The 56588-nt window shown below is 61.9% G+C and carries 52 protein-coding genes and 2 tRNA genes (2 of these 54 cut by a window edge); 23 read left to right on the top strand and 31 right to left on the bottom strand.

Annotated elements, in window-relative coordinates:
- The 4 genes in view from rfbD to rfbB are tightly spaced (at most 5 nt apart) and all read right to left on the bottom strand, a layout consistent with a single transcriptional unit that may run on beyond the window.
- A protein-coding gene (gene rfbD, locus HU736_RS16725; protein ID WP_103438670.1) for a dTDP-4-dehydrorhamnose reductase crosses the window boundary here: on the bottom strand, nt 1-310 show its 5' end (the start). It extends 551 nt beyond the left edge of the window; only the first 310 of its 861 coding nucleotides appear in the window; the start codon lies at nt 308-310; the stop codon falls past the left edge of the window.
- Between the two features lie 5 nt (nt 311-315).
- Nucleotides 316-855 (bottom strand): dTDP-4-dehydrorhamnose 3,5-epimerase, encoded by a 540-nt coding sequence (rfbC, locus tag HU736_RS16730; protein WP_186700518.1) that lies wholly within the window; start codon nt 853-855, stop codon nt 316-318.
- Complete coding sequence (rfbA, locus tag HU736_RS16735) at nt 852-1727, bottom strand: glucose-1-phosphate thymidylyltransferase RfbA (RefSeq protein WP_103435307.1); 876 nt, start codon at nt 1725-1727, stop codon at nt 852-854. Before rfbA ends, rfbC begins: the two co-directional genes overlap by 4 nt.
- Nucleotides 1724-2806 carry a dTDP-glucose 4,6-dehydratase gene (gene rfbB, locus HU736_RS16740; RefSeq protein WP_186700517.1) on the bottom strand — a complete coding sequence of 361 codons (1083 nt, stop codon included), beginning with the start codon at nt 2804-2806 and terminating at the stop codon, nt 1724-1726. The genes rfbA and rfbB overlap by 4 nt, the downstream gene beginning before the upstream one ends.
- Before the next feature lie 178 nt (nt 2807-2984).
- Here rfbB and HU736_RS16745 point away from each other — a divergent pair, with 178 nt between their 5' ends.
- Complete coding sequence (locus tag HU736_RS16745; RefSeq protein ID WP_186700516.1) at nt 2985-5885, top strand: aminotransferase; 2901 nt, start codon at nt 2985-2987, stop codon at nt 5883-5885.
- Nucleotides 5886-6061: 176 nt separating this feature from the next.
- A complete protein-coding gene (gene aguA, locus HU736_RS16750; RefSeq protein ID WP_101322529.1) occupies nt 6062-7168 on the top strand; it encodes an agmatine deiminase in 1107 nt (368 codons plus the stop codon).
- Nucleotides 7169-7624: 456 nt separating this feature from the next.
- Here aguA and HU736_RS16755 read toward each other — a convergent pair whose 3' ends face one another.
- Nucleotides 7625-9727, bottom strand: a complete 2103-nt coding sequence (locus HU736_RS16755) for a TonB-dependent receptor (RefSeq protein ID WP_186700515.1) — start codon at nt 9725-9727, stop codon at nt 7625-7627.
- Nucleotides 9728-10197: 470 nt separating this feature from the next.
- Between HU736_RS16755 and HU736_RS16760 the strand changes: the two genes are divergently transcribed.
- From HU736_RS16760 to HU736_RS16775, 4 genes are all read left to right on the top strand, one after another.
- Entirely contained in the window at nt 10198-11517 is a 1320-nt protein-coding gene (locus HU736_RS16760) for an OprD family porin (RefSeq protein ID WP_103435302.1), read from the top strand.
- A gap of 154 nt (nt 11518-11671) precedes the next feature.
- Entirely contained in the window at nt 11672-13024 is a 1353-nt protein-coding gene (locus HU736_RS16765; protein ID WP_186700541.1) for a Fic family protein, read from the top strand.
- A 256-nt stretch (nt 13025-13280) separates the two neighbouring features.
- The gene (locus tag HU736_RS16770) at nt 13281-13532 is read left to right on the top strand and encodes a helix-turn-helix transcriptional regulator (RefSeq protein ID WP_103438668.1); all 252 of its coding nucleotides are present in this window, start codon (nt 13281-13283) and stop codon (nt 13530-13532) included.
- The gene (locus HU736_RS16775) at nt 13529-14728 is read left to right on the top strand and encodes a type II toxin-antitoxin system HipA family toxin (RefSeq protein ID WP_186700514.1); all 1200 of its coding nucleotides are present in this window, start codon (nt 13529-13531) and stop codon (nt 14726-14728) included. The genes HU736_RS16770 and HU736_RS16775 overlap by 4 nt, the downstream gene beginning before the upstream one ends.
- A 9-nt stretch (nt 14729-14737) precedes the next feature.
- Here the strand turns inward: HU736_RS16775 and HU736_RS16780 are convergent, their stop codons facing one another.
- The 3 genes from HU736_RS16780 to HU736_RS16790 form a co-directional block, all read right to left on the bottom strand.
- Complete coding sequence (locus HU736_RS16780) at nt 14738-14956, bottom strand: DUF3079 domain-containing protein (protein ID WP_103435299.1); 219 nt, start codon at nt 14954-14956, stop codon at nt 14738-14740.
- Nucleotides 14957-15099: 143 nt separating this feature from the next.
- Nucleotides 15100-15384 (bottom strand): DUF3077 domain-containing protein, encoded by a 285-nt coding sequence (locus tag HU736_RS16785; RefSeq protein ID WP_186700513.1) that lies wholly within the window; start codon nt 15382-15384, stop codon nt 15100-15102.
- 1 nt (nt 15385) lies between these two features.
- Entirely contained in the window at nt 15386-15655 is a 270-nt protein-coding gene (locus tag HU736_RS16790; RefSeq protein WP_103435297.1) for a hypothetical protein, read from the bottom strand.
- Nucleotides 15656-16185: 530 nt separating this feature from the next.
- On the opposite strand from HU736_RS16790, the gene HU736_RS16795 reads away from it, so the two are divergent.
- Both HU736_RS16795 and HU736_RS16800 read left to right on the top strand, forming a co-directional pair.
- A complete protein-coding gene (locus HU736_RS16795; RefSeq protein ID WP_186700512.1) occupies nt 16186-16377 on the top strand; it encodes a type II toxin-antitoxin system HicA family toxin in 192 nt (63 codons plus the stop codon).
- Nucleotides 16378-16392: 15 nt separating this feature from the next.
- Nucleotides 16393-16800, top strand: coding sequence for a type II toxin-antitoxin system HicB family antitoxin (locus HU736_RS16800; RefSeq protein ID WP_186700511.1), 408 nt, complete (start codon nt 16393-16395; stop codon nt 16798-16800).
- A gap of 253 nt (nt 16801-17053) precedes the next feature.
- Here the strand turns inward: HU736_RS16800 and HU736_RS16805 are convergent.
- The 7 genes from HU736_RS16805 to HU736_RS16835 form a co-directional block, all read right to left on the bottom strand.
- Nucleotides 17054-17129: transfer RNA gene (locus HU736_RS16805), tRNA-Thr, on the bottom strand.
- Between the two features lie 97 nt (nt 17130-17226).
- On the bottom strand, nt 17227-17475 hold the full coding sequence (locus HU736_RS16810) for a hypothetical protein (protein WP_371411557.1): 249 nt from the start codon (nt 17473-17475) through the stop codon (nt 17227-17229).
- Between the two features lie 302 nt (nt 17476-17777).
- Nucleotides 17778-18977 carry a methyltransferase gene (locus HU736_RS16815; RefSeq protein ID WP_186700510.1) on the bottom strand — a complete coding sequence of 400 codons (1200 nt, stop codon included), beginning with the start codon at nt 18975-18977 and terminating at the stop codon, nt 17778-17780.
- Nucleotides 18978-18984: 7 nt separating this feature from the next.
- Nucleotides 18985-19674, bottom strand: coding sequence for an ABC transporter permease (locus HU736_RS16820; protein WP_101322513.1), 690 nt, complete (start codon nt 19672-19674; stop codon nt 18985-18987).
- Nucleotides 19674-20366 carry an ABC transporter permease gene (locus HU736_RS16825; RefSeq protein ID WP_103435289.1) on the bottom strand — a complete coding sequence of 231 codons (693 nt, stop codon included), beginning with the start codon at nt 20364-20366 and terminating at the stop codon, nt 19674-19676. Before HU736_RS16825 ends, HU736_RS16820 begins: the two co-directional genes overlap by 1 nt.
- A 55-nt stretch (nt 20367-20421) precedes the next feature.
- The gene (locus HU736_RS16830) at nt 20422-21177 is read right to left on the bottom strand and encodes an ABC transporter substrate-binding protein (RefSeq protein ID WP_186700509.1); all 756 of its coding nucleotides are present in this window, start codon (nt 21175-21177) and stop codon (nt 20422-20424) included.
- A gap of 11 nt (nt 21178-21188) precedes the next feature.
- Nucleotides 21189-21962, bottom strand: a complete 774-nt coding sequence (locus tag HU736_RS16835; RefSeq protein WP_103435287.1) for an ABC transporter ATP-binding protein — start codon at nt 21960-21962, stop codon at nt 21189-21191.
- Nucleotides 21963-22565: 603 nt separating this feature from the next.
- Here HU736_RS16835 and gabP point away from each other — a divergent pair.
- Complete coding sequence (gabP, locus tag HU736_RS16840; RefSeq protein ID WP_186700508.1) at nt 22566-23963, top strand: GABA permease; 1398 nt, start codon at nt 22566-22568, stop codon at nt 23961-23963.
- A gap of 102 nt (nt 23964-24065) precedes the next feature.
- Here gabP and HU736_RS16845 read toward each other — a convergent pair whose 3' ends face one another.
- The 7 genes from HU736_RS16845 to HU736_RS16875 all read right to left on the bottom strand — a co-directional run bounded on the left by HU736_RS16845 (nt 24066) and on the right by HU736_RS16875 (nt 30176).
- Entirely contained in the window at nt 24066-24509 is a 444-nt protein-coding gene (locus HU736_RS16845) for a hypothetical protein (RefSeq protein ID WP_101322508.1), read from the bottom strand.
- Nucleotides 24510-24590: 81 nt separating this feature from the next.
- Nucleotides 24591-25610 (bottom strand): polyphosphate kinase 2, encoded by a 1020-nt coding sequence (gene ppk2 / locus HU736_RS16850; RefSeq protein ID WP_103435285.1) that lies wholly within the window; start codon nt 25608-25610, stop codon nt 24591-24593.
- Nucleotides 25611-25754: 144 nt separating this feature from the next.
- Nucleotides 25755-26216 (bottom strand): DUF4234 domain-containing protein, encoded by a 462-nt coding sequence (locus HU736_RS16855; RefSeq protein WP_157831768.1) that lies wholly within the window; start codon nt 26214-26216, stop codon nt 25755-25757.
- 213 nt (nt 26217-26429) lie between these two features.
- Nucleotides 26430-26505: transfer RNA gene (locus tag HU736_RS16860), tRNA-Phe, on the bottom strand.
- Nucleotides 26506-26596: 91 nt separating this feature from the next.
- The gene (locus HU736_RS16865) at nt 26597-26869 is read right to left on the bottom strand and encodes an oxidative damage protection protein (RefSeq protein WP_101322505.1); all 273 of its coding nucleotides are present in this window, start codon (nt 26867-26869) and stop codon (nt 26597-26599) included.
- The gene (mutY, locus tag HU736_RS16870) at nt 26866-27933 is read right to left on the bottom strand and encodes an A/G-specific adenine glycosylase (protein WP_103435284.1); all 1068 of its coding nucleotides are present in this window, start codon (nt 27931-27933) and stop codon (nt 26866-26868) included. The genes HU736_RS16865 and mutY overlap by 4 nt, the downstream gene beginning before the upstream one ends.
- Nucleotides 27930-30176, bottom strand: coding sequence for an AsmA family protein (locus tag HU736_RS16875; protein ID WP_186700507.1), 2247 nt, complete (start codon nt 30174-30176; stop codon nt 27930-27932). The genes mutY and HU736_RS16875 overlap by 4 nt, the downstream gene beginning before the upstream one ends.
- A gap of 379 nt (nt 30177-30555) precedes the next feature.
- Here HU736_RS16875 and HU736_RS16880 point away from each other — a divergent pair, with 379 nt between their 5' ends.
- The 6 genes from HU736_RS16880 to hisF all read left to right on the top strand — a co-directional run bounded on the left by HU736_RS16880 (nt 30556) and on the right by hisF (nt 35459).
- Nucleotides 30556-32211: an OFA family MFS transporter gene (locus tag HU736_RS16880; RefSeq protein WP_101322502.1), complete on the top strand. Its 1656-nt coding sequence runs from the start codon at nt 30556-30558 to the stop codon at nt 32209-32211.
- Nucleotides 32212-32419: 208 nt separating this feature from the next.
- On the top strand, nt 32420-33013 hold the full coding sequence (hisB, locus tag HU736_RS16885) for an imidazoleglycerol-phosphate dehydratase HisB (protein WP_101323128.1): 594 nt from the start codon (nt 32420-32422) through the stop codon (nt 33011-33013).
- Nucleotides 33014-33652: an imidazole glycerol phosphate synthase subunit HisH gene (gene hisH, locus HU736_RS16890; RefSeq protein WP_186700506.1), complete on the top strand. Its 639-nt coding sequence runs from the start codon at nt 33014-33016 to the stop codon at nt 33650-33652.
- A complete protein-coding gene (locus HU736_RS16895) occupies nt 33653-33913 on the top strand; it encodes a DUF2164 domain-containing protein (protein ID WP_101322500.1) in 261 nt (86 codons plus the stop codon). It abuts the gene before it with no gap.
- A gap of 27 nt (nt 33914-33940) precedes the next feature.
- Complete coding sequence (gene hisA, locus HU736_RS16900; protein WP_101322499.1) at nt 33941-34678, top strand: 1-(5-phosphoribosyl)-5-[(5-phosphoribosylamino)methylideneamino]imidazole-4-carboxamide isomerase; 738 nt, start codon at nt 33941-33943, stop codon at nt 34676-34678.
- 10 nt (nt 34679-34688) lie between these two features.
- Nucleotides 34689-35459, top strand: coding sequence for an imidazole glycerol phosphate synthase subunit HisF (gene hisF, locus HU736_RS16905; RefSeq protein WP_101322498.1), 771 nt, complete (start codon nt 34689-34691; stop codon nt 35457-35459).
- A gap of 156 nt (nt 35460-35615) precedes the next feature.
- On the opposite strand, the gene choV is transcribed toward hisF, so the two are convergent.
- The 3 genes from choV to HU736_RS16920 form a co-directional block, all read right to left on the bottom strand.
- Nucleotides 35616-36794, bottom strand: coding sequence for a choline ABC transporter ATP-binding protein (choV, locus tag HU736_RS16910; RefSeq protein ID WP_103435281.1), 1179 nt, complete (start codon nt 36792-36794; stop codon nt 35616-35618).
- Entirely contained in the window at nt 36791-37639 is an 849-nt protein-coding gene (gene choW / locus HU736_RS16915; RefSeq protein WP_178080849.1) for a choline ABC transporter permease subunit, read from the bottom strand. Before choW ends, choV begins: the two co-directional genes overlap by 4 nt.
- Nucleotides 37640-37720: 81 nt before the next feature.
- Nucleotides 37721-38668, bottom strand: coding sequence for a choline ABC transporter substrate-binding protein (locus HU736_RS16920; protein WP_186700505.1), 948 nt, complete (start codon nt 38666-38668; stop codon nt 37721-37723).
- Nucleotides 38669-39120: 452 nt separating this feature from the next.
- Here HU736_RS16920 and HU736_RS16925 point away from each other — a divergent pair, with 452 nt between their 5' ends.
- From HU736_RS16925 to HU736_RS16955, 7 genes are all read left to right on the top strand, one after another.
- Nucleotides 39121-40497 carry an L-serine ammonia-lyase gene (locus tag HU736_RS16925; protein ID WP_186700504.1) on the top strand — a complete coding sequence of 459 codons (1377 nt, stop codon included), beginning with the start codon at nt 39121-39123 and terminating at the stop codon, nt 40495-40497.
- A 460-nt stretch (nt 40498-40957) separates the two neighbouring features.
- Complete coding sequence (gene gbdR, locus HU736_RS16930) at nt 40958-42064, top strand: choline metabolism transcriptional regulator GbdR (protein WP_101322493.1); 1107 nt, start codon at nt 40958-40960, stop codon at nt 42062-42064.
- A gap of 118 nt (nt 42065-42182) precedes the next feature.
- On the top strand, nt 42183-42683 hold the full coding sequence (locus tag HU736_RS16935) for a sigma-70 family RNA polymerase sigma factor (protein ID WP_181089912.1): 501 nt from the start codon (nt 42183-42185) through the stop codon (nt 42681-42683).
- Between the two features lie 100 nt (nt 42684-42783).
- Nucleotides 42784-43761 (top strand): FecR family protein, encoded by a 978-nt coding sequence (locus tag HU736_RS16940; RefSeq protein ID WP_186700503.1) that lies wholly within the window; start codon nt 42784-42786, stop codon nt 43759-43761.
- Between the two features lie 166 nt (nt 43762-43927).
- The gene (locus HU736_RS16945; RefSeq protein WP_225913076.1) at nt 43928-46768 is read left to right on the top strand and encodes a TonB-dependent receptor; all 2841 of its coding nucleotides are present in this window, start codon (nt 43928-43930) and stop codon (nt 46766-46768) included.
- A gap of 29 nt (nt 46769-46797) precedes the next feature.
- Nucleotides 46798-49581, top strand: a complete 2784-nt coding sequence (locus HU736_RS16950) for a M16 family metallopeptidase (protein WP_186700501.1) — start codon at nt 46798-46800, stop codon at nt 49579-49581.
- Nucleotides 49578-51245 carry an ABC transporter ATP-binding protein/permease gene (locus HU736_RS16955; protein ID WP_186700499.1) on the top strand — a complete coding sequence of 556 codons (1668 nt, stop codon included), beginning with the start codon at nt 49578-49580 and terminating at the stop codon, nt 51243-51245. The genes HU736_RS16950 and HU736_RS16955 overlap by 4 nt, the downstream gene beginning before the upstream one ends.
- 6 nt (nt 51246-51251) lie before the next feature.
- Here the strand turns inward: HU736_RS16955 and HU736_RS16960 are convergent, their stop codons facing one another.
- The 5 genes from HU736_RS16960 to choX form a co-directional block, all read right to left on the bottom strand.
- The gene (locus HU736_RS16960; RefSeq protein WP_103435274.1) at nt 51252-51509 is read right to left on the bottom strand and encodes a hypothetical protein; all 258 of its coding nucleotides are present in this window, start codon (nt 51507-51509) and stop codon (nt 51252-51254) included.
- A 239-nt stretch (nt 51510-51748) separates the two neighbouring features.
- Nucleotides 51749-52240, bottom strand: a complete 492-nt coding sequence (locus HU736_RS16965; RefSeq protein ID WP_103435273.1) for a thioesterase family protein — start codon at nt 52238-52240, stop codon at nt 51749-51751.
- A 10-nt stretch (nt 52241-52250) separates the two neighbouring features.
- The gene (locus HU736_RS16970) at nt 52251-53216 is read right to left on the bottom strand and encodes an L-carnitine dehydrogenase (RefSeq protein WP_186700497.1); all 966 of its coding nucleotides are present in this window, start codon (nt 53214-53216) and stop codon (nt 52251-52253) included.
- Nucleotides 53217-53234: 18 nt separating this feature from the next.
- A complete protein-coding gene (cdhC, locus tag HU736_RS16975; RefSeq protein ID WP_186700495.1) occupies nt 53235-54119 on the bottom strand; it encodes a 3-dehydrocarnitine:acetyl-CoA trimethylamine transferase CdhC in 885 nt (294 codons plus the stop codon).
- A 198-nt stretch (nt 54120-54317) separates the two neighbouring features.
- A complete protein-coding gene (gene choX / locus HU736_RS16980; RefSeq protein ID WP_150570468.1) occupies nt 54318-55262 on the bottom strand; it encodes a choline ABC transporter substrate-binding protein in 945 nt (314 codons plus the stop codon).
- Nucleotides 55263-55407: 145 nt separating this feature from the next.
- Here choX and HU736_RS16985 point away from each other — a divergent pair, with 145 nt between their 5' ends.
- Nucleotides 55408-56355 (top strand): GlxA family transcriptional regulator, encoded by a 948-nt coding sequence (locus HU736_RS16985; RefSeq protein WP_103435269.1) that lies wholly within the window; start codon nt 55408-55410, stop codon nt 56353-56355.
- Between the two features lie 10 nt (nt 56356-56365).
- Here HU736_RS16985 and HU736_RS16990 read toward each other — a convergent pair whose 3' ends face one another.
- On the bottom strand, nt 56366-56588 hold the 3' portion of the coding sequence (locus HU736_RS16990; protein ID WP_371411593.1) for a lysozyme inhibitor LprI family protein. The gene runs 179 nt beyond the window's last position; the window shows 223 of its 402 coding nt (coding positions 180-402); its start codon lies beyond the right edge, outside the window — the gene reads right to left on this strand; it ends in the stop codon at nt 56366-56368.

A 56588-nucleotide genomic window follows, 5' to 3' on the forward strand; every position in this document is an offset into this window, starting at 1 on the left:
AGATGTAATCGGTGGAGTAATGGATCAACGGCACACCGAGCTGGGCGGCTTCTTCAGCCAGCACCTGCGGGGCTTGGGCATTGATCGCGAAAGCCAGCTCCGGCTCGCTTTCGGCCTGGTCGACGGCAGTATGGGCAGCGGCGTTGATGATCAAGTCCGGGGCCAGCTCGCGCAGCGGCGTGCGCAGCTGCTCGGGACGGGCCAGATCGAGCCGATCGCGGCCCAGGGCGTGTACCTCAGCTCGGCCTTTGAATTGCGCCTGTAGGGCTTGGGCGACCTGACCGTTGTGGCCGCATATGAGAATCTTCAGTGGCTTCATGGGAACAGCTCACGAAAGCTCAGCCCTTGCTGGTCTTTGGCCGACAGCAACGGCGCTTCGATCAGCCCCCAGTCGATTGCCAGGTCCGGGTCGTCCCAGCGGATGCAGCGCTCGGCAGTCGGGTTGAAGTAGTCGGTAGTCTTGTAGAGGAAGTCGGCCGACTCGCTCAGCACCAAAAAGCCGTGGGCCAGGCCCGGTGGAATCCAGAACTGGCGATGGCTTTCGGCGCTCAACCGGGTGGCCACCCAGCGGCCAAAGGTCGGCGAATCAACGCGCACGTCTACCGCAACGTCGAGCACTTCGCCCTGGACCACGCGCACCAGTTTGCCTTGTGGGTTTTCCACTTGATAGTGCAAGCCGCGCAGCACGTTTTTTTGCGAGCGCGAGTGGTTGTCCTGAACGAAGTTGATGCTGACCCCGGTCTGCTCCTTGAAGGCGCGCTCATTGAAGCTTTCGAAGAAAAAGCCACGGCTGTCGCCAAACAGCTTTGGCTCGATGATCAATACATCAGGGATGTCGGTAGCGATGACGTTCATGGGTACTCTTCAGCCAGTTTGCGCAGGTACTGGCCGTAGCCGGTCTTCTTCAAGCCTTCAGCCTTGGCCAGCAGTTGCTCACGGCAGATCCAGCCCTTCTGGAAGGCGATTTCTTCCAGGCAGGCGACCTTCAGGCCCTGGCGGTTTTCGATGGTCTGCACATATTGCGCGGCTTCCAGCAGGCTCTCGTGGGTGCCGGTGTCGAGCCAGGCGAAACCACGGCCAAAGCGCTCGACGCGCAGGTCGCCGCGTTGCAGGTAGGCATTGGTGATGTCGGTGATTTCCAGCTCGCCGCGTGCCGAGGGGCGCACGGCCTTGGCGATCTCGATCACATCGTTGTCGTAGAAATACAGGCCGGTGACGGCGTAGTTGGACTTGGCCACAGCGGGTTTTTCTTCGATCGACAGGGCGCGGCCCTGCTCGTCGAACTCGACCACGCCAAAGCGCTCCGGATCTTTCACCAGATAGCCGAACACCGTTGCGCCGGACGGCTGGCTGACTGCGCGCAGCAGCTGCTCGCTGAAGCCTTGGCCGTGGAAGATGTTGTCGCCGAGGATCAGGCACACCGGGTCTTTGCCGATGAATTCTTCGCCGATAATGAACGCCTGGGCGAGGCCATCCGGCGAAGGCTGCTCGGCATAGCTTACGTGGATGCCGAACTGGCTGCCGTCGCCGAACAGCTGGCGATACTGCGGCAAGTCCTGCGGGGTGGAAATCAGCAGGATGTCGCGGATGCCGGCAAGCATCAGCACCGAGATCGGGTAGTAGATCATCGGTTTGTCGTAGATCGGCAACAACTGCTTGGACACGCCGAGGGTGATCGGGTGCAGACGGGTGCCGGAGCCGCCCGCCAGGACAATGCCTTTGGTCATGAGATCAGATCCTTGAATTGGGTGTTGCCCAGCCGCTCGCCCTGGTAACTGCCATCCTGGACGTTACGGCACCACTCGCGGTTGTCGAGGTACCACTGCACGGTCTTGCGCAGGCCGCTGGCGAAGGTCTCGGTCGGCACCCAGCCGAGTTCGCGCTCGATCTTGCTGGCGTCTATGGCATAGCGCAGGTCATGGCCTGGGCGGTCCTGGACGAAGGTGATCAGCTCGGCGTACTGGCTGACCCCGGCCGGATGCTGGGGTGCCAGCTCATCGAGCAGGGCGCAGATGGCGCGGACCACGTCGAGGTTGGTCTGCTCGTTGTGCCCACCGATGTTGTAGGTCTCGCCGACCTGACCCTGGCTGACCACGGTGAGCAAGGCGCGGGCATGATCCTCGACAAACAGCCAGTCGCGCACTTGCTGGCCGTTGCCATATACCGGCAGCGGCTTGCCGGCGAGGGCGTTGAGGATCACCAGTGGAATCAGTTTTTCCGGGAAGTGATACGGGCCGTAGTTGTTCGAGCAGTTGGTCAGCAGCACCGGCAGGCCATAGGTACGCTGCCAGGCGCGGACCAGGTGGTCGGACGCCGCCTTGCTTGCCGAATAGGGCGAGCTGGGCGCGTAGGGCGTGGTTTCGGTGAACAGGTCATCGACACCGTGCAGGTCGCCGTAGACCTCGTCGGTAGAGATGTGATGAAAGCGAAATGCTTCGCGCCGCGCCGCCGGCAGCTGGCTCCACCAGGCGCGGGTGGCCTCGAGCAGGGCGTAGGTGCCAACGATGTTGGTCTGGATGAACGCTGCCGGGCCGTCAATCGAACGGTCCACGTGCGACTCGGCCGCCAGGTGCATGATCGCGTCTGGCTGGAACCGTTCGAGCACGGCGCTGACCAGCGGCTGGTCGGCGATATCGGCCTGGACGAACTCGTAACGGGTGTTGCTGGCGATCGGCTGCAACGACTCAAGGTTGCCGGCGTAGGTCAGCTTGTCGAGGTTGAGCACATCGTGTTCGGTGTGGGTGATCAGGTGGCGGATCAGCGCTGAGCCGATAAAGCCGGCACCGCCGGTGACGAGTATGCGCATCAGTCTGCCTCTGTAAAACCGGTTGACGTCGGATGGAGCGTAGCTTGTCGATTGCCGCCGGTACTGACAAGCGCATTGATTCGCGCAGCTGTTCTGTCGACTTGTTTGCAGCTGCCTCTTGTATATCGGCCGCAGCAGTGGCGATATAAGCGACAAAAAAACCGAGGTCACACGCAAAATGCCCCTCAGCACCCTGATTCAGCGTTCCAGCCAGCCAAGCCCTTCGCTCAGCGAAGCGCAGGCACATGCTTTGCTCAGGGCGCATTTTGACCTCGGCGGTAACCTGCAGGCGCTGGGCAGCCAACAGGACCTGAACCTGCGCCTGGACAGCGACCAGGGCCGCTTCGTGCTCAAGGCCTGCCACGGCAGCTATGCCGAGATCGAGCTGCAGGCGCAGCATGCGGCGCTGGCCTATCTGGCCGAGCAGGGCGTGCCGGTGCCGGGTGTGCGCGCTGCGCGCAACGGCGAGACGCTGCTGGCGCTGGACGTCGACGGCCAGCCACTGCGCGTGCGCGTGCTCGACTATATCGAAGGGCAATCGCTGACCCGCCTCAAACATATGCCGGCCAGTTTGATGGCCGAACTGGGCGCCTTGTGCGCGAAGGTTGACCTGGCCCTGGCCGACTTCGACCATCCGGGCCTTGCGCGCACCCTGCAGTGGGACCCGCAACATGCCCAGGCGTTGATCGAGCACCTGTTGCCGGTGCTGGGCGATACGCCGCGCCGCGCCCAGCTGCAGGGGGTGGTTGCGCAGGCAGTTGAGGTGTTGGCCAAGGTGCAGGCGCAACTGCCGAGCCAGGCGGTGCATCTGGATATCACCGATGACAATGTGGTCTGGCAGCGCGATGCCCAGCGCGAGTGGCAGTTGCAAGGTGTGATCGACTTTGGCGACCTGGTACGCACCTGGCGCATCGCTGACTTGTCGGTGACCTGTGCCGCGCTACTGCACCATGCCGAAGGTGATCCGCTGCGGATTCTGCCGGTGGTCAGCGCTTATCACGAGGTCAATCTGCTCAGCGAGGCCGAGCTGCTGGCGCTGTGGCCGCTGGTGTTGATGCGTGCTGCGGTGCTGGTGCTGAGCAGCGAGCAGCAACTGACGGTCGATCCGGACAATCATTACATCCGCGACAACATCACCCACGAGTGGGAGATCTTCAAGACCGCCACCTGTGTGCCAGCAGCATTGATGGAAGCGGCGATTCTGCAAGCCGCTGGGCAGCAATTGCCGGCGCTTCAATTGACCGGCTGCGCACCTTTACTGCCGGCGCTGGCAGGCCAGGCAGTCACCCGAGTCGACCTCGGCGTGCTCAGCAGGCACTGCGAGGCGGGCAACTGGCAGCAGCCTGGTTTTGATCAGGCTGTGCTGGCCGCCGAACCTGGCGTGGCTTGCAGCCTGCATGGGCAATATCGGCTGTCGCAAACCCACATTGACCGTCCCGACGAGCCGGCCACCTGTGCCCTCGGTGTCGAGCTGAAGCTAGCCGAAGGCAGCCCGCTGCAAGCGCCGCATGCTGGTATATGGCAGCGTGTGAGCGCCAACCACGGCTGCCTGCGCAGCGAGCATTTCAGCCTGTGGCTGCAAGGCTTGCAGAGCATGCCGGAGGATGGCCAAGCGCTGAATCTGGGTGAGGCGCTCGGCACCACTGGCAGCCTGCTCAGCGTACAGCTGTGCCGCGATAGCAGCGTGCAGCCGCCGTTCTTCGCCACGCCTTCAGCGGCGGCCGCCTGGCTGGCGCTGTGCCCGTCACCGCAAGCCTTGCTGGGGTTTGCCTGCGACGCCGAGCCACTGCCCGATGCGCAAGCGCTGCTGGCGCGCCGCGATGCCAGCTTCGCCCGCTCGCAAAAGCACTATTACGCGCAGCCGCCGCATATCGAGCGCGGCTGGCGCAACTACTTGATCGACATGCAGGGCCGCTCGTACCTGGACATGCTCAACAACGTCGCCGTGCTGGGCCACGGCCACCCGCGCATGGCCGCCGAGTCGGCGCGGCAGTGGTCGCTGCTCAACACCAACTCGCGCTTCCACTACGCCGCTGTCGCGGAGTTCTCCGAGCGCTTGCTGGCGCTGGCGCCGGAAGGCTTTGATCGGGTGTTTCTGGTAAACAGCGGCACCGAGGCCAACGACCTCGCCATCCGCCTGGCCTGGGCCTACAGCGGCGGGCGTGACCTGATCAGCGTGCTGGAGGCTTATCACGGCTGGTCGGTGGCTACCGATGCGATTTCCACCTCGATAGCCGACAACCCGCAAGCGCTGCAAACCCGCCCGGACTGGGTGCATCCGGTGGAGGCGCCGAACACCTTCCGCGGTCGCTATCGCGGCGATGACAGCACCGCTGACTACCTGCGTGACGTCGATGCCAAGCTGGCCGACCTCGACGCCCGCGGCCGTCAGCTGGCGGGAATGATCTGCGAGCCGGTGTACGGCAACGCCGGCGGTATTTCGCTGCCGCCGGGCTACCTGCGCGAGGCCTACGCCAAGGTCCGTGCCCGTGGTGGGGTGTGCATCGCCGATGAGGTGCAGGTCGGTTATGGCCGCCTCGGTGATTACTTCTGGGGCTTCGAGCAACAGGGTGTTGCCCCGGACATCATCACCATGGCCAAAGGCATGGGCAACGGCCAGCCGCTGGGTGCGGTGATCACCCGTCGTGAGATCGCCGAGGCGCTGGAAGCCGAGGGTTACTTCTTCTCGTCCGCCGGCGGCAGCCCGGTCAGTTGCCGGATCGGCCTGGCGGTGCTCGACGTGATGCAGGAGGAGGGCCTGTGGGACAACACCCGCAAGGTCGGCGGCTACTTCAAGGCGCGCTTGCAGGCATTGGTCGATAAACATCCGCTGGCGGGTGCTACCCATGGCTCAGGGTTCTATCTGGGGCTGGAGCTGGTGCGTGATCGGCACACCCTTGAACCGGCCACTGAAGAAACCACTACCTTGTGCAATCGCCTGCGCGATCTGGGCATCTTCATGCAGCCAACCGGCGATTACCTGAACATCCTCAAGATCAAACCGCCGATGTGCACCACCCGAGCCAGCGTTGATTATTTTGTCGATTGTGTGGATCGCATCCTGCAAGAAGGCCTCTAGCAGCGAACTGGGTCGACTCAATACTCGATTGTTATCGGTTATTTAGTCGGCCCTTCGTCTGTATTTTCTTCTTCGTCACTATAATTCCAGATAATTATCGGCTATAACTGCTCTCAGTGCATGCCGGGCTACCCTGTGCGCCCGCACATACCTCAACTGTAATGCAGAGGACACCGATGAAAACCCTCACCTCGACTCCCCGCGCCGATGGCTTCCATATGCCTGCCGAGTGGGCGCCACAGACCCAGGCCTGGATGATCTGGCCCGAGCGCCCGGACAACTGGCGCCTCGGTGGCAAGCCGGTGCAGGCGGCGCACGTGACCCTGGCCAAGGCAATTGCCCGCTTTGAGCCGGTGACGGTTGGGGTGTCTGCTGCTCAGTACCAGAACGCCCGGCGCCAACTCGACCTGCCTAACATCCGCGTGGTCGAGCTGAGCAACGACGACGCCTGGGTGCGTGACACCGGCCCGACCTTCGTGATCAACGACCACGGCGAAGTGCGCGGCGTCGATTGGGCTTTCAACGCCTGGGGCGGTTTTGATGGTGGCCTGTATGCACCGTGGAACCGTGACGAAGACGTCGCCACCAAAATTCTCGAAATGGAACGCTGCCAGCGTTACCAGACCGAAGGCTTCGTGCTTGAAGGCGGCTCGATCCACGTCGACGGTGAAGGCACGCTGATCACCACCGAAGAGTGCCTGCTCAACCGTAACCGCAACCCACACCTGAGCCGCGAGCAGATCGAACAGATCCTGCGCGACCAGTTGGCGGTAGACACCATTGTCTGGCTGCCTGACGGCCTGTTCAACGACGAGACCGATGGCCACGTCGACAACTTCTGCTGTTACGTCGCCCCAGGTGAGGTGTTACTGGCCTGGACCGATGATTCCAACGACCCCAACTACGCGCGCTGCCACGCCGCATTGGAAGTGCTGGAAAACACCCGTGACGCCAAAGGCCGCACTTTTGTAGTGCACAAGATGCCGATCCCAGGCCCGCTCTACGCAACCGAAGAAGAGTGCGCAGGCGTCGACCAGGTGGCCGGTAGCCAGGAGCGCAGCCCTGCCGAGCGCCTGGCGGGCTCGTACGTGAACTTCCTGATCGTCAACGGCGGCATCATCGCGCCAAGCTTCGATGACCCGGCAGATGCCGAAGCTAGAGCCATTCTGGCGAAGATCTTCCCCAACCATGAGGTGGTGATGATCCCCGGCCGCGAGCTGCTGCTCGGTGGCGGTAACATCCACTGCCTGACTCAGCAACAACCGGCGCCGCATAAGCGCTAACTCTCTGATAAGAAAGAAGCCCGTCGATTGACGGGCTTTTTTTATGCGCGGCTGACGGCAGACGCGGTAAATGGCACACCTCTTGTATCGTTTCCCATTGTGTTTCAAGCAGATAGGTTTAAACCGATCTGTCACAAACTCAACGTAAGTTAGCCGCTCACGGGCCCAGGGAGTATGTGTTGAAATGAATGCAGCAAGTGAGTCGGTTTTGCGCCCATCGGCAGTAAATCACCAATCGCTCAAAATGCTGACGCAGTGGTTGAAGCACCATGGAAGCAAGCGGGTCAGGACGACCGATACCCGACGTCTGTTGCATGAGCGCTATCCACGAGGACTGATCAGCGATGCTGAGCTGGAGGCGCTGGTAGCCATTTGGCATTGAGCAGACAGTGCTCCCGAGCTGTTGAACAAGAACGCCACCGCTGATTGCGGTGGCGTTTTTATTGGGCGAGTGAATCAGAAGTTGTAGGTGCCGGTCACGACCAGGCTGCGCGGGTCGCCGAACTGGATCTGTGCGGCGCTGGTGGCGGAGGCGTAGTAAGTCTTGTCGGTCAGGTTGTTCAGTGCGGCGCGCACATCCCAGTCCGTGGTGCGCAGGCCGACCAGCGCGTCCCAGCGGCCATAGCCTGGCAGCAGGGTGGTGTTCTGGTTGTCGGCAAAGCGCTCGCCAACCATTGTCAGGCCGGTTTCGGCGTACCAGCCCAGTTGCGGTTTCCAGCTGATGAACAGACTGCCGTTGCGCTTGGCCACATCATTGATGCGGTTGCCTTCCAGGCCGTTGTTGTCTTTGACGATGGTTGCATCCTGCAGACCGATGCCAGCGCGCACATACCAGTTGCCGACGATGTTGCCGGTTGCGGTCAGCTCTATTCCTCGCGAGCGTTGCAGGCCGCTGAGCTGGATCAGCTCAGGGTTGATCGGGTCGCGGGTGCGGCGGTTGTATAGCTCCAGTTCATAGATTGCCAGGGTGGTGCTCAGGCGCTCGTCGAACCAGTCGCTCTTGACCCCGACCTCCTTCTGCCGGCTCAGCTCAGGGTCGGTGTCGTTGGTATTGCCGGCGGCGTCTGGCGTGATGCCGATCAGGCCACCGCCGACTGGCGAAAAGGTCTTGCTCCACGAGGCGTAGAACGAGTGCTCGCGCCACGGTGAGTACACCACGCCAATGCGCGGGCTGGTGCTGGTACTGGTTTGTGGCTCGCTGCGGTTGGTCAGGCGGTTGGTGGTCTCGACTTCGAAGCGATCGAAGCGCAAGCCTGCGAGGATCTGCCATTGCTCGTTCAGGCGGATCTGGTCCTGCAGGTACAGGCCGCGGCTGTCGACCACGGTGTGGTTGTTGCTCGACACGCGCATTCGGCCGTTGTGTTGCAGGCTGCGGTCAGGGTTGTCCAGGTCAAGGCTCGGCACCGCCGTGCCGCCTTGGTTGGTCGGCAAGGCATTGCGCAACAGCGGGTCGCGGCGCTGGTGGCCCAGCTCCAGGCCGACCAGCACGGTGTGGTGCAGGCCCCAGGTGGCGAACTCGCCTTCGGCTTCGAGGTTGTTGAACAGGTTGCGAGTTTTCAGATCCTGCTGCCAACGCTGGCGAGTCACCGTGTTGCTGGCGGCGTTGTAGCCGGTGGCGTAGGTGTTGTCGAACTGGCTGTCGAGCTGGAACAGGCCCAGCGTGTGGCGCAGCTGCCAGTTGTCGCTGAGCTGATAGTTCAAGCGCGAGCGCAGCGACTGCGCCTGGTCATCGATGAAGTCGCGCTGGGTGTCGCTGTAAGTGGTGCCACGGTCGACGTCGGCTGGGCGGCCATTCACACCGGGGATGCCGCGGTCCGGGGTGCGGTTGAAGCGGCTGTATTCGTACTGCACCAGCCAGTTCAGGTCTGGCGTCAGTTGCCAGCTCATCGACGGCGCGAACAGCTGACGGTTGCCATCGACGCCATCGCGAAAGCTGTTGTAGTCGAGGTTGCCCATGTTCAAACGCAGGCTGATGGTGTCGCTTGGGTCGGCGCTGAGGTCGGCGTACAGGCTGCGCATATCTTCGCTGCCCGCCTGGGCTTCGATGCTCGAGCGCCGGCCATGCTCTGGCGCCTTGCTCACCCGGTTGACGATACCGCCCTGGCCGCCACGGCCATACAGCACCGCGGCCGGGCCCTTGAGCACCTCGACCCGCTCGATGTTGTGCAGATCGCGTATGTATTGGCTGTCGTCGCGAATGCCGTCCAGGTAGAAGTCGTTGCTGCTCTCGAAGCCGCGGATACGCACGCTGTCGAAACGCGTGTCGGCACCGCTGCTGACGTTGGGGATGCCCTCCAGTGCCTTGCCCAGGTTGTTGCTGCCGTAATCCAGCAGGTTGCTGGTCTTCACCGTGTCGATGGCTTGCGGTACGTCGCGCACCGGGGTGGAGGTGCGAGTTGCAGTGCTGACGTCCTTGACCCGGGGGTTGTCCCGTTCGCGCTCGCCATCGGCGGTGACTGAAAGCTCTGGCAGGGTGGTGGTGGCGGCAGTGGCAACACCTGCGCTGCACAGCAGCGACAGGCTCAGGGACAGGGGCGAAAGGCGGCGAGGCACACGCATGACGGCATCCAAACAAGCAGTTAATGAAAAATGGATGCGGATGGTAATGCTTGCTATTAACGCTTGCTCGGGTAATTTGTAAAGCCCTGTCTTTACATGTGTATCTGGATGTAACAGGGGCGGCGGCGCTGATCGTAGAGCCATTTATTGCTGCATGTAGGTTGAATTACCGCCTCTCGGGACAAAATGCCCCACGCAACGGCAGATACGCATTGAAATGCACTATTGCGAGGTGTTTTTTTGGTTATATACACCTGCCTTTCACGATTTTTTGACATTGAGAAGCAGGGGCGGCTAGGATTCGCCATCGCTTGCTGGCCATGACATGGCCATGCGGCTGCGAAAGCCCGCCAGTTGAGCATCGGCACGGCTTGTCAGTTGGATCCGCATAACGTCGAACCTACGAAGGGGCGTTGGTTTCCGGGCGTAAAAATGCACAGTGTTTTTGATTAAAAATAAAGGAAAAGAAAATGTTGAAAACCAGGATCAGCCTGATCGCCCTGGCACTCGTTGCCGCGACCCAGGCACAGGCCAATGACCAGGCCGAGAGCAAGGGCTTTGTTGAAGACAGCCACGCCAACATCCTGCTGCGCAACGGTTTCATCAACCGTGACAAGAAACACGGCACCAATGACCAGTCCCAATGGGGCCAGGCCTTCATCGGTAACTTCTCCTCCGGCTTCACCCAAGGCACCGTCGGTGTAGGCGTTGACGCCTTCGGCCTGTACGCACTGCGCCTGGACGGCGGCAAAGGCCGTAACGGCGGCGGCGGTATCGACTTCTTCAAGCGGGAAAACACCGTTGACGCAGATGGCCAGAGCGCTGCTGCCAACGACCTCGCCCGTGCTGGTGCTGCGGTCAAGTTCCGCATCTCCAACACCGTGCTGAAGTACGGCGACCAGATGCCTGCCCTGCCAGTTCTGCAGTACGACGATTCGCGCCTGCTGCCAGAGAGCTTCACCGGCACCATGATCACCTCCAAGGAGATCGAAGGCCTGGAGCTGAACGCCGGTCGCTTCACCCAGGAAGCTCGCAAGAGCGCCCAGGGCCGCGACAGTGGTGGCCTGAAGTCGATCAACGTGCTGGGTGGTAGCTACAAGTTCACCGACAACTTCACCGCGTCGCTGTACAGCGCCGACACCGAAGACGTCATGAAGAAGCACTACCTGGGCTTGAACTACGTCTTCCCGATCGCTGCTGACCAGTCGCTGACCCTCGATTTCAACGGCTACAAGTCGGACATCGACAAGAAGTTCGTCCAGGCTGCAGGCCTGAACGGCGACTCCAACACCATCTGGAGCCTGGCCGCTACCTACGCCTACGGCGCGCACTCGTTCACCCTGGCGCACCAGCGCAGCACCGGCAGCACCGGCTACAACTACGGCTGGTACCAGAACGAAGGCGGCGTGGGTGACGGTGGTTCGACCATCTATCTGGCCAACTCGTACTGGTCTGACTTCAACGCTGAAGACGAGCGCTCCTGGCAGCTCGGCTACGGCCTGGACTTCAGCACCTTCGGCGTGCCTGGCCTGACCTACAAGCTGGCCTACGTTGTCGGCGACAACATCAACACCCGCAACGCTGCCAACCCACAAGGCTTCGGCGAAGGCAAAGAGCGCGAGATCTTCAGCCAGGTCCGTTACGTCGTTCAAGACGGCCCGGCCAAGGACCTGTCGGTCAAACTGCGTGGCTCGTTCCTGCGTACCAACAACGCGGTACAGCAGAACGGCTACAACGACGACGGCAACGAAGTTCGTGTGTTTGTTGAGTATCCGATCAGCATCTTCTGATTCTGGTTGGGTGACGGAAAGGGCCGCTTAGCGGCCCTTTTTGCGTTTTGGAATCCAGGTCTTTGAAGTGCGGCCATCTCAAATTGCATGAAAATTGAAATGGCTGAGTTACTGCTGTAGTCTCATTTCAAACTCTCTGGTTTTTGAAATGAATATCATCAAGCGTCCGCCTGAGGTTATCCCCGATCCCTACGCGCTCATCATTGCAGAGCACAAGGATCACGCGGCGCAATACCTTGAGCTAGCACACCCGCTCGATCCCAAGGGCAGGTACCTGCATTTTGACGAGTGGCGGTTTCGCTTCCCCGCTGGACTGGATGCCGCGCTGGCGTGGTCCGTGATCAAATTCTCGAGAAATGGCCAGCTCAGCCCTGCGCTGAAACTCGGCGATCCTCCACATCAGTGCCGCTACCTACACACGCCTGCCATGCATCTGGCTGTTTCGAAATGCGATCAGCACACAACCACGGCGCAACTGGAGTGGATGTGCTCGAAGATCGGCGAAAGCAAGCATCTACAGTACCTGCTCAACGACCTTGTAGAAGACGAGGCGATCAGCAGCAGCCAGCTTGAAGGCGCAGCTACTACTACAAAGGCTGCGAAGGACTTGCTGAAGAGAAGCAGAGTGCCGCGCTCCGCCGATGAGAAAATGATCATCGGTAACTACAAGATGATGAATTTCGCCTGGGAAAACAGGGACAAGGAGCTAAGTGAGGAGCTGATCACCGAGCTGCACAAGATCGGTGTAGAGGGCATCGATGATGACAAATACCATCCCGGTGCATTCAAGAATACCGACGACGTCGTAGTTGGGGATGGCGGCGAAGTGGTGCATCAGCCGCCTCCGGTCGCCGGGCTGCCTCAACGGATTGGCCAGCTATGTGACTGGATCAACACCGACCACACCGACGGGCTCAGCAAGGCCTACATGCATCCATTGATCAAAGCGATCATTCTGCATTTCGCTATTGGCTACGAGCACCCGTTTCACGACGGCAACGGCCGGGTCGCCCGATCGCTGTTCTACTGGTTCATGTTCAAAAAAGGCTTCAGCGCGTTCCGCTACATCGCCATCAGCACCCTGCTGAAAAAAGCCCCGATCCAGTACGGCAAAAGCTATCTCTACACCGAAACCGACGGCATGGACCTGACCTATTTTCTCGACTACCAATGCCGGGTGCTGGCCAGAGCGATCAGCAAGTTTACCGAGACCTACGAAAAGACGGCGCAGTCGATCATGGAGTTCAACGCGTTCCTGTTTCAGTCCGGGCTTTATAACAAGCTCAGCGAAAAGCAACGGGTTGTGCTCAATGTCGCCAAACAAGGCGTGGCTACCGAGTTTACGGTTAGTCAGGTCAAGGACAACCTTGGGTGCGCATACAACACCGCAGCGACTGCGCTGAATGGCCTGGTTGAGCTAGGGATCTTCCAGAAGCAGAAGGTGGGCAGTGAGTGGGTCTACTGCATGTATGACAGCGATCGGATCATGAAGACCTGGAAGGGGTGATCTGCGGCTCCGATACTTGCGGTGATTCAGCTACGAGCATGAGCGCCGCGATGGCCGAGAACCCGTCCTCTACTCGCTTTTCGAGGTATACAAACCCGGCCTCCCTGAACCTGCGCTTTGAGCGAGGATCACCGGCTCAGCAAACTGCCAAAACGGTCCGGCATATGGCCCAGGCCAGCAGTTATCACATACCAATTGATTTTCGATCTGGTCACGTATACGTTACATGTCAATCCAATTGTCTCGTATTCTAAACATGGACCACGAACTGCTAACTCAGCGCTTAGGGCGACAAATACGCACACGGCGCCTTCATCGAGGACTCACCCAGCAACAGCTTGCAGAGCTGGCAAACCTTACTCGTCAGAAAATCATCGCTGTGGAGAAAGGTAGCCTATCCGTTGCTATCGCCGCCTATGCTAAAGCTCTTGGCGCAATGGATTGCGAGTTGCAAGTGATTGCTGCAGCCATGCCTACGTTGGAAGAGATCCAGGGGATGTTTGAATGAGCGCTTCACTGACTGTAACGACACCCCAAGGGATCAGCGGAACAATCCTTACCAGCGCTGCTGATTACCTGTTTCGTTACGCTGCGGAGGCTGAGCCGCGCGCTGCAGTCAGCCTGCTCATGCCTACCCGCATTGAAGAGTACCGCCATCGAGATTTGCATCCGGTATTTCAGATGAACCTGCCGGAAGGTTATGTGCTCGAGCAGCTACGCAACCGCCTGGCAAAGATCGCAAAAGTCGACCCCATGTTGCTACTGGCGTTATCTGGCAGCAGCTCTCCCATAGGCCGGGTGCACGTCAGCTCGCGCACGGTTGATGCGTTGCTTGAGCGTGAGCAGTTTCCTGGCGAAAAGCTGGACGAAATTTTATCTTGGGACGGCTCGCACGACATCTTCGCCGACCTGGTGGATCGCTACATCCTGCGTGCCGGTATCTCGGGTGTGCAGCCTAAAGTCCTGGTGCCTGAACAACAAAATTCAACACCACAGCGGTTCACCTCGAAGACTTCGGAATTGATTATCAAAAGTGGCCGCGACGAATATCCCGGCCTGGCCATCAATGAGTACCTGTGCATGACCATCGCGCAGGCCTCAGGGCTGCCCGTGCCGCCGTTCTTCCTCTCGGACAACGCCAAGTTGTTCGTCATGCGCCGCTTCGACCGGGACGAGCAGCACAACCCAATCGGTTTTGAAGACATGACGGCGTTGATGGGACTGTCAGCAGAGCAGAAGTACAGCAAGAGCTATGCAGCGATTGCCAAGGCAATCCGCGTGTTCTGCGCACCCGAGCACCTCAATGCCTCGCTCACGCAACTGTTCGAGATGGTTACGCTGAGCTGCATCGTCGGTAACGGCGATGCCCATCTGAAAAACTTTGGCCTGCTCTATTCTGACCCCGTGATGCGCGATGCCCGCCTGGCGCCCGCTTACGACATCGTCAACACCACGGCTTACATCCCCGAAGACGTGCTCGCGCTTACGCTCGCCGGCAATAAGTCGATGTTTGCATCCCGTCAGGGCTTGCTGGACTTCGCCGAGACGTGCGGTGTAGCGCAACCGGGTGAAATTATCCGCAAGCAGTTGCAGGCGCTTGAGCAAGTACTGGCGAAAGCGCCGGAGCTATGCGAGCAAGCGCCGCACGTAGTTGCGGCGATCAAGCAGAGTGCAGGGCCTTTTATTCGGAGCTTTGGCAGCTGAGACGCACGGTCAGATACTTGAATTTTGCGGCAGGTTCTCACCGCTGTGAACGTCCGTCTCTCGCGACCACGCTTCATGCTCGTACCAATCCTCACCAAACAACTCAGCGGGATGCATCGTCCGATCGGCACCATTTCCGCAGGCCAGCGCCTTGGCCGGGCAGTACAGGTCGCATCCCCAGCAAATGCGTTCGGGATGGCTCGGGTTGAGGGGGAATTTCTTGGCCATGCAGCGCCCTCGTTGTAGCAGTCATTGCGCTTAGGTTACTGCTGCCGTGAGTGCGGATTTTGATCGGCATCAACTTGATGCTGCTTACCCTGTGCCTCGTTTAGCTGCGCAGTGTGAGGGCCGCCGAGCGACCCCAGCTGCGCCTATGGCGTTGTGCGTTGAGCTCGGTTTCGCGCGATCTCGATGTCGTCCATGATCGCCTTGGCGAAGGTGCTCAGGTAATCCGCTGCGCCGAGCAGCTTGTGGTCATTCTCCATATCGCCCTCGCGGACCAGATGCTTGATGTAGCCGAGTAGCACTGACACATGCTCATAGGCGTGCTCGAACGGCACTCCGGGCATGACTTGAAATATATGAGAGGACTCCTCTCCTGACTCGAAGAACGTCTCGACACCGGCGGTGACGTTGGTTTTTGGATCGGCGCTCATCTCAGCACTCCTCCGGCTTTGTTGGCAGGCAGGTCACCGCATAATCGATCAATACGCGTGAGGCGTCGGCAGTGTGAGCAGCGTTTGCGAGCATGTTCAGCCCGGCGTGGTAAGGGTGGACGCGACGGTGTTGTTCAATGGTTTCGGCTACGCCGCGCAGCAATTCGCTGGCGTGGGCGAGGATTTCAGAGGTCGTGACGTTTGGGTGGAGGCTGAAGGAGGGCAGTTGGGTGAAGTCTTGGCGGGGTGGGTCGGGGACGAGTTTCTTCATGGTGGATCTCCGTGTTTACACAGGGACTGTCACCACCTCCCTTCTCACGGGGTGGGTGGCAGTCGTACGCGGAGTGAGAAACCGGTAAACATGGAAAAACCCGGCCAGACCGAAGTCTGCCCACGTACGACCGCCATTGATTGGCCGCTAACATGTTTACAAGGTTCTCACACCTTGGTCGCGCAAATGACGACCCAGGGACGGTACCCCTGGGGCATTTCCCCGACAACATGGAAGCTTCCGCAAGCGGCGTAGGATAGTTCCGAAGAGAGCTTGGCTGAAGTATTTGGTTGCAGGTTGGGAAATTTCCTACCTGATAGTCGCAGGTGAAATCTGCGTCTTGAAGCAGGCAGTCAGACGCATACGGCTATCCACAGTCATGCAAGATTCCGTATCACATCGAGCGCTGCATACATTTCCCTGCCGACCTAGTCTTGGGCAACCGCCTGCCGCCTAATGGTGGGTATAGTGTTGATTGAAAATGCGTTGGTGGTTATAGTCTCTACCGGCGCATCGGCCAAGGAAAGGTCATGCAGAGCCGCGAACTGATATCGGTAATCGAAGCGGATGGTTGGTACCTGGTGCGCACGCGCGGCAGCCATCACCACTTCAAGCATCCTCACAAACCAGGGCTGGTCACCGTCCCGCACCCGAAGAAGGATCTGCTGCCCAAAACCGCGGCCAGCATCCTCAGGCAAGCGCGGATCGGCTACGTCAGCTAACCACGGAGAACGCCCATGCTGTTCCCAATCGCAATTCTCCCCGGCGACGACACCCATGCCTGGGGTGTGGAAGTGCCGGATATCCCCGGCTGCTACTCGGCTGGAGATGACCTCGACGACGCCATGGCAATGGCTCGCGAAGCTATTGAAGGTCATCTTGAGCTGCTTGCTCAGGATCAACAGGAGATTCCCAAGGCCAGCAAGGTGACTGTGCATGCTGCCAATCCAGATTATCTCGGTTGTACCTGGGCATTGATCGAGATTGATATCACCCGCTATCTGGGCAAGGCGGAGAAGCTCAACATCACTTTGCCGGCGTACTTGCTGAGCCGGATCGACGCTTTTGTGAAAAATCATCCGGAGCACAAAAGCCGGTCGGGCTTTTTGGCGGAAGCTGCGTTGAAGGTTCTTCAGGGCGATTGAGGCGGCGTGGGTTTTCGATGAAGGGAATGCGCCCGGAGTCGGCGGCGGTTGCGGAGACTGGGATTGGCGGGTATTGGGGTTTGGGGCGGGATTGCTGGGGCCGCTTTGCGGCCCTTTCGCGACACAAGGCCGCTCCTACGCCGATCGCGTTCAGCCGGGATTAGATGGCGTAACCTGACCTCATATCTGCGGCCGCTTGGGCTGATGCCAGAAACGAAAAAACCCGCCAGAAGGCGGGTTTTTCGTGTGTGTATGGTGCCGGCACCAGGAATCGAACCCGGGACCTACTGATTACAAGTCAGTTGCTCTACCATCTGAGCTATACCGGCACAGGGGCGCATTATAGCTATCCGAGCAGCCGTGTAAACCACTTCCGTGCAATCAATGCAAAAACCCGTAACTCACCGGCCTGAAAGGAGAAATTTCCTACCAGCCGCGGTGGATAGTGTTTATGCCTGGCTCGGCCTTGGCGGGGTTGAAAAATAGCTTGTCGTTGTCGCAGCCGCGTTTGCGGCAGGGCTGTGCGACGTGCAGCGGCAGGCCGCGGTCGCCGCCGAGTTGCATGGCGGGGGTGTCCCAGCCCAGGGCTTTGTCGGGGGCGTGGCTGGTGGTGTTGGTGCAGCCGGTTACGGCCAGGGCGAAGCTGAGCAGGGCGGTGGATTTGATCGGGATCACGATGTCGAAGTCCGTTCGGTGACAGTCTTTATTGCGGGCAATTGTAACTCAGTAGGCGCGGGCGAAGGCGGGTGGCCATCACGCTTTCGGACAATTCTGAAAATGCTTATGCACAAGCGGCATGCCAGGATTGCCGTGCGGGCATACCGTTGGTCGTAACCGCCGGTCTTTGCGCAAAGTGCTGTTTTTGCTGGGCTTGAAGGTTTAAGCGAATAAGCAGACGGCCCTAAATAGCCAGTTGGATCCACAAATCTGCCAACTTCATCAAAAGCTTGTGCACAGACTTATCCACAGGTTGCTCATCACTCGCGCTCGGCCAAAAGTAGCAAATTGCGGGGTGTAAGGAGGTAGTCGCAGAACAGTCCAAGGCGCACGTTGTAGCCCTGTTCCTGCATGTACAGCGCTCGATCGAGCACCAGCCATAACTCCAGCGGGCGGCGGAACAGGTTGCGTACGCGCTCCAGGTTGCGCACCTGGGCGAGGCGTTGCCAGCCGGCGGCTTCGAGTGCCTCCCAGTCGGGGTTGCCGGTGAGGTGCAGCTGTTTGAGCGCGGCGAGGTCCTGGCAGTACGCGGCGAAGGTCTTGTCCAGCCAGCTGACCGGCAGCGATGGCGTCGGCAGGTAGCTGTCGTTCTGGCGTTGTTCGCGTTGCAGCAGATCGAAGCCTAGGCGGCGGGCCATCGAGGCATCGCGCTGGCGGCGGACGCGGGCGCCGGCGGTGACGGTTTCGCTCAGGGGCAGGCCGAGGTCGTCGAGGTCGAGCTGCAGAGTCGAGGCGCGGGCGTGGCTGGACAGGGCCTGATAGGCGCTAGCCTGGATGCGGTTGTAGCAGCAGGGCGCCAACGCGATGTGTTGGCAGCCTTGGCTGGCGGCTAACTGCAGCAGGCGCACGTGCAGATCGCCGCAGGCGTGCAGGGCGACCACGCTTTTGCTTTGGTCGAGGCAGCGGGCGCTGTCGGCGGCCATGACGTCTTGTAGCAGGTGCTGGGCGGGCAGCTTGTGGTGGTCGCTGAGGGCCTGGCCGGCAGCGACCAGTTCGGGGTTGTATTCAAGGCAGGTCAGTTGCTGGCCGGGCTGCAGCAGGCGGCGGCCGAGATGCCCTTTCCCGGCGCACCAGTCGAGCCAGTGCTGGGTCTGCTGACGAAAGCCGAGGCGGCGGCTGAAGGCTTCGATCTGCTGCCACTTGCGCCCGGGCACGTTGACGTCGAGGCGGTGGCCGGCGGGCGGTAAGCCTGCGTCGGGCAACTCATCCAGGGCGGTCAGTTGCTGAGCCTGGGCGGCCAGCTGTGGATAAGGTGCGGGTGGCAGGTTTGGGTCGAGGTTGGCTTCGGCGTCTTCGAGGGTGCACTGGCGCAGCCAGCTGGCCATTTCTGGGTGCTGCTGTTCCCAGCCCAGCTGCAAGGCGGTGAAGGGCCTGGGCTTCCACAGCGCTTGATGCTCGACCAGAAACTGGTCGAGGGCGTGGAAGCGGGCGTGTAGCTGGTCGGTTTCGAGGATGGCCAAGGGCGCCTTAGCGCCCTTGGCAGGCGTCCACCCGCAACCAGCGCTCCAGCAGCTTGAAGCCTTGCACCAGCAGGAACGAGATGACCAGGTAGAACAAACCGGCCGCGAAGAAGATCTCCACCGGCAGGTAGGTGCGGGCGATGATCGTGCGGGCCATGCCGGTCAGTTCGAGCAGGGTCACGGTGCTGGCCAGGGCGCTGGCCTTGAGCATCAGGATCACTTCGTTGCTGTAGGCCGGCAGGCCGATGCGCGAGGCGCGTGGCAGCATGATGTAGAACAGGGTTTTGCCGCGGGACATGCCCAGCGCCCGCGCTGCCTCGATTTCACCCTTGGGGATGGCCTGCAGCGCGCCACGCAGGATCTCGGCGATGTAGGCGGCGGTGTGCAGGGTCATGGTGAGCACGGTGCACCAGAACGGATCGCGCAGGTACGGCCACAGCACACTGTTGCGCACGGCTTCGAACTGGGCGAGGCCGTAATACACCAGAAACAGCTGTACCAGTAGCGGCGTGCCGCGGAAGAAGAAAATGTAGCCGTAGGGCAGGGCGCGCACGTACCAGTGGCGCGAGGCGCGGGCGACGCCCAGCGGGATCGCCAGGATCAGGCCGGCGATCACGGCGATGGCCACCAGCTCCAGGGTCAGGGTCGCGCCCTGGGCCAGGCGTGGCAGCCATTTGATGATGACTTCCCAGTTCATTATTCAGCCCTCACGAAGCCGCGAGCGGCGCGTTTTTCCAGGAAGTACATGCCGGTCATGGCGACTACGGTCAGGCTCAGGTAGATGCACGCGGCAACCATGTAGAAGGTGAACGGCTCCTTGCTCACGGTCACGGCGATCTGCGAGTGGCGCATGATTTCTTCAAGGCCGATCACCGACACCAGTGCGGTGTCCTTCATCAGGATCATGAACAGGTTGCCCAGGCCAGGCAAAGCAATGCGCCACATCTGCGGCAGGATGATCCGCGAGAGGATGCGGCCTTTGGACAGGCCCAGGGCCAGCCCGGCTTCGCGGTGGCCCTTGGGGATCGCCAGGATCGCGCCGCGGAATACTTCGGTAGCGTAGGCGCCAAAGCACAGGCCCAGCGCGATCACGCCGGCGGCAAATGCGCTCAGCTCAAGGCCGGGCATGTTCAGGGCGTCGCCGAGGCTGTTGACCAGGCCGACGGTGCCGAAATAGATCAGCAATACCCACAGCAGCTCGGGAATCCCGCGCACCAGGGTCGAATAGAAGCCGCCAAGCCATTGCAGTGGCTTGATGGCAGAAGTCTTGGCAAGGGCGCCGAGCAGGCCCAGGATCAGCCCCAGCAGCAAGGCGCAGAGCGCCAGTTTTACCGTCATCAGGGTGCCAGCCATCAAGGCCGGGCCGAATCCGTGCAGGTCAATATTCATTGATTAGGTGCGTTCTAGGGACCGACACGCCGCGAGGGCGTGCCGGTCGGGCGAATCATTCGATGCTGAACGGGAAGTACTTGTCGTTGATCTTCTTGTACGTACCGTCGGCTTTGATTTCTTTCAGGGCAGCGTTGAGCTGGTCACGCAGCTTGTCGTCACCCTTGCGCACGGCAATGCCGATCTTGTCGCTGTCCATCACCGGCTCGCCTTTGAACTCATAGGCTTTGCCGTCGTTGGATTTGAGCCACTCGTACTGCACGTACTTGTCGGCAAGGATGGCGTCGACGCGGCCCGAGATCAGGTCGAGGTAGGCGTTTTCCTGGGTGTCGTACAGTTTGATCTGCACGTCGTCACCGTAGTTGTCTTCCAGCCAGGTGCCGGCCAGGGTCGCGCGCTGGGTGCCGATGATCTTGCCCTTGAGCGAGGCCTTGTCGGTCTTGAAGTCTTTGTTCTTCGGCGCGATGAACTGCAGCTTGTTCGAGTAGTACGGGTCGGTGAATTCAACCGCTTGCTTGCGCTCGTCGGTGATCGACAGCGACGACACCAGGAAGTCGAACTTCTTCGCGTTCAGGGCGGGGATGATGCCGTCCCAGTCGGAAGTGACGACCGAGCAGTCGACTTTCATCTTGGCGCACAGGGCGTCGCCGATGTCTTTGTCGAAGCCGACCACGTTACCGCTGGCATCCTTGTTGTTGAACGGCGGGTAGGCCGCTTCGATACCCATGCGCAGTTTGTCTGCGGCCAGGGCATTGGCCGAGAACACCAAAGTGGCGGCAGCGGCCAGGAGAAACTTCTTGTAGGTCTGCATGTATTGCTCCGTTAGCGGTGGCTGGACATGAATTGCTTGCAACGCGCCGAGTTCGGGTTTTCGAAGACCTGCTGCGGCGTTCCTTGCTCTTCAACCAGGCCCTGGTGCAGGAAAACCACTTCACTGGACACCTGGCGGGCAAAGTTCATCTCGTGAGTTACCAGCAGCATGGTACGGCCTTCGTCGGCCAATGCGCGGATAACGTTAAGCACTTCCTGGACCATTTCCGGATCGAGTGCCGAAGTTGGCTCGTCGAACAGGATCACCTTGGGCTTCATGGCCAGGGTACGGGCAATGGCGGCACGCTGTTGCTGGCCACCGGAAAGCTGGGCGGGGTAGCTGTGGCGCTTGTCGAAGATACCGACTTTGTTCAGCAGCGCCTCGGCATGTTCAGTGGCTTCGGCCTTGCTCTGGCCAAGCACGCGGCGCGGCGCCTCGATGATGTTGTCGAGGATCGACATGTGCGGCCACAGGTTGAAATTCTGGAAGACGAAACCGATTTCGCTGCGCAGGCGGTTGATCTGGCGGTTGTCCGACGGGATCAGGTCGCCGTTCTTGGCGGCCTTGAGCTTGAGCTCTTCACCGGCTACGAGGATCTGCCCTTGATGCGGGTTTTCCAGCAGGTTGATGCAGCGCAGCAGGGTGGACTTGCCGGAACCGGACGATCCGAGGATCGAGATCACGTCACCATCGCGCGCGGTCAGGGAAATGCCCTTGAGAATTTCCTGGGTGCCGTAGCGCTTGTGCAGATTGCGGATTTCCAGCGCGGGCGTGGCCTGGGCCATGTGCGGTCCTCTTCGGTTCGGGTGCGTTCCCAGCTGTTGGCGGCCTTCCTGGCGAGCGCCACGCTAGCATAGCGGCTCATTGACAGCCAACGGGGTCGCAAGGGGCTCGGGTCGCTGGCGGGGCGGTTTGTCGCATCGTTGCAGTGCAACGTCGCGAGGATGTCCGCCGGCCTTGTGCCCAGCACCAGAGCCTTGATGAAAAAAGGCGCGATGGTGCCAGTTTTGCACCGCACTGGGAAGCCGTTTTTAGCCGTAGTGGTTACTGCCCTCTTTCTCGCTTGAAGGGAGGTTGCGCTGACGGTTGCACCTGAGCGCTTCGATTTTGTGCGCGGGTGTTACCAAGGAGCACCTTTGGTGCATTTGTAAGTGGGTATTTCAGTAATCTGCTCGGCACAGGCCGATTTAATGTGTATCCGATCAAGCCTTGGCCGAATGCCCTGCAGGCCCCGCCGTGATTGATATCGGGCCTGGCGCTGATGAGCCAAGCACGCAGATGGCGCGGTAATTGCCACAGGATATTTCCAGAATGCAGCGACGCCTACCTAAATCCCGGGTGCGCTGGCCAGTCATTCAGGTAGTCCACCTCCTTACAAAGGTAGTTTTATGAGCGGTAAGCACAATTCCAATGACCTCGCTCAGGGGCTCAAATCGCGTCACGTCACCATGTTGTCCATCGCCGGTGTGATCGGCGCGGGGCTGTTCGTTGGCTCCGGCCACGCCATTGCGGCGGCCGGCCCTGCTGTGCTGTTAGCCTACGCGGCTGCCGGTACCCTGGTGGTGCTGGTGATGCGTATGCTCGGCGAAATGGCGATCGCCTCGCCCGACACCGGTTCGTTCTCGACTTACGCTGATCGCTCGATCGGCCATTGGGCGGGCTTTACCATCGGCTGGCTGTACTGGTGGTTCTGGGTCCTGGTGATCCCGCTCGAAGCCAACGCCGCGGCCGCGATCCTCAATGCCTGGTTCCCGGCGGTTGATCTGTGGGCGTTCTCGCTGTTGATCACCCTGGCCCTGACCATCACCAACCTGTTCAGTGTAAAGAACTACGGCGAATTCGAGTTCTGGTTCGCCCTGCTCAAGGTGCTGGCGATCATCGGCTTCATCGTGGTCGGTTGTGCGGCCATGTTCGGCATGGTGCCGGGCAGCCAGGTCAGCGGCGTCAGCCACCTGTTCGACACCCAGGGCTTCATGCCAAACGGCCTCGGCGCAGTGCTGGCAGCCATGCTGACCACCATGTTCTCGTTCATGGGTACTGAAATCGTCACCATTGCCGCCGCTGAATCGAAAGACCCGGGCAAACAGATCAGCAAGGCCACCAACTCAGTGATCTGGCGGATCTGCCTGTTCTACCTGGTGTCGATCTTCCTGGTCGTGGCCCTGGTGCCGTGGAACGACCCAGCCCTGGCGGCCACCGGTTCGTACCAGACCGTGCTGAGCATGATCGGCGTGCCGAATGCCAAGCTGATTGTCGACATCGTCGTACTGATCGCCGTGACCAGCTGCCTCAACTCGGCGCTGTACACCTCCTCGCGCATGCTGTTCTCGCTGAGCAAGCGTGGCGATGCGCCGGCCGTTGCCCAGCGCACCACCAGGGCGGGTACGCCGCATTGGGCAGTGCTGCTGTCGACCGCTGCAGCGTTCCTCTGCGTATTTGCCAACTTCGTCGCGCCAGCGCAGGTGTTCGAGTTCCTGCTGGCCAGCTCCGGCGCCATTGCCTTGCTGGTGTATCTGGTGATTGCCGTGTCGCAACTGCGCATGCGCAGCCAGCGTGAAGCCCGCGGCGAGAAGATCGAGTTCAAAATGTGGCTGTTCCCTGGCCTGACTTGGGTGACCATCGCCTTTATCGTCGCCGTGCTGGTGGTGATGGCGATTCGTCCAGACCACCGCATCGAGATCATCGCCACCGCGCTGCTGAGCCTGGCTGTGGTCGCTGCCGGCCTGCTGGTGCAGCGCAAGCGCAAGGCCGCCGTGGCAGCTGGGCGGGTTGTGCTGAGTAACTGATCTGCCGGCTCGTTGAGCTGAATGCAAAAAGGCCGCGCTCTGGATCAGGGCGCGGCCCTTTCGCGACACAAGGCCGCTCTTACAGGGGACGCTGAGGCAGAGTTAGCCGAACTGCTTCTGTTGCAGCTGCTGCTTGGCTACCACTTCAGAGGCCGCTACGTAGGCTTCCTGGAACTCGTCGCTCTCCAGCCAGGCCATGGTGGTTTCTTCGTCGGCGCCGTCCAGCCAGGTGCGGTAGGCGGTGAACACCAGCACGATGTAGTCGGTGGCGTGCTCTTCCTTGTGGCCTTTGAGCACCAGGGTCAGCAACGGGTCGACCAGGAACACCGCGATCATCGCTACCAGGCCGGTTTCCTGGGCGGCTTTCATCTTGCTGAACAGCTCGCTGTAGCTGTCCGACTCCAGCGCCTTGTTGAAGATCTGCTCGACGCTGGCGCTGTCACCGGCGCTCGCCTTGACTGCTTGGCCGCTGCGCACCATGCGGTTTTGCTTGGCTTTGCTGGCGGCGCGCTTGGCGCGTTTTTGCTGCTTGGTGTTGGAAGCCATGGGGCCTGAAATCCTTGGAGGGGCAAAAGTGCGCGTATTGAATCGCACTTGCCCGACAAACCCAAGAGGCACGCGTCGCGATCAGGCGGTCGGCGCCTCATCTTCTTCAAAGCCACGCGATGCCCGGCCGACCAGCAGCGGGTCGGGCGCATGGGCCACGCGCAGGTCCTTGCCGGGGTACTCCAGCGAATGCAGGAAGTGGCGGATGCAGTTGATCCGCGCGCGCTTCTTGTCATCCGACTTGATCACCGTCCACGGCGCATCGCCGGTGTCGGTATGGAAGAACATCGCCTCTTTGGCGCCGGTGTAGTCGTCCCATTTGTCCAGCGACTTGATGTCGATCGGCGACAGCTTCCAGTGCTTGAGCGGGTCGTCCCGGCGCGAGACGAAGCGGCGCAGCTGCTCTTCGCGGTTGACCGAGAACCAGTACTTGAACAGCAGGATGCCGCTGTTGGTGAGCATCCGCTCAAGGTCTGGCGCCTGGCGCATGAACTCCAGGTATTGCATCGGGGTGCAGAAGTCCATCACCCGCTCGACCCCGGCGCGGTTGTACCAGGAGCGGTCGAAGAAGACCATTTCCCCGGCGGTCGGCAGGTGCTGGATGTAACGCTGGAAATACCACTGGCCCTGTTCCTGCTCGGATGGCTTCTCCAGCGCTACGATGCGCGCGCCACGCGGGTTCAGATGCTCCATGAAGCGTTTGATGGTGCCACCCTTGCCGGCCGCGTCACGGCCCTCGAACAGCACCACAATGCGCTGGCCGGTGTCCTTGGCCCAGCTCTGCACCTTGAGCAGCTCGATCTGTAGCTCGGTCTTGGCCTTCTCGTATTCGTTGCGGCGCAGCCGGGTGCGGTACGGATAGCTCGCGGGCAGACGTGCCGAAGTGCTGTCCTCGTTGCTGCCTTTGCGTGCGGTAGCCACCTGCAGCGCGGCGGGCTGCTGGCTGATGCTGAGGATCGCCGGCTCGGCGCTGACCTTGGCGGCCGGCTTGCGCTGGCGTGGGCGACGGCTGCGCGGGGCTGGTGTGGCGCTTGCGCTGAGGGTGGCGCTGGTGTCGGCAGCAGGGGCGGGGGAGAGAAGCGGGGTGGATTCGTCGCTCATGGAAATCCTTGCGGGTCGGTTCGAGTGTCCACCGATCATGCTAAGGATATTGCGCAAATGGCTTGTTGATACTGGTCAACGACGCGTGCGTTGCGCCACGGCTGCCAGGCGGCCGGGCGCAGCGGATACGCTGTTACTGGCTGGTCAAGGCTGCATGGCCTGGCTGTATACGGGCTGCTGGCGTTGGTCAGTCTCGCCCAACTCGTTGATGCAGTAGTTGATGTAGTACAGGTTGAGCACGAAGGTGTTGAAGCCGTTCATGCGGAAGTGGATCTGGTTGTTGGCGTGGGCGAAGGCCAGCAGTATGCGTCGGGCATTGAATGCCCAGACGATTTGCAGCACAAGGGCAGCAATGCTCAGCAAGCCGGCTGCAATTTCCAAGGCCAGTTGCTCATCGTTGATGAACAGGCCGCTCAGGCCCGTGCAGACAAACATCCAGATAATGTAGGTCTCACTGCACGCCTCTTGGCCGGTGGCTTCACGCAGGTGCTGATTGGTCTTGTACAGCCACAGCAGCAGGTACAGGCCGCCGGTGGCCATGGTCAGCAGCACCATGTGCAGCGTCTTGCGGTTGACCTTGTTCATGAGTTCGCTTGGGGATGTCATAGCGCTTCCGATTTTCGAGTGTGAAAAACGGGCTGAGGCATTGCGTGTCTTGGGAGGCAGTCCATGCTCAACCATCGTCCTTGGGGGCTATCTGCTCAGGGAGGGCAGATGCGGCGCGGATGATAGCACGGGGCCACACATGCTCTGCGGCCTGCTGATTAAATCCCAGGCATAAAAAAACCCTGAATCTTTCGATTCAGGGTTTTAGTGTTTTGGTGCCCAGAGACGGAGTCGAACCGCCGACACGAGGATTTTCAATCCTCTGCTCTACCGACTGAGCTATCTGGGCAACGGGGCGCATTAAAAGACTTTTTCAGGTTTGCGTCAACGACTTTTTGAAAATTTTTTAAATTAATTCCGTCGCTTACGCTTTTACGGGGTCATTCGCTCGGCGGAACGTAGCCTTCGGCCTTGGCGTAGTCCTCGCCGGAGAAGTACTTGTCCATCTCCACCTGGAGGAATTTGCGGTCCTCGGCGTTCATCATGTTCAGGCGCTTCTCGTTGATCAGCAGGGTCTGATGCTTGAGCCAATCACCCCAGGCCTGCTGGGAGATGTTATCGAAGATGTCCTGGCCCTTGGCACCCGGGTACGGTGGGCGCTCGAGGCCGGGCAGTTCCTGGTGGTATTTGCGGCAGTTCACGGTGCGGGTCATTGCGGCTCTCCTGCAATCAATTCGTCGGCCGCGCGTTTCAGCAGCTTCTTGACCGGGGCGGCGAGGCCCAGGCGCGGCGGGGTGGCGAGGTTATACCAGAGCCAGTCAGGCTCGGCCACGTGCGTGCCCAGTGGGTCGACGCGCACCAGCCAGGGCTCGATGGCCAACTGGAAATGGCTGAAGGTATGGGTAAGGCCGTCCAGCGCCTGTGTGCCGTTCAGGCGCAGGCCGTGCTGATAGGCAAGGTCATCGAGCTGCTCGAGGTCATCCAGCTCAGGCAGGCTCCACAAACCGCCCCACAGGCCGCTAGACGGGCGCCGGTAGAGCAGGATGGCGCCCTCGCGGTTGGCCAGCATCGGCATCAGCGTGCGCCGCTGTGGCAGCGCCTTGCGTGGCTTGGGCTCGGGGTAGTGGGTTTCCTGGCCGAGCAGGTGCGCTTCGCAGCCGCGCTGCAGCGGGCAGATCAGGCATTTGGGCTTGCTGCGGGTACACAGGGTGGCGCCAAGGTCCATCATCGCCTGGGTGTAGTGGTTGGCCCGGGCTTGTGGGGTGTAGCGCTCGGCGGTCGCCCACAAGGCGTTGGCAACCTTGGGTTCGCCCGGATAACCGCCCTGAGCGGTGAAACGGGCCAGCACGCGCTTGACGTTGCCGTCGAGGATCGGCGCGCGGATACCCATGCTGATGCTGGCGATCGCGCCGGCTGTGGAGCGGCCAATGCCGGGCAGCTCGGTGAGCTGCTCGACACTACGCGGGAACTCCCCCCCATGTTGGCTGACGACGATCTGCGCGGCCTTCTGCAGGTTGCGGGCGCGGGTGTAGTAACCGAGCCCGGTCCACAGGTGCAGCACTTCGTCTTCCGGCGCTTCGGCCAGCGCCTGCACGGTGGGCAGGGCCTGCATGAAGCGGTCGAAGTAGCTCAGCACGGTGCTGACCTGGGTCTGCTGCAGCATGATTTCCGAGACCCATACCCGGTACGGATTGATGCCTTGCTGCCAGGGCAGGTCGTGGCGGCCGTGCTGGTCATACCAGGCCAGCACGGCGCCGGAGAATTGCTCGGGGCTCATCGTTTGAACAGCCCCTTGAGCGCGTCTTTGAGTTCCGGGCTGACCTTGTCGCCCAGCTTCTCATCGAGTTTCTCGTCGATCTTGTCCTTGAGGCGGTTGCCGGCCAGCTTGGCGGCGACCTTGCCCAGGCCGTCCTGATCCAGGCGGCAGGCTTTGGCACCCAGTTCCAACGGGCCACGGCAGCGCAGTGGCAGCTCGACGCCGACAAAGCGCTCGTTGACCTGGCAGGCAGGGTCCGGCATGGCGCGCTGGTCACCTTCGATCACCACGCCAACGCGGTAGTCCATGCCGAGCACGCGCAGGTCCAGATCGCCCTGGCCGTTGACCGTCAGGCCGGGGATGCGCGCTTTCAGGTCAGGGTTGCTGGCCACGCCGTTACGCACTACCAGGCTGCCGCGCAGCTCTTCGAATGGAGTGTCCTTGCCACGCGGGTCGCCGCTCAACTGTTTGCGGTTGAGGGTGGCGATGGCCTGGCACAGCTGCTGCTCAAGGTTGGCATTGACCAGCACACCATCGTTGATGGTGAAGTTGGCGTTGCCGTTGAGGGTGTCGATCAGCGCTTTCTGACTGTTGCCGCTGGCGGTGAGGTCGCTGCTCAGGGTCAGCAGGCCTTTGACTGGCGGCGCCTGTTCCGGGTTGTCGGACTTGATGAAGTGCTCGACCGGGACCCGGTTGATCTTGGTGTTGATGCCGATCTGCGGCACGGCCGGGCGTACATCGACGCTGCCCGTTGCTTCAAAGGTGCCGTTATACAACTCGCCGCGCAGGCTTTGCAGAGCAATCAAACCGCCCTGGCCGCTGGCCTTGAGTTGGGCATCGCTGATCGGCAGTTTGTCCAGGGTCAGTGCGCCAAAGCTCAGGTCGGCTTGCAGGTCGAGGGCACGCAGGCGGTCGACCGGCAGCAGTTTGTCGGTGCTCCAGGCAACCTGGGTCGGTGCGTTTGGCAGTGGCGAGCTGCCGGCACCGGCAACGGCGGTTGCTTCCTGCTGTTGGACCTCGGCCTGACGCGCCGCCTTGGCGCCCTTGGCCTGCTCGCTTTTGGCCGGGAAGTAGCGATCGGCGTCGAACTTGTCGCCTTTGAGCTGAATGCGCAGGGCTTGCTTGGCGAAGTCTTCAATAGCTACGCGACCACTGAAGCTGCTGTCATCCAGTTTCACTGCCAGGCCTTCCAGAGCCAGGCTGGTCGGGCTGGCGCTGAGCCGGCTGACCAGTTCCAGTTTGCTGAAGGCGGCCGGGTCGGCAGTGGCTGGCAATGGCTGGCCAATGCTGTCGAGGAAGGTGCGCAGGTCGAACTGGGCGATGGAGATACCGCCGCCGGCCAGCGGCGTCTTGTCCAACTCGCGCACGTTCAGCTCACCCAGTGCACGCAACTGGTTGGCGGAAACCTTCAGGCCATTCCAGGACGCGACATTGGCAGCCATGTCGACCAGCAATTGGCCCTGAGCAGCAAAGGTCATGGTCTTGCCGGCAAACGGCTCGCCCGAGGCTTCGCCGGACAGGCGCATGTCTTCGAGGTTGTAGCGCTTGAGCTTGCGATCAAAGCGCAGTTCGCCGGCCAGTTCGCTGCGCACCTTGATGTTCGGCTGCGCGGCGCTGATGAAGGCGCTGGCCTTGAGCGGGATGTTCGCCCCTTCGTGGACCGCGCCGGTGCTCAGCTGGATGCTCTCGGCGGTCAGGCTCTGGCCAGTCTTGGCATCGGTGTACTGCACGCGGGCGTTGTTCACGGTCAGGCTGTCGATATCCAGCTTGACCGAGCGCTCGCTGGCGCTTTCTTCACTGTCCTTCGGTTCGCTCGGCGCCGGCGCAGGCTGGCCAGGCGTGGTGCTGGCCTGGGTCGGCAGTGGTTTGCCGATGTCCTGCCAGTTGCCGTGGCCGTTTTCGTCACGCATCAGGCTCAGGTTGAGCCCCTCGACGCGTACGTCGCTCATCTGCACTTCACGGCGCAGCAATGGCAGCACGCGCACCGACAGGCCGAGCATCTGCAGGTCTGCAAACGGTTCGGTGGGTTTGTTCAGGGTGGCGATGCTGGCTTCATGCAGCTCCAGGCCCAGCCACGGGAACAGGCTCCAGCCAATGTCACCGTTGAGGGTCAGCTCGACATGAGCCTTGTCCCGTGCCAGCTGGCGAATCTCGTCTTTATAGTCGTTGGGATCGAAGAGGTGGGTCAGGGCAAAGCCCAGTGCCACGATGATCAGCAGCAACCCGAGAAGCCCCAGCCCCAGGATTTTGCCGAACGCTTTCATGGGCGAGTCCTTGTAGTCCGAAATGAAAATTCAAGCGCCAGAGTATAGCGCCGTGGCTGGTTAGCCTGAGTACCCGCCGGTAGATATAGGTTATTTCCTACCTAAGTATCGGTTTCGCCGGGTTGCGCAGCCTGGTTCTACTCAGGCTGATCAGTTTCTGACCGCCAGCTACTCTACAGTTCAGCTGGCTTGCGCAGGTGGCAAAAAAATAACGATGTCAGATTGCTTCCATTGAGCGTTTCAGCTGGTTAACCTTGCGCCGCTTTCGCCGCATTACGCGACCGATTGTCGCGGATGCCGTGAATATCCGACCACAGCGTGCGTGCAGCCAACTCGGCCGAAGAGCCGAGGGCAACGTCTACTTATAAGAGGAAACACCATGAGCAGCAGTACTGCGGGAGAAGCGGCGCGCGCGCCGGGCTTCCTGTCCAAGGAGCGCATCATTGCCCGGCCGGGCTTCAACCGTTGGCTGGTGCCCCCAGCAGCGCTGGCAATCCATCTGTGCATCGGCATGGCGTATGGTTTCTCGGTGTTCTGGCTGCCGTTGTCGCAAGCTATCGGCATCACCGCACCGGTTGCCTGTTCGGCGGACATGGGCTTCATCGCGCGGATGTTCAGCGCCGAGTGTGACTGGCCGATCTCGATGCTGAGCTGGATCTACACGCTGTTCTTCGTCTTCCTCGGCTGCTCGGCTGCCGTGCTCGGCGGCTGGCTGGAACACGCCGGCCCACGCAAGGCTGGCCTGGTTTCGGCGCTGTGCTGGTGCGGTGGCCTGCTGATCTCGGCGATCGGCATCAAGACCCACCAGCTGTGGCTGATGTGGCTCGGCTCGGGGGTGATCGGTGGTATCGGTCTGGGCCTGGGCTATATCTCGCCAGTCTCGACCCTGATCAAGTGGTTCCCGGACAAGCGCGGCATGGCTACCGGCATGGCGATCATGGGCTTTGGCGGCGGCGCGATGGTCGGTGCGCCTTTGGCCACTGCGCTAATGGGCCATTTCGGCAGCTCGGTTGAAGTCGGTGTATGGCAGAGCTTTGTGGTCATGGCGGCGATCTACTTCGTGTTCATGACGGCTGGCGCCTTGACCTACCGCGTACCGCCAACCGGCTGGAAGCCTGAGGGCTGGACGCCGCCGGCGAAAAAAGCCAACGCGATGGTCACCGATCGTCACGTGCATGTCAGCGTTGCCTGGAAAACCCCGCAGTTCGCGCTGGTCTGGCTGGTGCTGTGCCTGAACGTTTCGGCCGGTATCGGCATCCTCGGCATGGCTTCGCCACTGCTGCAGGAAGTGTTCGCCGGCAAGCTGATCGGCAACGAGCTGAGCTTCAGCGAGCTGAACAGCGCGCAACTGGCGCAGATCGCGGCAATCGCCGCCGGCTTCACCGGCCTGCTCAGCCTGTTCAACATTGGCGGGCGGTTCTTCTGGGCTTCGTTCTCCGACTATATCGGCCGCAAGAACACCTACTTTGCCTTCTTCGCCCTCGGCGTTGGCCTCTACAGCCTGGTGCCGAACATGGGCCATCTGGGCAACGTGGCGCTGTTCGTGGCGGCGTTCTGCATCATCCTGTCGATGTACGGCGGTGGTTTTGCGACGGTGCCGGCTTACCTGGCTGACCTGTTCGGTACGCAAATGGTCGGTGCGATCCATGGTCGCCTGCTGACCGCCTGGGCTGCTGCCGGCGTGCTCGGCCCGGTGCTGATCACCTACCTGCGCGAGTCGCAGCTGGCGGCCGGGGTTGCCCGTGCGGCGGCCTACGACATGACCTTGTACATCCTCGCCGGTCTGCTGGTGCTGGGCTTTATCTGCAACGCCCTGGTGCGTCCAGTAGCCGACAAGTACTTCATGACCGATGCCGAGCTTGCGGCCGAGCGCGCGCTGAGCCACGACAAAGGCGTCGACAACGCCCGTTCGCTGGAGTGGCACGCCGCGCCGGGTAGCCTGCCGCTGGTGCTGCTGGCCTGGGCCGTGGTGGTGATTCCGCTGGCGTGGGGTATCTGGATTACCCTGCAGAAGACTGCCGTACTGTTCCACTGACAACCGCGCTGGCTGGCTTGCATGCCAGCCAAACCGGGCCAAACGCGGGTAAATTCGCTGTCGCAGGGGGCTTATAGCCCTGGTGCCAGCGGGTTTACCCGCGTTTGCATTGCCCCGGCGAGTTGCCATATGTCATCCGCGTTTCAAGCTGACGCGTTCTAGGCCTATAATGTCGACCTTTTCGCCCAATGATTTTGCGGAGCTGGTGATGGTCGAACGTAAGGCTTCCGTCGAGCGCAATACCCTGGAAACCCAGGTGAAGGCCTCGATCAACCTCGATGGCAGTGGCAAGGCCCGATTCGATATCGGCGTGCCCTTCCTTGAACACATGCTCGACCAGATCGCCCGGCACGGGCTGATCGATCTGGACATCGAATGCAAGGGCGACCTGCATATCGATGATCACCACACCGTCGAAGACGTCGGCATCACCCTCGGCCAGGCGTTTGCCAAGGCCGTTGGCGACAAAAAAGGCATCTATCGTTACGGTCACGCCTATGTGCCGCTCGATGAAGCCTTGTCGCGTGTGGTCATCGACTTCTCCGGCCGCCCAGGCCTGTCGATGCACGTGCCCTACACCCGGGCTTCGGTTGGTGGCTTCGATGTCGACCTGTTCCAGGAGTTCTTCCAGGGCTTCGTCAACCATGCGCTGGTCACCCTGCACATCGATAACCTGCGCGGGCACAACACCCACCACCAGATCGAGACCGTGTTCAAAGCCTTCGGCCGTGCCCTGCGCATGGCGGTCGAGCAGGACGAGCGCATGGCCGGGCAAATGCCGTCGACCAAGGGATGCCTGTAAATGCAGACCGTAGCCGTAATCGACTATGGCATGGGCAACCTGCACTCGGTGGCCAAGGCGCTTGAGCATGTAGGCGCCGGCAAGGTGCTGGTCACCAGCGACGCTGCGGTGATCCGCGAGGCCGATCGCGTGGTGTTCCCCGGTGTAGGCGCTATTCGCGACTGCATGGCCGAGATTCGCCGGCTGGGCTTTGACAGCCTGGTCCGTGAAGTCAGCCAGGACCGGCCGTTTCTCGGCATCTGTGTCGGCATGCAAGCGCTGCTCGATCACAGCGAAGAAAACGACGGCGTCGATTGCATCGGCTTGTTCCCCGGCCAGGTGCGCTTCTTCGGCAAGGACCTGGAAGAGCAGGGCGAGCACCTCAAGGTGCCGCACATGGGCTGGAACGAAGTCAGCCATGCCATCGAGCACCCGCTCTGGCATGACATTCCCGACCGTGCCCGCTTCTACTTCGTGCACAGCTACTACATCAATGCCGGCAAGCCTGGCCAGGTAGTCGGTCGCGGCCACTACGGCGTCGACTTCGCTGCTGCGCTGGCCGAAGGCTCGCGCTTTGCCGTGCAGTTCCACCCGGAGAAGAGCCATACCCATGGCCTGCAGTTGCTGCAGAACTTCGCCGCCTGGGATGGCCGCTGGTAAATGAGCAAGTCGCGGACCAAACCACCGATCCTGACCCTCGCCCCCGAACAGGAGCGCGAGGCCCTGGACAAGCTCAAGCGCTTTCTTGAAGACCGCTTCGAGCTTGAGCTGGGGTCGTTCGAGGTGGCCGAGGTCCTCGACCTGTTTTCCCGAGAAGTGGCTCCGTATTACTACAACAGGGCGATTGCCGATGTTCAGCTGCACCTCAAGGAGCGGTTCGAGAGCATCGAAAGCGACCTGTGGGCGCTCGAGAAGCCCTGAACCCCAACGATTAGACAGGTTGCCAAGATGCTGATTATTCCCGCTATCGATCTCAAGGACGGTGCTTGCGTGCGCCTGCGTCAGGGCCGCATGGAAGACTCCACGGTGTTCTCCGATGACCCGGTGAGCATGGCCGCCAAATGGGTCGAGGGTGGCTGCCGCCGCCTGCACCTGGTTGACCTCAACGGCGCCTTCGAAGGCCAGCCGGTCAACGGCGAAGTGGTTACTGCCATCGCCAAACGCTACCCGCAACTGCCGATCCAGATCGGCGGCGGTATCCGTTCGCTGGAAACCATCGAGCACTACATCAAGGCCGGCGTCAGCTATGTGATCATCGGCACCAAGGCGGTCAAGCAGCCTGAGTTCGTCGCCGAAGCGTGCAAGGCGTTTCCGGGCAAGGTCATCGTTGGCCTGGACGCCAAGGACGGTTTCGTCGCCACCGACGGCTGGGCTGAAGTCAGCTCGGTGCAGGTGATCGACCTGGCCAAGCGTTTCGAGGCTGATGGCGTGTCGGCAATCGTCTACACCGACATCGCCAAGGACGGCATGATGCAGGGCTGCAACGTGCCCTTCACCAAAGCCCTGGCCGAAGCCACGCGCATCCCGGTGATCGCCTCGGGCGGCATCCACAACCTGGGTGACATTCGTGCCCTGCTCGACGCCAAGGCGCCGGGCATCGTCGGTGCCATCACTGGCCGGGCGATCTACGAGGGTACCCTGGACGTCGCCGAGGCCCAGGCCTTCTGCGACACCTACCAAGGCTGAGGAGCAACCCATGGCACTGGCCAAGCGCATCATCCCTTGCCTGGACGTGGACAACGGCCGGGTGGTCAAGGGCGTCAAGTTCGAGAACATCCGCGATGCCGGTGACCCGGTAGAAATCGCCCGTCGTTACGATGAGCAGGGCGCCGACGAGATTACCTTTCTCGACATCACCGCCAGCGTCGATGGCCGTGACACGACCTTGCATACCGTCGAGCGCATGGCCAGCCAGGTGTTCATCCCGCTGACCGTGGGCGGTGGCGTGCGCACCGTGCAGGATATTCGCAACCTGCTCAATGCTGGTGCCGACAAGGTCTCGATCAATACTGCGGCGGTGTTCAACCCCGAGTTCGTGGGCGAGGCTGCGCAGCGTTTCGGCTCGCAGTGCATCGTGGTCGCTATTGACGCGAAGAAGGTCTCTGGCCCGGGCGAAACCCCGCGCTGGGAGATTTTCACCCACGGCGGGCGCAAGCCGACCGGGCTCGATGCAGTCGAGTGGGCAAAGAAGATGGAAGGCCTGGGTGCCGGTGAGATTCTGCTGACCAGCATGGATCAGGACGGCATGAAAAACGGCTTTGATCTGGGCGTGACCCGGGCCATCAGCGATGCGCTGGGGATTCCGGTGATTGCCTCAGGTGGTGTGGGCAATCTGCAGCACCTGGCGGACGGCATTCTGGAAGGGCATGCCAGCGCGGTGCTGGCAGCGAGTATCTTCCACTTTGGCGAATACACCGTGCCGGAAGCCAAGGCTTACATGGCCGCGCGCGGTATCGTCGTTCGCTGAGCCATTGTATTGGGGCCGCTTTGCGGCCCTTCGCGGCGGTCCGGCGTCCCTGTAAACCCGCTCCCACAGGGTCACGGCGGCGCTGCAAAACCTGTGGGAGCGGGCTTGCCGGGACGCCGGACCGCCGCGAAGGGCTGCGAAGCAGCCCCATAGCAGTCAACCGTGGTTCTTGCCGAGCAACGCGTGATACAGCTCGGTATCGCCAAGAATCCCGACTACCTTGTCGTTATCCTGCAACACCAGCTTGTTGCCGGTCTGATAGCGAATCTGCAGCGCTTCGCGCATGCCGATATCGGCGTGCACCACGGTCGGGCGGCGGTCGAGCAACGCCACATCCTGCCCCGGCGCCCAGTTCTGCATGTCCATGCCGTTCTGGCCCTGGCGTGCGCGGGTCAACGAGTTGCCTTCGCCCAGGTCGAGCCAGGAATCGCCACTCGGGTCCAGACACACTGAGCCATTGACGCGCTTGCACTTGTCCAGGGTGCGCATCAGGCTGCGTCCGCACAGCACGTTGAGTGGGTTGGTGTGGGCAACGAAGGTGCGCACATATTCATCCGCTGGGTTCAGCACGATTTCTTCGGGCTTGCTGTACTGGATGATGCGGCCGTCTTTCATGATCGCGATGCGGCTGCCCAGCTTGAGCGCCTCGTCGAGGTCGTGGCTGACGAACACGATGGTCTTGTTCAGCTTGCTCTGCAGCGCCAGCAGCTCGTCCTGCAGGCCCTGGCGGATCAGCGGGTCGAGGGCCGAGAACGGTTCGTCCATCAGCAGAATGTCGGCATCCATGGCCAGGGCGCGGGCCAGGCCGACGCGCTGCTGCATGCCGCCAGAGAGCTCGTCAGGCTTTTTATTGCGCCATTGGGTCAGGCCGACCAGCTCAAGCTTCTCGTCCACCAGCTTGCGCCGGTCCTTCTCGGGGCGGCCTTGCATCTCCAGGCCAAAGCTGATGTTTTCCCGCACTGTCAGCCACGGCATCAGGGCGAACTTCTGGAACACCATGGCGATGCGCTTGGTGCGCATCATCTTCAGTTCGGCCGGGGTGCAGTGGGCGATGTCGATGTGCTTGCCTTCGTGCTCGACGAAAAGTTTGCCGCGGCTGACCGTGTTAAGGCCGTTGATGCAGCGCAGCAGGCTCGACTTGCCCGAACCGGACAAGCCCATCAGCACGCAGATTTCGCCTTTCTCGATATCCAGGTTGGCCTTTTCGACGCCAACCACCAGGCCGGTCTGCTTGAGGATCTGCTCGCGAGTCTGGCCCTGGTCGAGCAGCGACAGCGCCTCGCGCGGCTTGTTGGTGAAGATGACGTCGACGTCTTCGAATCGAATGATGCTCATGCCTCACTCCTTGCCGTAGCTTCAGGTTGCTTGCAGATACGGTCGAGCATGATTGCCAGCAGCACGATCGCCAGGCCTGCTTCGAAGCCCAGGGAGATATCAGCGGTGTTCAGTGCGTTGACCACAGGTTTGCCCAGGCCGTCAGCGCCGACCAGGGCGGCGATCACCACCATCGACAGCGACAGCATGATGCATTGGGTGACGCCAGCGGCAATGCTCGGCATTGCGTGCGGCAGTTCGATGCGCGTCAGCAGTTGCCGGCGCGAGCAGCCAAAGGCCTTGCCGGCATCGAGCAGCTCTTGCGGTACGTCGCAGATGCCCAGATAGGTCAGGCGAATCGGCGCGGCAATCGCAAACACCACGGTAGAGATCAGCCCCGGCACTACGCCGAGGCCGAACAGGGTCAGGGTTGGGATCAGGTAGACGAAGGTGGGTACCGTCTGCATCAGGTCGAGTACCGGGCGCAGGCCGGTGTAGAACATCGGTTTGTGCGCGGCAAGAATGCCCACCGGCACGCCGATGGCAACGCACACCACCGTGGCGAAGGTGACCTGGGCGAGGGTCTCCATGGTTTCCTGCCAGTAGCCCAGGTTGAGAATCAGCAGAAACGACAGTGCAACAAAGGCCGTCAGCGACCATTTGCGCTGGATCAAGTGCGCCAGCGCGGCGAACAGTGCGATCAGCACCAGTGGGTTGAACCAGGTCAGGGCGCTGGTCACCCCGTGAATCATGAACTCCAGGCCTTGAGCGATGGCATCGAAATAATCTGCGCCGTTCTGAGTCAGCCATTCGACGAACGACGCGATGTACTGCCCCAGAGGTATTTTCTGATCAATAAGCATGATAGCGAGCTTCCACCTGCATAGATTGGAATCAGTCCGGGGCAGGCACGGTCCTGCCCCGAGAGAGTGCCGGTTGTGTGTTGGTTATTGCGCCAACTTGGCCTTGGCTGCCTCCAGCCCTGGTTTGCCATCTACGGTGGTGACTCCGGCGAGCCAGGTATCGAGCACTTGTGGGTTGTTTTTCAGCCACGCCTTGGCCGCGGCATCAGGCTTCATCTTGTCGTCGAGCACATTGCCCATCAGCTCGCTTTCCATGTCGAGCGAGAACGACAGGTTCTTCAGCAACTGGCCAACGTTGCTGCACTCCTGGGTGTAGCCCTTGCGGGTGTTGGTCAGCACGGTGGCCTTGCCAAAATCAGGGCCGAAGAAGTCGTCGCCACCGGTCAGGTACTGCATCTTGAAGCGCTTGTTCATCGGGTGCGGTTCCCAGCCGAGGAACACCACCGCTTCACCGCGCTTCTGCGAGCGATCGACCTGCGACAGCATGCCTGCTTCACTGGACTGGACGATCTTGAAGCCGGCCGTCTTGAGGCCGAAGGCATCCTTGTCGATCATGCTCTGGATGGTGCGGTTGCCATCGTTGCCAGGCTCGATGCCGTAGATCTTGCCGCCCAGTTCGTCTTTGAATTTGGCGATGTCGGCAAAGTCTTTCAGGCCCTTGTCATACAGCGCCTGTGGCACTGCCAGGGTGTACTTGGCGTTTTCCAGGTTGGCGCGCACGGTCTCGACGGTACCGGCGTCGCGGTACTGTTTGATGTCGTTTTCCATGGTCGGCATCCAGTTGCCGAGGAATACATCCAGATCCTTGCCTGCGGCCAGCGACTTGTAGGTCACCGGGACCGAGATCATGGTGGTGTGGGTCTTGTAACCCAGCGCTTCGAGCACCGCACTGGTAACCGCAGTGGTTACCGTGATGTCGGTCCAGCCGACATCGGAAAAACGTACCGTCTGACACTGTTCCGGCTCTGCAGCCTGAGCCAGCAACGGTGCCGTGAGCATCGCAACCAGCAACAGCGAGGGTGAACCTTTCATAGGTGGACTCCTGTAGTTTTTTCTTCGGGTTCGCGTGGGTCGCCGGGGCTTCTCAGGGTCCGGTCGACCAGGCCTGCAGAGGGCAGGTTGCGGGGCCGTGCAATACGAGTCGCTTTCGATAATCCTCCAGCGCCGGGCAATCGCCTACTGCCTGAGTCGCATCCAGTACAGGATGGGTCGTATCCAGTACGGGCAATGTCGCATATGGATTTTTCCACCCGCTGCACCCCCTCTTTGCGGCATTTACCCAGCCGAAAACGGCTGGAACAGGGCCTAAGCTGCGCCAGCACATCGCGGCGCGGCCGGACAAAAGTACGTCGGTTGCAGACGGCGAGTGGCGGCGCAAAAGGCTGATGATGCTGGTAATAGCGGCAGCTCGCAGGTTCAGCCTAGCAGTTGCCAGACGCGCCACATGGCGCGGCCAGACAAGCCCAGCAAGAGGTGTTCCGACCATGGCCATCAGCGTGTTCGACCTGTTCAAGATTGGTGTAGGGCCTTCCAGCTCGCACACTGTCGGCCCAATGCGCGCCGCAGCGCTGTTCGTCGAGGGTTTGCGTGAGCGCGGCGAGCTTGAACAAGTGGCGCGCATCGAGGTGCGCCTGTATGGCTCGCTGTCGGCCACCGGCATCGGCCATGGCACCGATCACGCCACCATCATGGGCCTGATGGGCGAATGGCCAGACGCCATTGACCCAAGCCAGATCGTCCCGCGCATCGCCGATCTGCGCGAAACCAATACCCTGTTGCTGGACAACCGCCTGCCGGTCGAATTTGTCTGGGCGCGCGACATGCTGCTGCTCGACGAGAACCTGCCGTACCACCCCAACGCCATGACCTTGAAGGCCGAGTGCGCGCACGGCGAGCTGCACCAGGACACTTATTACTCGGTTGGCGGCGGCTTTGTGGTCGACGCCAAGCAGGCTGCCAGCGGTGTGCTCGATGCTGATCAAACCGAGCTGCCGTACGATTTCAACAGCGCTGCCGAGTTGCTCCGGCTGTGCAAGCAAAACGACCTCAGCGTGTCGCAATTGATGCTGGCCAACGAGAAGGTCTGGCGCAGCGAGGCAGAAATTCGCGCCGGCCTGATCAAGCTCTGGAGCGCCATGCAGGACTGCGTCAACAACGGCTTGAAGCATGAAGGGATCCTGCCTGGCGGGCTCAATGTGCGTCGCCGGGCAGCCAAGCTGCACCGCAGCCTGCAAGAGCTGGGCAAGCCCAACGTGATCGGCTCGACCCTCAGTGCAATGGAGTGGGTCAACCTGTTCGCCCTGGCGGTCAACGAAGAAAACGCCGCCGGCGGGCGCATGGTCACCGCGCCTACCAATGGCGCTGCCGGGATCATCCCGGCGGTGCTGCATTACTTCATGCGCTTCTCCGACGTGGTCGATGAAAGCCACGTCGTTGATTTCCTGCTGGCTGCAGCTGCGGTAGGCATTCTGTGCAAGAAGAACGCCTCGATCTCGGGCGCCGAAGTGGGCTGCCAGGGTGAAGTCGGCTCCGCCTGCGCAATGGCCGCCGCCGGCCTGGCTCAAGTGCTTGGGGCAACTCCGGCGCAACTGGAAAACGCCGCCGAAATTGCTCTGGAGCATAACCTCGGCCTGACCTGCGACCCGGTCGGCGGGTTGGTTCAGGTGCCGTGCATCGAGCGCAATGCAATTGCCGCAGTGAAGGCAATCAACGCAGTGCAGATGGCCTTGCGCGGTGATGGCGAGCACTTCATCTCGCTCGATCAGGTAATCCGCACCATGCGCGATACCGGCGCCGACATGCACGACAAGTACAAGGAGACCTCCCGCGGAGGTCTTGCCGTCAGCGTCATCGAATGCTGATTCAGCGTTGATTCCCAAGGGCCGCATGCGGCCCTTTTTTGCAGCCGAATGCGCACCTCGCACAACTCGAAATTGCCACTAATGACCACTGCGCCTCTTTTTGGTGCGCCGGTCATCTGCATTTTCAAACAAATTGTTTAACAGGCTGATACTGGAGCGGTGACAAGGTTACATGTCGTTTAGAGACATGTTTCCCGGCACTGCTACTTAAATGCTCACTGGCGATAAGGAAAAGCCCTACGACGGGGCTTGCGGCTAGAACCATCGCTGTAGCAGAAGCCCATGGTCGCTGGTGCGCAAGGTCGTTTTTGGACTTTGTTGGCGGGCCATTCAATTTAGGCATGCCAATTGCGTTGTAATCGGTAGTGCTATCAACAGAGCCCCCGCATACGAACTGGGGCCATGACAAGAACCAGTGCCCGCCTGAGGCACCCCTGTATTTGAGTGAGGAGAAATCGCGATGACGTCGTACACTTCCGGGACCCAAACCCAGAACCGCAGCGCACCACAGTCCATCGGATTTCTTCTCCTGGACAACTTCACCCTGATATCTCTGGCGTCGGCGGTAGAGCCGCTGCGCATGGCCAACCAACTGTCGGGTCGTGAGCTGTATCGCTGGCATACCCTGACCGTCGATGGCGGCCAGGTGTGGGCCAGCGATGGCTTGCAGATCACCCCGGATGCCTCCATGCACGCCGCGCCGCAGATCGATACGGTGATTGTCTGCGGCGGTGTCGGCATTCAGCGCACGGTTACCCGCGAGCACGTCACCTGGCTGCAGGCGCAAGCGCGTCAGTCGCGTCGCCTTGGTGCGGTGTGCACCGGCAGCTGGGCCCTGGCCTGTGCCGGTCTGCTCGACGGCTTTGATTGCAGCGTGCACTGGGAGTGCCTGGCGTCGATGCAGGAGGCGTTCCCGCGGGCCAACATGAGCACCCGTCTGTTCACCCTCGACCGCAACCGCTTCACCAGCTCCGGTGGCACCGCGCCGCTGGACATGATGCTGCACCTGATCAGCCGTGATCACGGCCGTGAGCTGTCGGCAGCCATCTCCGAGATGTTTGTCTACGAGCGCATCCGCAACGAACAGGACCACCAGCGCGTGCCGCTCAAGCACATGCTCGGCACCAACCAGCCGAAGCTGCAAGAGATCGTCGCGCTGATGGAAGCCAACCTTGAAGAGCCGATCGATCTCGACGAGCTGGCAGTCTATGTCGCCGTTTCGCGCCGTCAGCTCGAGCGCCTGTTCCAGAAGTACCTGCATTGCTCGCCGTCGCGTTATTACCTCAAGCTGCGTCTGATCCGCGCTCGCCAGTTGCTCAAGCAGACGCCGATGTCGATCATCGAAGTGGCTTCGGTATGCGGTTTCGTTTCCACGCCGCACTTCTCCAAGTGCTACCGCGAGTACTTCGGCATTCCGCCGCGCGATGAGCGTGTCGGTTCCAACACCACCCAGCAGGTGGCAATGATGCCGATTCCGCAGGCCATGACCCTGTCGCCGCACAGTGGGCCGTTGGCTGCACTGAGCCAGGCGCGCAACGAGTCGACGTTTGCCAGCGTAAGGCTGTAACTCTCAGCAGGCCTTCGCGGCTTTTCGCGAAGGCGGGGGCAAGTAGCGTGAATCTGTTGATAATGATTCTCGACTACAGGTAACATCGCCGCCCCGAGCATTGCTGGCATACCACCCCGTGGCGGACGACAAACTGCAGCTGTACCTGAGCCACCGGGCGGCGTTGCTTGATTACGCCGCGCCGATCGTAGGTTGCCGCGCCCGCGCCGAGGATGTTGTGCAGGAGGCCTGGTTGCGTTTCAGCCGCCAGGACGACAGCGCCGACATCCGCCACCCAGCCAGCTACCTGTACCGCATCGTGCGCAACCTGGCGCTCGATCAAACCCGCCGCAATGCCACCGAAAAGGCCCAGCCCGGCGGCGATGAGCTGCTTGCCGATATACCCTCGAGCAGCGCCTCCCCGGAGCAATCCGTCAGCCAGCAGAATGAGCTGGCAGCCATCAGCCGCGCGCTGGAAGAGCTGCCCGAGCGCACGCGTCTGGCGTTTGAGATGCATCGTCTCGGCGGCTTCACCTTGCAGCAGGTGGCCAACCACCTGAATGTCTCGGTCAGCCTCGTCCATCAGCTGGTGCACGATGCCCTGCGCCATTGTCTGGAGCGGCTGGAGGGCGATCTTTGAAAGCATCTATGAAAAAACCACGCGCTGCCGCGTCTTTTGCTCAACGGGCCGACTCTATGCGACCCTTCGCGCCCGCTAATCCACAGGAGACTGGCCGCACATGACGTCAGCAGACCCCGCTTCCAGCCGTCGTGATCAGGCGCTGGACTGGCTCCTGCGTGTGCAGCAGGCGCCCGACGACATTCAGCTGCGGGCTGAGCTTGCGCAGTGGTGCGCCAGCGATGTGGCCAATGCCGAGGCCTATGGCAAGGCCGAGCGGGTCTGGCGCCTGACCGCTCAACTGAGGCCGACCAGCGCCGCCCAGTGGCCGCTGCCGGTAACCAGCAATCCCGTTTCACTGCCGCCAGCGGCTCGGCCAACGCGGCGCCGGCGGCGCTGGCTCGGCGCGGCAGTAGCTGCCTGCTTGCTGGTGGCGTTGGCACCTTCGCTCAGCTTGCGCATGCAGGCCGACTACCGCACCGGCCAGGGCGAAACCCGTGACGTCACCTTGGCCGATGGCAGTGTGGTGCAGATGGACAGCGACAGCGCCATCGCCGTCCAGTACACCGGCACTCAACGCGATGTGCGTCTGCTCGCCGGGCAGGCCTTCTTCAAAGTCACCCCGGACGCTACCAGGCCGTTTCATGTCCGCGCCGACGCTGTGCAGGTGACGGTTACCGGCACTGCCTTCAATGTTGAGCTGCGCCCGCAGCAGGTGGACGTCGAGGTCGAGCACGGTTCGGTGCGCGTCGCTGATGCCAGCCAGGCGCGGGTGTTGTCCAGCGCGTTGACGGCAGGGGAGCGCCTGCGCTATATCGACGGGTTGGCCCAGGTCCGCACTTTCCAGCCGTCGCAGGCGGCCGCCTGGCGCAAGGGCCAGTTGATTGCCGATGACGTCTCGATAGCCGAGCTGATCGGCGAGCTTGAGCGTTACCTGCCAGGCAAGGTGCTGTTGCGTGACCAGAGCCTGGGCAGCAAACGCGTGACCGGCGTGTATGACCTGCGCAAACCCCAGGCGGCGCTGAACGCCGTGTTGCGGCCACATGGCGGCAAGGCCGAAAACTTTGGTCCCTGGTTGCTTGTCGTCAGCCGCCCTTGAGGCCTGTTCGGGGCTGAGCGACAGCCCTGAGGCCACTCCCAGAAAAAATATTTCAAAATTTTCTGAAAAATCCGCGAACCACCCCGTCTTCTACCCCGCGCGCAATAACTGAGATCGATTCGTATTCTATTTGCTACCCGGACTGTGTTCGGGGCGGGGACGTGGGATGACTGTAGTAGCAAGCCGTAGGTCGCGCCCAGCGCGGGGTTGGTCGTTGCGCCTGAAGAACGCCGCAGGTAGCGGCATGCTTGGGTTGTGCTGCTTGTTTGGCGCGCTGCCAGCGTATGCTGAAGAGGCCGCCGAGCGCACGCTGTTGAGCCAGGTGCACATGTTCGACATCCCCGCGCAGAACCTCGCTATCGCGCTGATCAACTTCGGCCAGCAGAGCAACCTGCAGGTGACGGTCGACCCAGACCTGCTCGACGGCCTGCAATCGAGTGCCATCAGCGGCCAGTTCAGCAGCGAAATCGCCCTGTCGCGCTTGCTCCAGGGCAGCGGCCTGGCCTGGGACTACGAGTACGGCGCGCTGGTCTTTCGTCGCCTGCAAAGCGCCGCCGACGGCGCGCTGGAGCTGCATAACACGGTAGTTCTCGGCGATACCGAAGAAAACAGCTACATGGGCGCCACGATCATCGACCGCAAGGCGATCAAAGCCTTCCCCGGCGCTAACGGCGACATCACCACGCTGCTGCAGATGCACCCCAACGTGCAGTTCAGCACCGACCAGAAAAGCTCGAACACGCCCGGCGAAATCGACCCGGCCGACATCAGCATCAACGGCGCCAGGTTCTATCAGAACAACTTCATGATCGATGGCATCTCGATCAACAATGACCTCGACCCCGGCGCCCACGGTTACAACGAAACCCGCCAGTTCGACTCGGCGCCAAGCCGCTCCCACGGCATCGCGCTGGACGCCGACCTGCTTGAAGAAGTGAAGGTCTACGACAGCAACGTGCCGGTCGAGTTTGGCGGCTTCAATGGCGGTGTGGTCGATGCCATCACCCGCCGCCCAAGCCAGGATCTGCACGGCAAGATTTCCTACGCCATGACCCGTTCGGAGTGGACCAGCTACCACATCACCCGGGAAAACAAAGAGAACTTCGAGACCTCGTCAAACGAGAAAAACCAGCCGGAGTTCACCAAGACGACATTGCGCGGCACCCTCGAGGGCCACCTCACCGACAACTTCGGCGCGTTGCTGAACTTCTCGCAGAAGCGCTCGTACCTGCCCCTGCGCGGCTACGCCAATGGCTACAGCAGCCCCACCAGCGACAACGACCAGGAGCAGACCCGCCAGCTCGACAACTTCCTGCTCAAGACCTACTGGACGGTCAACGACCGCCTGACCCTGGACACCTCGATCGTCTACGCCCCGCAGGAAAACACCTACTACCGGGAAGACTACCGGGACTCCGGCTACACCAATATCAATGGCGGCTGGCAGGGCTCGTTCAAGGCCATCTATGAGGGCGACAACGCGCGCTGGACTCAGCAACTGGCTATGAGCGATCTGTATGCGTCGCGCGAGTCTGATCGCGATCAGGAGATCAAGTGGTACTGGTCCGATAGCAAGGACTGGGGCAACCCGGGCCTGAACAATGCGCGCAGCTCGGAGGGTGGTTTTGGTGATATCTACCAGACCCAGCGCAGCCTCGACTACAAGCTCAAGGCCGACTGGCAAACCTTCAACCTGGGCAGCAGTACCCACAGCCTGACCACAGGCCTTGAACTTGGCTACCAGCAAGCCACTTGGGAGCGGGAAGACTCGGCGTTGTCGATCACCACCCTCAAACGCGACAACGGCGCCTGCGGCGGCAGCGACCCATGGTGCTCCAACGGGTTGCTGCTTACTGGTCAGAATCGCCAATGGGGTTCGGCGATGATGAACTACGGTGCCGGCAAGATCGACATGACGCAGAAGAAGTACGCCTTGTTCATTCAGGATGAAATCGGCTACGGCAACCTCACCCTGCGCCCGGGTCTGCGCTATGAGGGTGACGACTACATGGAGAAGAAAAGCCTGGCGCCGCGCTTTGCCGGCGACTACGACTTCTTCGGTGATCGCAGCACCGTGCTGGTGTTCGGCGCCAACCGTTACTACGGTCGCAACCTGTTCAAGTACCGACTTGCCGATGGGCGCCAGGGTTTTACCAATCGTTATACCCGCACTGCCCAGGCTGACGACTGGACCCTGGCCAGCCGTAACCCGAACCTGAGCAAGTTCTCGACGATGGACATCCCCTACGACGATGAGTGGATGCTGGGTCTCAATCAACGCTGGTTCAACACCGAGTTCCAGCTCAAGTACGTCAACCGTACCGGCAAGGGGCAGATCTACCGGACTCGTCCATATTACTACCTCGACGCCAAGGACATCCCCGAAGGCTACAGCAAGGATTACTACACCTACCTCAATGCGGGCACCAGCGAGAGTGAAAACCTCAGCCTGACGGTCACGCCGATGCAGCCGCTGCGTTTCCATGGCACCAGCACCAGTGTGCAATTGGCACTGGACTGGTCGCGTTCCAAAAATGCTTATGGCGCCACCTACGAAGCAGGCCTGGACGGCGACCAGCTGGACAACGAAGACGTGGTTCTCGACGGCAAGCGCATCGCCTACCACGAGCTGCCGGCCAGCGACTTCAACCGGCCGTGGACCGGGCGCCTGACCACCATCACCGACATCCCTCAGTGGAACCTGTCGGTAAGCAACTTCTTCCGCTACCGCGGCCCGTACGACCAGGTGGTCGGGGTCAGCCCGGATGTCGAGGTCAACGGTGAGGTTCTCAAGCGTTACGAAACCGTGGCCACCCCCGGCGCGCCAACCTGGGACATGCGTGTGGCCTGGGAGATCCCGACTGGCAAGGACCAGGCGATGTTCGTCAATGTCGACGTGACCAACGTCACTGACCGGGTCAACAAGATCGCCAGCCGCGAGTCGGTCAGCCTGGTCAGCTACGAAGTCGGCCGCCAGTACTGGCTGGAAGTCGGCTACCGCTTCTGATCCTCCTATAAAAAACCGTGGACACCCTGATGAAAAAGCTCATTGCCGGCCTGCTTGGCCCGCTGCTGCTCGGCGCCTGCGCAGCGCTGCCTGACGCCGATACACCGCTGCCGTGGGACACGGCAGTAAGCCAAGGCACCCTGGCCAACGGCCTGCAATACCGGCTGGTGCGCGAGACCAGCCAGCCCGGCCGGCTCGATTTGCGTCTGGCGGTCAACGCCGGCTCCATCGACGAAGCTGAAGACCAGGTTGGCGTCGCGCACATGGTCGAGCACTTGCTGTTCCACAGCCGCGCCGGGCAGAACAGCAACGTGCGCGAGCGCATGACCGAGCTGGGCTGGGTGCAGGGCAGGCACTTCAATGCCATGACCAACTATGAACGCACCCAGTACATGCTCAGCCCGCCGGCTGGCGTGAAGCAGACGCCGCAGGCCTTGCAGGTACTTGCAGACATGGTTTTTGCGGCTGACTACACGGCGGCGGACCTTGAGCGCGAGCGGCCGATTGTCATCGAAGAATGGCGCGGCGGCCTTGGCGTGGCCCAGCGCATGAACCAGCAACGCACGGCGTCGCAGCGGGTCGGCTCGCGCTACCCCGAACACCGCACCATCGGCAATGAAGCGGCGATCCGCAGTGCCAGCCTGGGCAGCCTGCAGGCGTACCAGGCGAAGTGGTACCAGCCTGGCAACATGGTCATCTCGGCGGTCGGTGACTTTGAACCGGCGGCGATTCTGGCGCAGATCGAGCAGGCCTTCGGCAAGGCCGCCGGCACTGGCAGCCCGGCGCGGGCCTATCGCGACCTGCCGCTGGACAACAGCCTCAAGGTCTTCCACCTGCACGACCCGCAGTCGGGCAGCAATCAAGTCTCGCTGCTGCTGCGCCTGCATGAGCCGGACAGCCGCGGCAGCAGCCGCAATGCCTTGCGTGAGCGGCTGATCGACCGCATGACCCTGGCCGTCCTGCTCGACAGCCTGCGCCGCCAACCGCTGCAACCGGGCGTGCGTAGCCTGATTGCGCAGAAGACCCTGATTGGCAGTCAGTCGACCGTGCTGGGTATCGCCGCCGGTGTCGAGGGCCAGGCCCACGATCAGGCGCTACGCCAGTTGCTCAGCGAGATCGAGCGGCTGCGCCAGCATGGGTTCAGCGAGGCCGATTTCCAACGTGAGCAGGCGCATATTCGCGGCCTCGGTAAGAAGACGGTGGCCAATACCAAAGCGCGCAGCTTCGAACAGTGGGTCGAGCAATTGAGCAACGCTACTGCCCCTGAAGGGCGGGTGACTGATCGTCAGGCCACCGCCGGGCGTTATCTTGAAGTGCTTGAGCAGATCGATCGCAGCGACCTTGAGCAGCGCCTGCAGCGCTGGCTCGCCAGCCGTGACCGGGTGCTGCAGATCAGCGCGCCAGAGGCCAGCCTGGTGCGCCTGCCGACGGTCGCGCAAGTCGAAGCGCTGCAGGCAAGCATTGCCCAGACATGCCTGTCGGCACCCGTCAGCGAAGCGCCCAAGGTCGCTGCAACGCCTCGCTTCGAGCTGCCTGCACCCGGCCCGGCCGGCACCATCGTTGCGCGCAAGGCTTTTGCTCAAGAGCAGGTCGAGCACTGGCAGTTGAGCAACGGTGATCGGCTGGTCTGGCTGCGCCGCAACGGCCCGGACGGCAAGTGGTTGCTGCAAGCGGAATCATCGGCGGGCTACAACATCGACGGCGCGCCGGCTTGGCGCTTGCAGATGGCGGCGCAACTGGCGCTGGCCAGCGCCCCGCAGGCAGGCGCAAGCCAGGCGTTGGCCGAGTGGCGCAAACAGCAGCGCGCCACCATCAGCCTGGAGCACTCACCGCAGCGCCTGCAGATGAACCTCAGCGCAGCGCCCGAGCAGCTGCCAAGCCTGTTTCAGAGCTATCGCCTGAGCCAGCAGGCGAACATCGACCCGGCGCTGTTCAGCGAGGCACGCGCTGACCTGCTGGCACGCAGCAACAGCCGCCCGGATGATGTGCGCAGCCAGCAGGACAGCCAGCAGCGCCGGCTCAAGTTCGGCGCCGATGCCTGGCAGTCGCCAACGCCTGCCACGCTGCAAGCGTTGACCAGCGAGCAACTGGGTGCTGATTGGCAGCGCTTGGCGGGTGCGCCAGTAACCTATTACCTGATGGCCGACATTGACCCTGCCCAACTGGAGCCGCTGGTGCGCGAGCAGCTCGCCAGCGTGCCGCGCACGTCCGCCTTGCCGAGCAAGCCGGTTATGCAGCAACCCGGCCAGCGTCGGCATGACCTGGCCATCGCGCTGGAGCCCAGGGCGGTGCTCGAGGCCAGCAGTTATCAGCCGCAGGCCTGGAGCCCTGAAGCGGCCATGCGCGTGGCCACCCTGCGTGATCTGGCCAACCAGCGCCTCAAGCAGCGCCTGCGCGGGGAAGCCTCGGGGATCTACCGCTTGCAGTTCGACAGCGAACTCAACCCACAGACCCAGCGCATCGAGAGCCGCTTGAACTTCACCTGCGACCCGGCCCGGGTCGATGAGCTGTGGGCGCTGGCGCAGCAGACCCTGGCCGAGCTGGACGTCGACGGGCAATGGGTTGCTGCGCAGCGGCGAGAGCTGTCCCGCCAGGAAGCCAAGCGCCGTGACGACCCGCAAACCCAGTTCAAGCGCTTGATCCTCAGCGAGCGTCACTGGCAAGACCCACGCTACCTGCGTACCCAGGCACAATTACCGGCAGCGCTAAGCTTGCCGGCCCTGCAGCAGCAGGCGCGGCAGTTGTTCCCTCAGGCCAATCAGGTGCAGTTGCGCTTGCTGCCGTCGGTGACTGCGCTGGAGCAGGCGCTGTGAATACGCTGCGCAGATTCGTCCGTCTGAGCCGCCCTTTTTGGCATGATCGCGGCCAGTGGCAGGGCTGGTTGATGCTGGCGGCAGTGATCGGCCTGGGCTTGCTGGTGGTGCAGATCAACGTGCTGATCAACAGCTGGAGCAAGGCTTTCTACGACACCCTGGCGGCGTTCGATACCGCTGCCTTGTATGGGCTGGTGGGCCAGTACGCGCTGTACCTGGGCGCCTACGTGCTGATCATCGTCGGCCTAGATTACATCCGCAAACGTCTTGAACTGCGCTGGCGCCAGGCGATGACCGCACGCCTGACCGATGCCTGGCTGGCCGATCACGCCTTCTATCGGCTGGGCCTGAGCGGCGAGCCGGACAACCCTGACCAGCGTATCGCCCAGGACGTCGACCTGATGGTGGGGCTGAGCATCGAGCTGGTGGCGTCACTGGTGATCAACCTGGCCCAGGTCGGTGCCTTTGCGCTGATCCTGTGGAACCTGTCCGGGGTGCAGACCTTCAGCCTGTTCGGCGAGACCTTCACCGTACACGGCTATTTACTGTGGATCGTGGTCATCTACACCCTGACCGGTAGTGTCCTCACGCACCTGATCGGCAAGCCGCTGCACGCGCTGAACTATGAACGCGAGCATCGTGAAGCGGACTTTCGCGCGAGCTTGCTGCGCAAGCGCGACCATGCCGAGCAGATCGCCCTGTACCGCGGCGAAGGGGTTGAGCGCGAGCAACTGGCCCGGCGTTTTCAGGCGATTGCGAGCAACTGGCGGCAGTTGATCGGCCGTGAGCGCGACCTGAGCTTGTTTACCGTCGCCTATCAGCGCTTGAGCCTGATCATTCCGGTGTTCGCGGCCATGCCGGCGTTCATGAGCAAAGCCATCACCCTGGGTGGCTTGATGCAGATCCGCAGCGCCTTCAGCGCTGTGCACGATTCGTTGAGCTGGTTCATCAAGCTGTACAACAAGCTGGTGCGCTGGAGCGCGGCACTGGAGCGGCTGGATCAGTTCGAGCGGGCCATCGAAGCCAGCCGGCAGCAGGTAGTCAGTGCGCCGCAGGGTAGTTGCCTGTGCGCGCAAGGGCTGACCCTGTGCCGGCCAGATGGCAGCGCGCTGCTGAGCAATCTCGATCTGCGGGTGGGCCAGGGCCAGTGGCTGCGCCTGGCCGGCCGCAGCGGATTGGGCAAGTCGACCCTGCTGCGCACCCTGCAAGGCTTGTGGCCGTACTGCCGGGGTAATTGGCAGTTGCCGCCCGGGCGCAGCCTGCTGCTGCCGCAAAAGCCGTATCTGCCGCAGATGCGCCTGCATGAACTGCTGGCGTATCCGCAGTTGCAGCGCTTCGACGATGTGCTGTTGATCGACGCACTGGTCAAGGTCGGTTTGAGCGAACTGGTCAGCCGCCTGGGTGACGAAGCAGAGTGGGAGCGGGTGCTCAGTGGCGGTGAACAACAGCGCCTGAGCCTGGCGCGGACGTTGCTGTACCAACCCGACACGCTGTACCTGGACGAAGCCACCAGCCAGCTCGACTTCAACGCCGCCTATGGCCTGTTGCGCATGCTCCGTCGCGAGTTGCCGCAGTGTACCGTGGTAGGGGTGACCCACCAGGTCGGCCTCGGCGAATTGTTCGAGCGCACGCTGGAGCTGGAGCCCCAGCCCCAGCCCGCATGAGCCGAATCAGGCGCGGTTGTTGAACTGCGCCAACGCCGGCAGCAGCTGTTTTTCGATGGCCTGGCGCACTGCCGGGAGGATCGTCGCGCTGCCGGTGTACATCTGCTCGACCATGCCCTTGAGTGCACGTGCGTTGGGTTCGGTCAGCCCGCGCACGACCACTTCGCAGGCTTGCTCGGCGCTGGCGCCGGCGGGAATATCAAAGCCGCGAGCGCGCATTTGCCCCAGCAGGTCGTCCTGATCAATCAAATCCGCATGCATCATGGTTGTTGTCCCTTCTTATCGCCAAGAGAGTGCTGCTGTGATTTACGACCGATTCTGTGACGACCGCGACATGCCCGCAACAACAGAATGCCGACATGGCTGCTTTGGCTATGAACAGGTCGCTCATGGCTAACTCGATCAACCAATGGGCCCGCACACTGGGGTCATTCACCGCAACGTGGGGTTTGGTCACCCTGACTCGTCACAGTGAATATCGCTCACTCTCCCGCCCCGACAGCTCACGGCTTGTCGGGGTTTTTTTTGCCCGGTAGCTGCAAGGTACGACCGATCCATGTATCTGCTGGCAATGGCGCTTGAGCCGCAACCATGGCCTGCAGTTGCGACCGGCTGTAGTCGCTGAACGGCACCGAACTCGGCCCGGCCAAGTCCACGTGCAACAGCATCTGCTCGCTGGCCGCCAGTGCCTGTTCGAGGTCTGCCCGGTGCAGGCTGTGGTAAAGGTGCAGGCGTTTGTTGTCAAAGCCGAGGATGTGGGTTTGCACCCACACCTCGCTGCCCAGTTTGACCTCGTGCAGGTAGTTGATATGTGCCTCGAGGGTAAACAGCGAATGGCCGCTGTGCCCACGCGCGTCGGCGTCCAGGCCGATCTGCTCCATCAGCGCATCGGTGGCGTAGCTGAAGATCAACAGGTAATAGGCATCGCGCAGGTGGCCGTTGTAGTCGACCCAGTCCGCCTGGACTGGGGTGCGGTAGGTAATCTGGGCAGGCATCGTCTGCTCCTCAGTCCGCAAAGCTCATGCCGTGCTGGGCTTTGCTGGTTTTCACCGCTTCCAGCACGGCCAGCAGGGTGTCGTCACGGTAGCGTTCAAGGGCCGCGATACTGCGCTCGCCGAGTTGCTCCGAGGTGCCTGCAACCACGTCTTCGATCAACTGTTCGCTGAGCTCCGGCGCGGCTAGGTAGGTCCAGGGCAGCTTCAGCGCCGGGCCGAACTGGGCCATGAAGTGGCGCATGCCAGCGTCGCCACCCGCCAGAGTGTAGGTGAGGAAGGTGCCCATGAACGACCAGCGCAGGCCGGCGCCAAAGCGGATCGCATCGTCGATCTCGCCGGTGGTGGCGACGCCGTCGTTGACCAGGTGCAAGGCCTCGCGCCAGAGCGCTTCTAGCAGGCGGTCGGCGATAAAACCGGGAACTTCCTTGCGCACGTGCAGCGGGCGCATGCCGAGTGCGGTGTAAATGACCTTGGCGGCTTCGATGGCTTCGGCAGCGGTATTGCGGCCGCCAACGATTTCGACCAGCGGCAGCAAATAGACCGGGTTGAACGGGTGGCCGACCATGCAGCGTTCGGGGTGGCTGGCCGACTCGTAGAATTCACTCGGCAGCAGCCCTGAGGTGCTCGAGGCGATGATTGCAGCGGGCTTGGCGGCAGCGCTGATGCGCGCATGCAGATCGAGCTTGAGCTCCAGTCGCTCGGGTGCGCTTTCCTGGATGAAGTCGGCGTTGCGCACGCAGTCTTCGATGCTGTCGACAAAGCGCAGCCGCTGTTGCGCGGCACCTGCGCCAAGGCCTTGCTTCTCAAGCGCGGGCCAGGCATTGGCGACGCGTTGGCGCAGGGCTTGTTCGGCGCCAGGGGCTGGGTCCCAGGCGATTACATCGAGGCCGTGGGCAAGGGCGCGGGCGACCCAGCCGCTGCCGATGACGCCACTGCCAAGCGCGGCAAAAATCTTGATATCGGTAATGAAAGGCATGTTCGACTCCTGAGGGAATTACCGGCGCTTGAGGTTCATTTTTGCCCGACCTTCAGCCGGCGTGAGCACGCGTGCACCGAGCCGGCCGAGGATCTCCACTGCACGCTCGACCAGCTGGCCGTTGCTGGCCAGCACGCCTTTGTCCAGGTACAGGTTGTCTTCCAGGCCGACCCGCACGTTGCCGCCGAGCAGCACCGCTTGCGCGGCCATCGGCATCTGCATGCGGCCAATGCCGAAGCCAGCCCAGGTCGCGCCCGGCGGCAGGTTGTCGACCATTGCCTTCATGGTCCCGGTGTCGGCTGGCGCGCCCCAGGGGATGCCCAGGCACAGCTGGAACAGCGGGTCATCGAGCAGGCCTTCCTTGATCATCTGCTTGGCGAACCACAGGTGGCCGGTGTCGAAGATTTCCAGCTCGGCCTTGACCCCCAGCTCGGTGATCCGTTTGGCGCCCGCGCGCAGTTGCGCCGGGGTCGATACGTAGATGGCGTTGCCATCACCGAAGTTGAGCGTGCCGCAGTCCAGCGTGCAGATTTCCGGCAGCAGCGCTTCGATGTGCGCCAGCCGCTCCAGCGGACCGATCAGGTCGGTGCCGGGGCCGAACTCCATCGGCGACTCGCCAGGGCCGATTTCCAGGTCGCCACCCATGCCGGCGGTGAGGTTGACGATGATGTCGACGTCGGCCTCGCGGATGCGCTGCATGACTTCGCGGTACAGCTCGACGTCACGGCTGAAGCGGCCGGTCTGCGGGTCGCGGACATGGCAGTGGACGACCGTGGCGCCGGCCTTGGCGGCCTCGACCGCGGCGGCGGCGATCTGCGCCGGGGTGATCGGCACCAGGTGGCTTTTGGCGACCGTGTCGCCAGCGCCGGTGAGGGCGCAGGTAATGATGACGTCGTGGTTCATGCTGGGGTTCCTGGCTAGAAGTCTGGATGGCGGGGGCTGTACGCGGTCCGTGTAGGAGCGGCCTTGCCGGGGCGCCGGACCGGTCGGAAAGGGTCGCGTAGCGGCCCCCAGCAATCTGTGGCGCGGCATAAATCGTGGGGCCGCTACGCAGCCCTTTTCGCGACACAAGGCCGCTCCTACAAGGACCGCGTAGGTCGCTTAGTTGGCGCTGAGCTTGAGGTTGTCGGCAGCCGGCTTGCCGTCGAAAGTGGTTACCCCTTCAAGCCAGCGGGCTTTGTCTTCGGGGTGCTCCTGCAGCCATTTGCGGGCTGATTCCAGCGCGTCCTTGTGATCGAGCAGCGGCTGCATCATGCGGCTCTCGGTCTCGGCGCTGAAGGTCAGGTTGGCCAGCAGCCGGCTGGCGTTGGGGCAGCGCTCGGCATAGTCAGGCGCGGTCACCGTCCACACTGTGGCGCGGCCTTCGTCCGGGCCGAGGGCGTCTTCACTGGCGCCCAGGTAGACCATGTCGATATTGACGTTCATCGGGTGTGGGGTCCAACCGAAGAACACCACCGCTTCCTTGCGCCGTACCGCGCGGTCAACCGCCGCGAGCATGCCGGCCTCGCTGGACTCGACCAGCTGGAACTTGCCCAGGCCGAACTGGTTCTTGGCGATCATCGCCTTGATCTGGGTATTGGCGCCTGAACCAGGCTCTATGCCGTAGATCTTGCCGCCCAGCTGTTTCTCGAACTTGTGGATGTCGGCAAAGCTTTGCAGGCCCTGATCGGCCAGGTACTTGGGCACCGCCAGGGTAGCGCGGGCATCGTTCAGGCTCGGCTCAGCGAGCACCTTGACCTGCTTGGCCTCGACGAACGGGGTGATGGTCTGGTTCATGATCGGGTTCCAGTAACCGAGGAACATGTCCAGGCGCTTGTCGCGGATGCCGGCAAAGATGATCTGTTGCGAGGCACTGGTCTGTTTGGTCTGGTAACCCAGGCCATCGAGCAATACCTGAGCCATGGCGCTGGTGGCGATGACGTCGGTCCAGTTGACCACGCCGAGGCGGACCTTCTGGCACACCGCAGGTTCGCCAGCAAATGCTGGCAGGGCAAAGCTGGTACTCAACACAAGGGGTAACAGGCTGCGGCGGATCAAGCTGTGCATGGTGGCTCTCCATCGGCAGTGCATGTTGTTATGGTGGGCGACCTCTGCGGGCCGTGTGACTAAGCTACCCGGCAAGCCCAGGCAAAAGTCGCACGCTGGCGACCAACATTTGCACCCTGGCGACTACCTTGTGCGGGAGCCCTCGATGGCCGTTACCATTCACTTTCTGCTGTTGCCGGGTTTTTCCGCGATGGGCTTTATCAGTGCCCTGGAGCCGTTGCGGGTGGCCAACCGCTTTCGCGGGGCGTTGTATCGCTGGCGCGTGCTCAGCCTGGACGGCGGCGCGGTGCAGGCGAGCAATGGCATGTCGGTCAATGCCGATGCTGCATTGGCGGGGGAGGCAGCGCCGCAGATGCTGTTGGTGGTGGCCGGCTTTGACCCGCTGGCGCACTACAGCCTGGGGTTGCAGCAGGCACTGCGCCGGCTCGAGCATGAAGGAGTGATCCTCGGCGGGATCGATACCGGCGCGATGCTGCTGGCTGAAGCCGGCTTGCTCGAAGGCTATCGGGCGACTTTGCACTGGGAAGCGCTGGAGGCGTTCAAGGAGCGCTACCCACGCTTGCAGGCCACGCAGGAGTTGTTCGAGATCGACCGGCGGCGGATCACCTGTGCCGGTGGTACGGCCTCGATCGACCTGATGCTGGATCTGATCGCCCAGGCCCATGGCAGCGAGTTGGCGGTACAGGTCTCGGAGCAGTTCGTGCTCGGCCGTATCCGCCCACGCCAGGATCACCAGCGCATGCAGATTGCCGCGCGCTACGGGCTGAGCAACAAGAAGCTGGTCAAGGTGATCGGCGAGATGGAGCGCAATACCGAGGAGCCGCTGCATACCCAGGTGCTGGCCGACCTGATCCAGGTCACCCGACGCCAGTTGGAGCGGTTGTTCCGGCTGCACCTGAACGACACGCCGAGCGGCTTCTATCTGCGCCTGCGGCTGGACAAGGCGCGCCAGTTGCTGCGCCAGACCGACATGAGCGTGCTACAGGTCAGCATCGCCTGCGGCTTTGACTCGGCGTCGTACTTCACCCGTTGTTACCGGGCGCGCTTCGAGCGCTGCCCGCGGGCCGACCGCCACACCAGTGCGGCTTCATGAAGGCGGCGGGTTATTGCTGGCCGATCGACTGCAGGTATTCGGAGCGATCATCGCTGCGCTGCGCCACGCAGGTGTTCCAGGCGGCTTCGAAGGCCTTGCTGCCGGGTTTTTCAGCGGCGGTCTCGACCTTGCAGTCGGCATCGCGTAGTTGCGTCCACAGGGTCTGCGCAGCGCGGAAACGCTCGGACAGGCTCTGCACCTTGTCGCCCTCATCCGGGTACTGGTCGCGAATC

Origin of the sequence: Pseudomonas shirazensis, from assembly GCF_014268785.2 — a bacterium.
GTDB classification, from domain to species: Bacteria; Pseudomonadota; Gammaproteobacteria; order Pseudomonadales; family Pseudomonadaceae; genus Aquipseudomonas; species Aquipseudomonas shirazensis.

Coding starts and splice junctions, on each gene's coding strand:
- HU736_RS16745 (WP_186700516.1), top strand. CDS start 2,985: ATGCCCCTCAGCACCCTGATTCAGCGTTCCAGCCAGCCAAGCCCTTCG.
- HU736_RS16880 (WP_101322502.1), top strand. CDS start 30,556: ATGAGCAGCAGTACTGCGGGAGAAGCGGCGCGCGCGCCGGGCTTCCTG.
- HU736_RS16800 (WP_186700511.1), top strand. CDS start 16,393: ATGCTGTTCCCAATCGCAATTCTCCCCGGCGACGACACCCATGCCTGG.
- HU736_RS16970 (WP_186700497.1), bottom strand. CDS start 53,216: ATGCCTTTCATTACCGATATCAAGATTTTTGCCGCGCTTGGCAGTGGC.
- HU736_RS16965 (WP_103435273.1), bottom strand. CDS start 52,240: ATGCCTGCCCAGATTACCTACCGCACCCCAGTCCAGGCGGACTGGGTC.
- choX (WP_150570468.1), bottom strand. CDS start 55,262: ATGCACAGCTTGATCCGCCGCAGCCTGTTACCCCTTGTGTTGAGTACC.
- HU736_RS16825 (WP_103435289.1), bottom strand. CDS start 20,366: ATGAATATTGACCTGCACGGATTCGGCCCGGCCTTGATGGCTGGCACC.
- HU736_RS16985 (WP_103435269.1), top strand. CDS start 55,408: ATGGCCGTTACCATTCACTTTCTGCTGTTGCCGGGTTTTTCCGCGATG.
- hisF (WP_101322498.1), top strand. CDS start 34,689: ATGGCACTGGCCAAGCGCATCATCCCTTGCCTGGACGTGGACAACGGC.
- hisA (WP_101322499.1), top strand. CDS start 33,941: ATGCTGATTATTCCCGCTATCGATCTCAAGGACGGTGCTTGCGTGCGC.
- ppk2 (WP_103435285.1), bottom strand. CDS start 25,610: ATGAGCGACGAATCCACCCCGCTTCTCTCCCCCGCCCCTGCTGCCGAC.
- HU736_RS16855 (WP_157831768.1), bottom strand. CDS start 26,216: ATGACATCCCCAAGCGAACTCATGAACAAGGTCAACCGCAAGACGCTG.
- HU736_RS16830 (WP_186700509.1), bottom strand. CDS start 21,177: ATGCAGACCTACAAGAAGTTTCTCCTGGCCGCTGCCGCCACTTTGGTG.
- hisH (WP_186700506.1), top strand. CDS start 33,014: ATGCAGACCGTAGCCGTAATCGACTATGGCATGGGCAACCTGCACTCG.
- HU736_RS16960 (WP_103435274.1), bottom strand. CDS start 51,509: ATGATGCATGCGGATTTGATTGATCAGGACGACCTGCTGGGGCAAATG.
- HU736_RS16785 (WP_186700513.1), bottom strand. CDS start 15,384: ATGAGCGCCGATCCAAAAACCAACGTCACCGCCGGTGTCGAGACGTTC.
- rfbA (WP_103435307.1), bottom strand. CDS start 1,727: ATGACCAAAGGCATTGTCCTGGCGGGCGGCTCCGGCACCCGTCTGCAC.
- hisB (WP_101323128.1), top strand. CDS start 32,420: ATGGTCGAACGTAAGGCTTCCGTCGAGCGCAATACCCTGGAAACCCAG.
- HU736_RS16790 (WP_103435297.1), bottom strand. CDS start 15,655: ATGAAGAAACTCGTCCCCGACCCACCCCGCCAAGACTTCACCCAACTG.
- HU736_RS16940 (WP_186700503.1), top strand. CDS start 42,784: ATGACGTCAGCAGACCCCGCTTCCAGCCGTCGTGATCAGGCGCTGGAC.
- HU736_RS16775 (WP_186700514.1), top strand. CDS start 13,529: ATGAGCGCTTCACTGACTGTAACGACACCCCAAGGGATCAGCGGAACA.
- HU736_RS16925 (WP_186700504.1), top strand. CDS start 39,121: ATGGCCATCAGCGTGTTCGACCTGTTCAAGATTGGTGTAGGGCCTTCC.
- cdhC (WP_186700495.1), bottom strand. CDS start 54,119: ATGAACCACGACGTCATCATTACCTGCGCCCTCACCGGCGCTGGCGAC.
- HU736_RS16835 (WP_103435287.1), bottom strand. CDS start 21,962: ATGGCCCAGGCCACGCCCGCGCTGGAAATCCGCAATCTGCACAAGCGC.
- rfbC (WP_186700518.1), bottom strand. CDS start 855: ATGAACGTCATCGCTACCGACATCCCTGATGTATTGATCATCGAGCCA.
- gabP (WP_186700508.1), top strand. CDS start 22,566: ATGAGCGGTAAGCACAATTCCAATGACCTCGCTCAGGGGCTCAAATCG.
- HU736_RS16795 (WP_186700512.1), top strand. CDS start 16,186: ATGCAGAGCCGCGAACTGATATCGGTAATCGAAGCGGATGGTTGGTAC.
- HU736_RS16865 (WP_101322505.1), bottom strand. CDS start 26,869: ATGACCCGCACCGTGAACTGCCGCAAATACCACCAGGAACTGCCCGGC.
- mutY (WP_103435284.1), bottom strand. CDS start 27,933: ATGAGCCCCGAGCAATTCTCCGGCGCCGTGCTGGCCTGGTATGACCAG.
- HU736_RS16950 (WP_186700501.1), top strand. CDS start 46,798: ATGAAAAAGCTCATTGCCGGCCTGCTTGGCCCGCTGCTGCTCGGCGCC.
- aguA (WP_101322529.1), top strand. CDS start 6,062: ATGAAAACCCTCACCTCGACTCCCCGCGCCGATGGCTTCCATATGCCT.
- HU736_RS16945 (WP_225913076.1), top strand. CDS start 43,928: ATGACTGTAGTAGCAAGCCGTAGGTCGCGCCCAGCGCGGGGTTGGTCG.
- HU736_RS16920 (WP_186700505.1), bottom strand. CDS start 38,668: ATGAAAGGTTCACCCTCGCTGTTGCTGGTTGCGATGCTCACGGCACCG.
- HU736_RS16755 (WP_186700515.1), bottom strand. CDS start 9,727: ATGCGTGTGCCTCGCCGCCTTTCGCCCCTGTCCCTGAGCCTGTCGCTG.
- gbdR (WP_101322493.1), top strand. CDS start 40,958: ATGACGTCGTACACTTCCGGGACCCAAACCCAGAACCGCAGCGCACCA.
- HU736_RS16780 (WP_103435299.1), bottom strand. CDS start 14,956: ATGGCCAAGAAATTCCCCCTCAACCCGAGCCATCCCGAACGCATTTGC.
- HU736_RS16845 (WP_101322508.1), bottom strand. CDS start 24,509: ATGGCTTCCAACACCAAGCAGCAAAAACGCGCCAAGCGCGCCGCCAGC.
- HU736_RS16770 (WP_103438668.1), top strand. CDS start 13,281: ATGGACCACGAACTGCTAACTCAGCGCTTAGGGCGACAAATACGCACA.
- HU736_RS16875 (WP_186700507.1), bottom strand. CDS start 30,176: ATGAAAGCGTTCGGCAAAATCCTGGGGCTGGGGCTTCTCGGGTTGCTG.
- HU736_RS16820 (WP_101322513.1), bottom strand. CDS start 19,674: ATGAACTGGGAAGTCATCATCAAATGGCTGCCACGCCTGGCCCAGGGC.
- rfbB (WP_186700517.1), bottom strand. CDS start 2,806: ATGCGCATACTCGTCACCGGCGGTGCCGGCTTTATCGGCTCAGCGCTG.
- HU736_RS16895 (WP_101322500.1), top strand. CDS start 33,653: ATGAGCAAGTCGCGGACCAAACCACCGATCCTGACCCTCGCCCCCGAA.
- HU736_RS16760 (WP_103435302.1), top strand. CDS start 10,198: ATGTTGAAAACCAGGATCAGCCTGATCGCCCTGGCACTCGTTGCCGCG.
- choV (WP_103435281.1), bottom strand. CDS start 36,794: ATGAGCATCATTCGATTCGAAGACGTCGACGTCATCTTCACCAACAAG.